This window comes from Cellulomonas sp. B6 (assembly GCF_001462455.1).
Classification (GTDB): Bacteria; Actinomycetota; Actinomycetes; order Actinomycetales; family Cellulomonadaceae; genus Cellulomonas.
The window spans coordinates 1-45,895 of record NZ_LNTD01000073.1 but is presented as its reverse complement, the minus strand read 5'-3'; the positions used below and the strand labels follow the sequence as shown (position 1 = coordinate 45,895).

Annotated in this window: 41 protein-coding genes, 3 tRNA genes and 1 pseudogene; 23 read left to right on the top strand and 22 right to left on the bottom strand. The window is 73.5% G+C overall.

Annotation, left to right across the window (positions count from 1 at the left end; translation table 11 throughout):
• Window positions 1-2,958: 2,958 nt before the first annotated feature.
• The 5 genes from ATM99_RS06745 to rpmH all read right to left on the bottom strand — a co-directional run bounded on the left by ATM99_RS06745 (window position 2,959) and on the right by rpmH (window position 5,492).
• A complete protein-coding gene (locus tag ATM99_RS06745) occupies window positions 2,959-3,474 on the bottom strand; it encodes a R3H domain-containing nucleic acid-binding protein (protein ID WP_062102149.1) in 516 nt (171 codons plus the stop codon).
• A 64-nt stretch (window positions 3,475-3,538) separates the two neighbouring features.
• Window positions 3,539-4,669, bottom strand: coding sequence for a membrane protein insertase YidC (gene yidC / locus ATM99_RS06740; protein ID WP_062102148.1), 1,131 nt, complete (start codon window positions 4,667-4,669; stop codon window positions 3,539-3,541).
• A gap of 18 nt (window positions 4,670-4,687) precedes the next feature.
• A complete protein-coding gene (yidD, locus tag ATM99_RS06735) occupies window positions 4,688-4,975 on the bottom strand; it encodes a membrane protein insertion efficiency factor YidD (protein WP_062102147.1) in 288 nt (95 codons plus the stop codon).
• On the bottom strand, window positions 4,972-5,343 hold the full coding sequence (rnpA, locus tag ATM99_RS06730) for a ribonuclease P protein component (RefSeq protein WP_062102146.1): 372 nt from the start codon (window positions 5,341-5,343) through the stop codon (window positions 4,972-4,974). Before rnpA ends, yidD begins: the two co-directional genes overlap by 4 nt.
• 11 nt (window positions 5,344-5,354) lie before the next feature.
• On the bottom strand, window positions 5,355-5,492 hold the full coding sequence (gene rpmH / locus ATM99_RS06725) for a 50S ribosomal protein L34 (protein ID WP_043601468.1): 138 nt from the start codon (window positions 5,490-5,492) through the stop codon (window positions 5,355-5,357).
• 542 nt (window positions 5,493-6,034) lie between these two features.
• Here rpmH and dnaA point away from each other — a divergent pair.
• The 13 genes and pseudogenes from dnaA to ATM99_RS06665 all read left to right on the top strand — a co-directional run bounded on the left by dnaA (window position 6,035) and on the right by ATM99_RS06665 (window position 20,222).
• Complete coding sequence (gene dnaA, locus ATM99_RS06720; protein ID WP_062102145.1) at window positions 6,035-7,606, top strand: chromosomal replication initiator protein DnaA; 1,572 nt, start codon at window positions 6,035-6,037, stop codon at window positions 7,604-7,606.
• A gap of 803 nt (window positions 7,607-8,409) precedes the next feature.
• Window positions 8,410-9,540 carry a DNA polymerase III subunit beta gene (gene dnaN / locus ATM99_RS06715; protein WP_062102144.1) on the top strand — a complete coding sequence of 377 codons (1,131 nt, stop codon included), beginning with the start codon at window positions 8,410-8,412 and terminating at the stop codon, window positions 9,538-9,540.
• A 28-nt stretch (window positions 9,541-9,568) separates the two neighbouring features.
• Window positions 9,569-10,558: pseudogene (gene gnd / locus ATM99_RS06710) on the top strand (phosphogluconate dehydrogenase (NAD(+)-dependent, decarboxylating)); the annotation flags it as partial.
• Between the two features lie 5 nt (window positions 10,559-10,563).
• Window positions 10,564-11,760, top strand: coding sequence for a DNA replication/repair protein RecF (gene recF, locus ATM99_RS06705; protein WP_062102142.1), 1,197 nt, complete (start codon window positions 10,564-10,566; stop codon window positions 11,758-11,760).
• On the top strand, window positions 11,750-12,463 hold the full coding sequence (locus ATM99_RS06700) for a DUF721 domain-containing protein (protein ID WP_223304839.1): 714 nt from the start codon (window positions 11,750-11,752) through the stop codon (window positions 12,461-12,463). Before recF ends, ATM99_RS06700 begins: the two co-directional genes overlap by 11 nt.
• Before the next feature lie 207 nt (window positions 12,464-12,670).
• A complete protein-coding gene (gyrB, locus tag ATM99_RS06695) occupies window positions 12,671-14,746 on the top strand; it encodes a DNA topoisomerase (ATP-hydrolyzing) subunit B (RefSeq protein ID WP_062102141.1) in 2,076 nt (691 codons plus the stop codon).
• Between the two features lie 66 nt (window positions 14,747-14,812).
• Window positions 14,813-17,407 carry a DNA gyrase subunit A gene (gene gyrA / locus ATM99_RS06690; protein WP_062102140.1) on the top strand — a complete coding sequence of 865 codons (2,595 nt, stop codon included), beginning with the start codon at window positions 14,813-14,815 and terminating at the stop codon, window positions 17,405-17,407.
• The gene (locus ATM99_RS06685) at window positions 17,404-18,261 is read left to right on the top strand and encodes a DUF3566 domain-containing protein (RefSeq protein WP_062102139.1); all 858 of its coding nucleotides are present in this window, start codon (window positions 17,404-17,406) and stop codon (window positions 18,259-18,261) included. The genes gyrA and ATM99_RS06685 overlap by 4 nt, the downstream gene beginning before the upstream one ends.
• A 133-nt stretch (window positions 18,262-18,394) precedes the next feature.
• A tRNA-Ile gene (locus ATM99_RS06680) sits at window positions 18,395-18,468 on the top strand.
• A 63-nt stretch (window positions 18,469-18,531) separates the two neighbouring features.
• Window positions 18,532-18,651, top strand: a complete 120-nt coding sequence (locus tag ATM99_RS19665; protein WP_223304838.1) for a DLW-39 family protein — start codon at window positions 18,532-18,534, stop codon at window positions 18,649-18,651.
• Between the two features lie 16 nt (window positions 18,652-18,667).
• Window positions 18,668-18,740 (top strand) — tRNA-Ala (locus ATM99_RS06675).
• A gap of 127 nt (window positions 18,741-18,867) precedes the next feature.
• A complete protein-coding gene (locus ATM99_RS06670; protein ID WP_062102138.1) occupies window positions 18,868-19,833 on the top strand; it encodes an aldo/keto reductase in 966 nt (321 codons plus the stop codon).
• Entirely contained in the window at window positions 19,830-20,222 is a 393-nt protein-coding gene (locus ATM99_RS06665) for a MerR family transcriptional regulator (RefSeq protein ID WP_062102137.1), read from the top strand. The genes ATM99_RS06670 and ATM99_RS06665 overlap by 4 nt, the downstream gene beginning before the upstream one ends.
• Here the strand turns inward: ATM99_RS06665 and ATM99_RS19660 are convergent.
• Window positions 20,188-20,655: a hypothetical protein gene (locus ATM99_RS19660; RefSeq protein ID WP_223304843.1), complete on the bottom strand. Its 468-nt coding sequence runs from the start codon at window positions 20,653-20,655 to the stop codon at window positions 20,188-20,190. The two genes, ATM99_RS06665 and ATM99_RS19660, sit on opposite strands and share 35 nt — an antisense overlap.
• Between ATM99_RS19660 and ATM99_RS19655 the strand changes: the two genes are divergently transcribed.
• Complete coding sequence (locus ATM99_RS19655; protein ID WP_223304841.1) at window positions 20,545-20,988, top strand: GNAT family N-acetyltransferase; 444 nt, start codon at window positions 20,545-20,547, stop codon at window positions 20,986-20,988. The genes ATM99_RS19660 and ATM99_RS19655 overlap by 111 nt on opposite strands.
• Window positions 20,989-21,006: 18 nt before the next feature.
• Here ATM99_RS19655 and ATM99_RS06655 read toward each other — a convergent pair whose 3' ends face one another.
• The 6 genes from ATM99_RS06655 to ATM99_RS06630 form a co-directional block, all read right to left on the bottom strand.
• Window positions 21,007-21,474: an ATP-binding protein gene (locus tag ATM99_RS06655; RefSeq protein ID WP_223304837.1), complete on the bottom strand. Its 468-nt coding sequence runs from the start codon at window positions 21,472-21,474 to the stop codon at window positions 21,007-21,009.
• 124 nt (window positions 21,475-21,598) lie between these two features.
• Window positions 21,599-22,621 (bottom strand): hypothetical protein, encoded by a 1,023-nt coding sequence (locus ATM99_RS06650; RefSeq protein WP_062102136.1) that lies wholly within the window; start codon window positions 22,619-22,621, stop codon window positions 21,599-21,601.
• Window positions 22,608-23,174, bottom strand: a complete 567-nt coding sequence (locus tag ATM99_RS06645) for a hypothetical protein (RefSeq protein ID WP_062102135.1) — start codon at window positions 23,172-23,174, stop codon at window positions 22,608-22,610. Before ATM99_RS06645 ends, ATM99_RS06650 begins: the two co-directional genes overlap by 14 nt.
• Window positions 23,175-23,307: 133 nt before the next feature.
• Window positions 23,308-23,997 carry a GNAT family N-acetyltransferase gene (locus tag ATM99_RS06640; RefSeq protein ID WP_062102134.1) on the bottom strand — a complete coding sequence of 230 codons (690 nt, stop codon included), beginning with the start codon at window positions 23,995-23,997 and terminating at the stop codon, window positions 23,308-23,310.
• A 269-nt stretch (window positions 23,998-24,266) separates the two neighbouring features.
• A complete protein-coding gene (locus ATM99_RS06635) occupies window positions 24,267-26,687 on the bottom strand; it encodes a glycoside hydrolase family 9 protein (RefSeq protein ID WP_062102133.1) in 2,421 nt (806 codons plus the stop codon).
• A 258-nt stretch (window positions 26,688-26,945) separates the two neighbouring features.
• Window positions 26,946-27,809: a hypothetical protein gene (locus ATM99_RS06630; RefSeq protein WP_062102132.1), complete on the bottom strand. Its 864-nt coding sequence runs from the start codon at window positions 27,807-27,809 to the stop codon at window positions 26,946-26,948.
• A gap of 158 nt (window positions 27,810-27,967) precedes the next feature.
• Here ATM99_RS06630 and ATM99_RS06625 point away from each other — a divergent pair, with 158 nt between their 5' ends.
• Both ATM99_RS06625 and ATM99_RS06620 read left to right on the top strand, forming a co-directional pair.
• Complete coding sequence (locus tag ATM99_RS06625) at window positions 27,968-28,507, top strand: peptidylprolyl isomerase (RefSeq protein ID WP_062102131.1); 540 nt, start codon at window positions 27,968-27,970, stop codon at window positions 28,505-28,507.
• A gap of 184 nt (window positions 28,508-28,691) precedes the next feature.
• A complete protein-coding gene (locus ATM99_RS06620) occupies window positions 28,692-29,402 on the top strand; it encodes a rhomboid family intramembrane serine protease (RefSeq protein ID WP_369798011.1) in 711 nt (236 codons plus the stop codon).
• A 166-nt stretch (window positions 29,403-29,568) separates the two neighbouring features.
• Here the strand turns inward: ATM99_RS06620 and ATM99_RS06615 are convergent, their stop codons facing one another.
• Window positions 29,569-29,820, bottom strand: coding sequence for a cell division protein CrgA (locus ATM99_RS06615; protein WP_062102129.1), 252 nt, complete (start codon window positions 29,818-29,820; stop codon window positions 29,569-29,571).
• Window positions 29,821-30,012: 192 nt separating this feature from the next.
• Between ATM99_RS06615 and ATM99_RS06610 the strand changes: the two genes are divergently transcribed.
• From ATM99_RS06610 to ATM99_RS06600, 4 genes are read left to right on the top strand one after another with little or no spacing between them, the layout of a single operon-like run.
• Window positions 30,013-30,879 carry a DUF881 domain-containing protein gene (locus ATM99_RS06610; RefSeq protein ID WP_223304836.1) on the top strand — a complete coding sequence of 289 codons (867 nt, stop codon included), beginning with the start codon at window positions 30,013-30,015 and terminating at the stop codon, window positions 30,877-30,879.
• Window positions 30,876-31,652 carry a class E sortase gene (locus ATM99_RS06605; RefSeq protein WP_062102128.1) on the top strand — a complete coding sequence of 259 codons (777 nt, stop codon included), beginning with the start codon at window positions 30,876-30,878 and terminating at the stop codon, window positions 31,650-31,652. The genes ATM99_RS06610 and ATM99_RS06605 overlap by 4 nt, the downstream gene beginning before the upstream one ends.
• A gap of 43 nt (window positions 31,653-31,695) precedes the next feature.
• The gene (locus tag ATM99_RS19265; protein WP_190278790.1) at window positions 31,696-31,860 is read left to right on the top strand and encodes a hypothetical protein; all 165 of its coding nucleotides are present in this window, start codon (window positions 31,696-31,698) and stop codon (window positions 31,858-31,860) included.
• Window positions 31,857-32,480 carry an aminodeoxychorismate/anthranilate synthase component II gene (locus ATM99_RS06600; RefSeq protein ID WP_062102127.1) on the top strand — a complete coding sequence of 208 codons (624 nt, stop codon included), beginning with the start codon at window positions 31,857-31,859 and terminating at the stop codon, window positions 32,478-32,480. The genes ATM99_RS19265 and ATM99_RS06600 overlap by 4 nt, the downstream gene beginning before the upstream one ends.
• Window positions 32,481-32,537: 57 nt before the next feature.
• Here ATM99_RS06600 and pknB read toward each other — a convergent pair whose 3' ends face one another.
• From pknB to ATM99_RS06565, 7 genes are read right to left on the bottom strand one after another with little or no spacing between them, the layout of a single operon-like run.
• Entirely contained in the window at window positions 32,538-34,613 is a 2,076-nt protein-coding gene (gene pknB / locus ATM99_RS06595) for a Stk1 family PASTA domain-containing Ser/Thr kinase (protein ID WP_062102126.1), read from the bottom strand.
• Window positions 34,613-35,953, bottom strand: coding sequence for a serine/threonine-protein kinase (locus ATM99_RS06590; RefSeq protein WP_062102125.1), 1,341 nt, complete (start codon window positions 35,951-35,953; stop codon window positions 34,613-34,615). The genes pknB and ATM99_RS06590 overlap by 1 nt, the downstream gene beginning before the upstream one ends.
• On the bottom strand, window positions 35,950-37,401 hold the full coding sequence (locus tag ATM99_RS06585; RefSeq protein ID WP_062102124.1) for a penicillin-binding protein 2: 1,452 nt from the start codon (window positions 37,399-37,401) through the stop codon (window positions 35,950-35,952). Before ATM99_RS06585 ends, ATM99_RS06590 begins: the two co-directional genes overlap by 4 nt.
• The gene (locus tag ATM99_RS06580) at window positions 37,398-38,984 is read right to left on the bottom strand and encodes an FtsW/RodA/SpoVE family cell cycle protein (RefSeq protein ID WP_062102123.1); all 1,587 of its coding nucleotides are present in this window, start codon (window positions 38,982-38,984) and stop codon (window positions 37,398-37,400) included. The genes ATM99_RS06585 and ATM99_RS06580 overlap by 4 nt, the downstream gene beginning before the upstream one ends.
• The gene (locus ATM99_RS06575) at window positions 38,984-40,441 is read right to left on the bottom strand and encodes a Stp1/IreP family PP2C-type Ser/Thr phosphatase (RefSeq protein ID WP_062102122.1); all 1,458 of its coding nucleotides are present in this window, start codon (window positions 40,439-40,441) and stop codon (window positions 38,984-38,986) included. Before ATM99_RS06575 ends, ATM99_RS06580 begins: the two co-directional genes overlap by 1 nt.
• Before the next feature lie 3 nt (window positions 40,442-40,444).
• Window positions 40,445-40,948 carry an FHA domain-containing protein gene (locus tag ATM99_RS06570; protein ID WP_062102121.1) on the bottom strand — a complete coding sequence of 168 codons (504 nt, stop codon included), beginning with the start codon at window positions 40,946-40,948 and terminating at the stop codon, window positions 40,445-40,447.
• A 9-nt stretch (window positions 40,949-40,957) separates the two neighbouring features.
• Window positions 40,958-41,665, bottom strand: coding sequence for a DUF3662 and FHA domain-containing protein (locus ATM99_RS06565; RefSeq protein ID WP_062102120.1), 708 nt, complete (start codon window positions 41,663-41,665; stop codon window positions 40,958-40,960).
• A gap of 339 nt (window positions 41,666-42,004) precedes the next feature.
• Here ATM99_RS06565 and ATM99_RS06560 point away from each other — a divergent pair.
• Window positions 42,005-42,087: transfer RNA gene (locus ATM99_RS06560), tRNA-Leu, on the top strand.
• 132 nt (window positions 42,088-42,219) lie between these two features.
• Here the strand turns inward: ATM99_RS06560 and ATM99_RS06555 are convergent.
• Window positions 42,220-42,852: an SMI1/KNR4 family protein gene (locus tag ATM99_RS06555; RefSeq protein ID WP_150118177.1), complete on the bottom strand. Its 633-nt coding sequence runs from the start codon at window positions 42,850-42,852 to the stop codon at window positions 42,220-42,222.
• 127 nt (window positions 42,853-42,979) lie between these two features.
• Between ATM99_RS06555 and ATM99_RS06550 the strand changes: the two genes are divergently transcribed.
• Window positions 42,980-44,221, top strand: coding sequence for an MFS transporter (locus ATM99_RS06550; RefSeq protein ID WP_150118176.1), 1,242 nt, complete (start codon window positions 42,980-42,982; stop codon window positions 44,219-44,221).
• A 104-nt stretch (window positions 44,222-44,325) separates the two neighbouring features.
• A complete protein-coding gene (locus tag ATM99_RS06545; RefSeq protein ID WP_062102118.1) occupies window positions 44,326-45,444 on the top strand; it encodes a DNA glycosylase AlkZ-like family protein in 1,119 nt (372 codons plus the stop codon).
• 97 nt (window positions 45,445-45,541) lie between these two features.
• Here the strand turns inward: ATM99_RS06545 and ATM99_RS06540 are convergent.
• Window positions 45,542-45,895, bottom strand: a 354-nt coding sequence (locus ATM99_RS06540) for a cellulose binding domain-containing protein (RefSeq protein WP_190278788.1), incomplete at its 5' end; no start/stop codon positions are given.

The following is a 45,895-nucleotide window of genomic DNA, read 5'->3' as shown; positions in this document are numbered from 1 at the left end:
CTCCCCGCCTCCCCGACCACACGCACCGCACCCGGCGCCGCATCGCACGGCGCGGGTGACTCCGGCCGGACGCTTGCACGCAAGAGAACGGCCCCGGGGAGGACATGGGCGGGCACTCCGGACCGGCCATCGTCGTCACCCCCGCGCCACCACCCGCCCGACCGGTCGGTCCCCCGTGGAACAACGCAGATGACCACCGCCGCGGTTACGCCCGCGCGCGATGTCGGCCCGCTGACCCGCACACCCCTGGCACGGACCGCCACCTGAGCGACACACCGGATGCGTCCGCGCGCGACGGAGCACGGCGACCAGCCGTGTCGACCCGCGCACCCCGCCGGGTCCGTGTCTGCGGCGACGAGGCCCTCACCGATCCGCCATCAGCGTCGGCGGAGGGCAACGCCGTCGCCCGTCCGTCCGTCCCGCCAGGAGGGGGCGTGCGCTCAGGGGCGCACGTACACCCTGCGACGGCCGCGACGCTGTTCGTGCCATGGCCTCCCTGCGTACGGCCCACAGGTCGCGACTCCGCCGCGGACCACACGGCGCGGGGCGCTCGGCGCACGATGGGCGCCGCACGCTGCGTTGCGTCCGTCGACGGGACCTCGCAGCCGCACCTCCATCCACCGTCGATGCGCGTCCACGAGCCGACGTCGCCTGAGCGGCACTCGGCGCGCGGCCGCGGTCTCGACCACGCCGTGCGCTCGGCGCAGCGCACGGCGTGTCGGAAGCCGCGTCTCACGCCGGCGCCACGCCCCGCACGCGACGGACCGCCCACCTGCTGCGCGACGCTCGCTCGGGGACTTGTTGGCGACCGAGCCATGCAGGCCTCCCTGGCGGGCGGGCTGAGCGGCTGCCACCACACCGGCGACACCGACCGGCCCTCTGGCGGCCGGAGCGTGAGGCGTACGGAGTCGCACCGTCCCTGGCACCGCACTCATGACGAGGCTCTCCCGGTGACGCGTCGCTCCCCGACTGCCACGGCCCTCTCGTAGGGCGCAGGAGCACCGGCCTACCCCGGGACCGATGAGACGGGCGCCCGACGCGTCGCCACGGCGCTCACGAGCTCGAGACGGCGCGACGCCCGACGGCCGTCGCATACCGACGGAAGGAGGCGCGGCACCGGGCGGATCGTCGTCCGCTGCTCGCTCCCGCGCGGTCACCGGCACTGCTCGACCGCGCGCCCCGGCCCGAACGCGGCACCCGTTGCGACAGGCCCGAATGGCGCTCGGATCGCCCCGACGGTCGAGCGAGACGGCGGCGACGGCGCTGGCTGTCCGCACGCTGGCGAGACCGACCACCCTCTGCTCTGCGCTCAGCGCGACGGAGAGTTGAGCCCACCCAGCACGCGGCGCCGTTCGCGCCCACGAGAGCGGACCCCGCTCCCCGCCTCACGTCGAGCACGGTGCGCGGACGGTCCTGGAGGCCCAGTTCTCGTCGATCATCGTCCGCGAACGAGATGAACGGCGCTCCGCGCATGGTCCCGCACGGGCACCAGCCGTCCGCGCACTGGTGTGTTCCACGTGAAACGTGGCGTGCATCCGCACGACCGCGCAGCGAGCGCAGCGGAGTCTGAGCGTCCGGCCGATCGGACACCCAGATAGGGAAGCGCGGAAGCACCAAGGGCAGGTCGGTGTGTGGCGTTCGTTCCACGTGGAACCCACACATGTGGGTCACGAACGTAGTGCTGCACCGCCTGGGCCTCAGCTGTCCCGCGATCCGCCGACCGCTCGGCGGGACGTGGTCGCATCATGGCGGCGCGCCGCCGAACTCCGTCCTAGGTCATCCAGAGCACCCCCGGCGGACACACCACCGACAGACGGAGCGCGCGTGCGCGCACGTACCATCGCTCGCCCAAGTTGACGACGGAGAACAGTGGATACGACGCGTCCCGTGGCGACTCTCCCGCTCGCGCCCGCCGTGTTTCACGTGGAACACGGCGGCAACAGGCCGGGGAACACGAGGGCAGCTCGCGCGCGAACGAGTCGGGCAAGGGCCCCTCCCCTCAGTCGCCGCGTTCCACGTGAAACAGCGCCACGAGCGCGGCGCGGCGTCGGGGCTGCCGGCCTGACCCTGCGTCGGACGTCGACACTCCTCCACGTCCGGCGCCCTCGCACCAACAGAGACATCGAGCGACCCACGCACCTCCGCGGTGACGAGAGCGGCAGTCGCCGTGATCCCACAGAGCACCGCCGGCCGAGCGGCACTCGCCGATGGGCAAGCGATGCATCCGTTCGGCGAGCCGCTGATCCTCACTGCCTACGCCCGCCGCGTGAGGCGACGCCGATCACGCGTCCCGGGGTGGCGCATCCCTCCCCCGCGGACATACGACGGCAGTAGGTCCGCCGGCCGCCCTCACCGATCCGCGGCGGTGTGCCGCGTCGATCGCGGCCGCGTCAGGAGGCGGCACACCTGTGCGCGCGCCCCACCTCGCGGGCACCGATCCCACGCGCCCATGGTGAACGATCGCAGAGCCCCGCCTGTACGAGGAGTGCGACGCGCCCACCGTGATCACCGGCACGTGCGACGAACCGGCGTGCGACGCGCATCATGCCGCCGGCCACCGACGGACCGGAGGGCGTCGAGCCCGGTGCGAGGGCCAGGCGCACGCGTCCGAGAATCGGGCATAAGCCGTTCGTGGAGCGCCATCCTGCGCGCGACAGGGACCGAAAACACGGCCCGTCGGAGCACGAAACGCCAGGAGGATCGTTCCTGGAGAACTCCAGACCCCTGTTCCGACTCTCTCGGCGGGCCAGTTTCGCCCTGCGCGGTTCTCCTGAGACCCATCGGGCGACCGCACATCACCCTGCGGACCGGCCACCCCGCGTGCTCGGAGCCGGCGGCGAACCCGAACGCACCCGCCACGGTCTGTGATCTCCCGTCAGAGACGACGCAGGGCGGACGACCGAGGTCGTCCGCCCTGCGTCCCTGCGCGAGCGCCCGGGCTCCGCCGGGCCGATGCTGCTACGCGGGCTTGACCACCACGCGCCGGTCGGGCTCGACACCGACCGAGTCGCTCACGAGGCCGGCCTCGGCGACGGCGTCGTGCACGACCTTGCGCTCGAACGGGTTCATCGCCGCGAGCGTCACTGCCGCACCGCTGCTCTTCACCTCGTCGATGGCCGTGCGGGCGACGGCGACCAGCTCGGTCCGTCGCTGGGCCCGGTAACCAGCGATGTCCAGCATGAGGCGGCTGCGCTCACCGGTCTTGGTCTGGACCGCGAGGCGCGTGAGTTCCTGCAGCGCGTCGAGGACCTGCCCGTCGGCTCCGACCAGACGACGCAGCGCGGCGGCGTCGCCCCCGTCCTCCCCCACGATCTCGACGGCGGCGCGGCCGTGGTCGACGTCGATGTCGATGTCGCCGTCGAGGTCGGCGATGTCGAGGAACTCCTCGAGGTAGTCGGCCGCGATCTCGCCCTCCTCCTCCAGGCGCGTCACGACGTCGGCGTCGGTGCCGGTGGCCGGCTCGGTCGTACCCATGTCTTCTCCGTTCAGCGATGTCGCACGGTCGTCAGCCCGAGCACGGACCTCCGACGGGTGGTGGTCAGGACCGGCTGGTGCCGCCCGGCGCGGAGCCGCCGCCCGACGGACCCTTGCGCTTCTTGCGCGGCGCCGGCGGGGGCGCGTCAGCGGCGTCCTCCGGGACGTCCTCGGTCGGATCGACGACGGCATCCGACACGGACGCGGCGGTCGCGTCGCCGGGCTGCGCGGGACGCGCCTTCGCGCGGTCCTTGCGCTTGGGCTGCTGCCGCTGCCCCCGCGGCTTCTCGTCGATGAGCGCCGTCGCGGTCGAGGCCTCCTCGATGGTCTCGCCGCGCGCCGCAGCCTTGCGGGCCTGGCGCTCCTTGAGCGCCTTCTCCGCCTGCGACCCGGGCGCCGGCATCCGGCGGATCGTGTAGAACTGCTGCCCCATCGACCACAGGTTGGTCGTGGTCCAGTAGATGAGGACACCGATCGGGAAGTTCACGCCCGAGACCGCGAAGATGAACGGCAGGACGTACAGCAGGATCTTCTGCTGCTGGGCCATCGGCCCTGTGAGGGCGGCCGGCGGCATGTTCTTCATGGTCAGCTGACGCTGCGTGGTGAAGGTGGTGACCGACATCGCGACGATCAGCACGATCGTCACGACGCGGATGTGCCAGTTCCCGTCCCACTGCATGAAGGTGCCCGACAGCGGGGCGCCCCAGATCGTCGCCTGCTCGGCCTGGGCGGCGAGCTCCCGCGTGAGCGGGCCGATCGACTCGGCACGCGTGTAGGTGCCGGCGGCGAGGCTGGGCAGCTCGTAGAGCACCCGGAACAGGGCGAAGAAGATGGGCGACTGCAGCAGGATCGGCAGGCAGGAGGCGAACGGGTTGGTCCCGTGCTTCCGGTAGAGCTCCATCATCTCGCGGCTCATCGCCTCGCGGGACGCGGGGTCCGTCTTGCCCTTGTACTTCTTCTGCAGCGCCTGCATCTCGGGCTGCACGAGCTGCATGCCGCGCGACGCCTTGATCTGCTTGAAGAAGAGCGGGATCAGCAGGATCCGCATGACGATCACGAGACCGACGATCGACAGCGCCCAGGCGGCGCCGCTGGCGGGGTCGAGGCCGACCCACGTCAGCAGGTCGTGGAAGCGCACCATGATCCACGCGACCGCGACCATGAGCGGGAAGAGCAGGCCGTCCATCCAGGGCATGAGGCGTCCTCGAGAGCGTCAGTGAGCGGCGGGGGCCGCGTCGAAGGCGTGGTGGTGCCGCGACGGTGGAACGTCGTCGACCCCACCGGGGTTCCAGGGGTGGCACCGCAGCAGGCGTCGGGCTGCGAGCGCGGTGCCGCGCACGGCTCCGTGTCGCTGCACCGCGATCACCGCGTACTGCGAGCAGGAGGGGTAGAACCTGCAGGTCGGAGGCGTGATCGGCGAGACGACGTGCTGGTACACCCACAGCAGGCCGAGAAGTACACGGGCAGGGGTCCGACGGACCACGGCCCACGCGCGCCTCACGCCGACACCGGGCTCTCGGGACGTCGTGCCGCTCGCCGCTCGGCCGCCGCGATACCGCCGTCGAGATCGCGGGCGAGCTGGGCGGACGTCGCCGACGCGGCGTCCGGCTGCGCGCGGACCACGACCAGCGTGCCCGGCGCCCAGCGGTGGACGCGCGCCGCGAGCAGCGCACGGAGCCGACGCCGGACACGGTTGCGCGTCACGGCGTTGCCCACGGCCTTGGAGACGACGAGACCGACCGCCGGCGGGCCGGGGTCGGTCGTCGTCGTCAGGTGCACGACGAGGGTGTCGCGTCCCCCGCGCGCGCCCCGACGCACCGTCTGCTGGAAGTCGGCAGAGCGGCGCATCCGGTGCGCTGCGGGGAGCACCGGGGCTGGCGTCAGGCCGAGAGCTCGGCGCGCCCCTTGCGGCGACGCGCCGCGAGGATGGCGCGGCCGGCGCGCGTGCGCATCCGCAGGCGGAAGCCGTGGGTCTTGGCCCGGCGCCGGTTGTTCGGCTGGAAGGTGCGCTTGGTCACGACGTTCTCCACACGTTCTCGTCACGATCGTGCGGAGCCGCACGACCAGGTACAGGTGCCGTCGTCCACCGCTCCAGGGATCGCACGCAAGGACACGTGCGAAGGCGTCAGGGCGCGCCGGACGGAGCCGTCGGAAGGCTGGGCCACGCTACGCCGCGGTGAGCAGCGGGGTCAAATGCAGCAGGGTACGACGGACGTCGTCGTCGGTCGGACGACCGGACCACGGCTCGTCCCCACTGCGATACCGCAGGTCGGACGCCTAGGACGGGAGGTGGTCCGGCGTGTCGTCGGTCTCACCCCCTCGCGCGCTTCTTCGCCTCGGCGCTCGCCACTAGAGTCGGTGGTCGTCGTGCCGCGCGGCTGCACGCCCCGGTCTGCGGACGACGGCCCGGCGGACCCTGTGGACGACGGGACGACGCGGTCCCCGCAACCGCGGCACGACCCGGCACGGCTGGCACTCACAGGTGTGGACAACTATGTGGACGACGCCTGGCCGTGCCAGACTCGCCCGGCCCCGCAGGACCGATCACTGAGGTAGGACGTTGTCACAGGACGAAGAACCGGCCCGGGTGTGGGGACACGTCGTCGCGAGCCTCGAGGCGAGCCCCGACATCACCCCGCGGCAGCTGGCCTTCGTCCGACTCGCCCACCCGCTGGGCGTCCTGGACGGCACGATGCTCCTCGCCGTCGGCAACGACCTGACCAAGGAGTACCTCGAGACCCGCGTCCGCGCCGAGGTCACGCAGGCGCTCGGCGAGGCGCTCGGCCGGGAGGCGCGGTTCGCGATCACCGTCGACCCCGAGGTCGCGGGCGACGTTCCCCCCGCGCTGCGGGTGGTCCCCCCGGCCCCGGCCGGCCCGTCCGCCCCGAGCGCGACCGCGTACGAGGCCGACGACGACGGGCGCCCGGACCTGGCCCTCGTGACCTCGCACCCCGGCTTCTCGCCGCGTGACGACGCCGGTGACGACGCCAACGAGCCACGCGCCGTCGCCGTGCCCCGGGAGGAGACGCCCGACGTCCGCCCGGCGCTGCGAGCCATCGACGGCTCCGGTCCCGCACCGCGCCGCGCGATGTCCGAGCCCGCTCGTCTCAACCCCAAGTACCTGTTCGAGACGTTCGTCATCGGGTCGTCCAACCGGTTCGCGCACGCCGCGGCCGTGGCGGTCGCCGAGGCGCCGGCCAAGGCCTACAACCCGCTGTTCATCTACGGCGACTCGGGCCTGGGCAAGACGCACCTGCTGCACGCGATCGGTCACTACGCGCAGAACCTGTACCCGACGGTCCGCGTGCGGTACGTGAACTCGGAGGAGTTCACCAACGACTTCATCAACTCCATCAGCGAGGGCAAGGCGGGCGCGTTCCAGCGCCGCTACCGCGAGGTCGACGTCCTGCTCATCGACGACATCCAGTTCCTGCAGGGCAAGGAACAGACGATGGAGGAGTTCTTCCACACGTTCAACACGCTCCACAACGCGAGCAAGCAGGTCGTGATCACGTCCGACCTGCCGCCCAAGCAGCTCAACGGCTTCGAGGACCGCATGCGGTCGCGGTTCGAGTGGGGCCTCATCACGGACGTGCAGCCGCCGGACCTCGAGACGCGGATCGCGATCCTGCGCAAGAAGGCCGCGAGCGAACGGCTGCAGGCCCCGGACGACGTGCTCGAGTACATCGCGTCGCGCATCTCCACGAACATCCGCGAGCTCGAGGGCGCGCTGATCCGCGTCACGGCGTTCGCGAACCTCAACCGGCAGCTCGTCGACGTGTCGCTGGCCGAGATCGTCCTCAAGGACCTGATCACGGACGACCAGACGCAGGAGATCACGGCGACCACCGTCATCGGGCAGACCGCCGCCTACTTCGGCCTGAGCATCGAGGACCTGTGCGGCTCGAGCCGCTCGCGGGTGCTGGTGACGGCCCGCCAGATCGCGATGTACCTGTGCCGCGAGCTGACGGACCTGTCGCTGCCGAAGATCGGTCAGGCGTTCGGCGGGCGTGACCACACGACGGTGATGCACGCGAACCGCAAGATCCGCGAGCTCATGGCGGAGCGTCGGTCGATCTACAACCAGGTGACCGAGCTGACCAACCGCATCAAGCAGCAGCACCGCGGCTGACCGGACCGCCGCGGTGGGGTCCGCGGTGCCGTGCACGCGCCGCGGATGTCCGCTTTGATGCCATCTCCTCCACCGCGCCACGCGCGTTGTCCACAGGTTTGCCCACCGCCTGGGGACACATGTGAAACCGATCACCTGAACGGGCGTGTCGGGCGTGGCGCCGCTCCGGCCTCCGCGACGTGCGGCCCTGACCTGCGTCGTCGCCCGCACGGGGCGACGACGAGGCCGTCGCGTCGTCGATCGTGGGCGGCGTCGCGCCGACGCGGGCGTGAGAGGACTCTCACGTCAAACCGGGACGAACTGCTTGACGTCGTCCCCAGGCTGCGGGTGAAACACGCATGGGACGAATGTTCACACCTGTGCACAGACCTGTGGACGACGGTGGACGACACGCGACACGGATGTGGACGGCAGCGGGCGCGTCGGTGGACGCCGGTGGACGCCGTCGCGGACGTCCACCGGCGTCCACGGACGTCGACCCGCTCGACCACACCCCGCCACACACCCGGAAGTGGCCGCTGACCTGCACACCGAGCCGTTGTCCACACCACCCACAGCCCCGACGACGATGACGACCCATCTCCCAGGAAGAGATCCACACACCGACGCTGGGCTGCGCTGGTGCGACGGCGCACCGCAGGTCGGACAGTGGGTCCGGGGCGAGGCACCGAGACGAGGCCCCGACCGTGTACCGGGCGTCGGACCTGTCGCGTAGTCTTCGGCTCAGCCCCGCCAACGCCCGGCGCACGCACGTCCACGACGACGTGCGTGCCGACCCGGGCAGGACGACGAGAAGGTGATGCATGAGGTTCCGCGTCGATCGTGACGTGCTCGCCGACGCCGTCACGTGGACCGCACGCAGCCTGCCCACCCGGCCGCCCGTGCCCGTCCTCGCGGGCGTGCGCATCGAGGCCGACTCGTCGGGTGCGATCCAGCTGTCGAGCTTCGACTACGAGGTCTCGGCACGTGCCCAGCTCCCCGCCGACGTCAGCGAGCCGGGGACGGTGCTCGTCTCGGGCCGTCTGCTCGCCGAGATCTCTCGTGCCCTGCCCGCCAAGCCCGTGGACGTCGTCCTGGACGGCACCAAGGTGCAGGTCACGTGCGGTGCCAGCCGCTTCACGCTGCTGACGATGCCGGTAGAGGACTACCCGAACCTGCCGGCGATGCCGCCCGTCACGGGCACGGTCGACGGCGACGAGCTGACCCATGCGGTCGCGCAGGTCTCCGTCGCGGCCAGCCGCGACGACACGCTCCCGCTCCTCACGGGCGTCCGGGTCGAGATCGTCGGCGAGAAGGTCACGCTGCTGGCGACGGACCGGTACCGCCTGGCGCTGCGCGAGATGACGTGGAAGCCCGCGAGCCCCGACGTCGAGGCCGTCGCGCTCGTGCGCGCCCGCACCCTGTCCGACGCCGCGAAGTCGCTCGGCGGGTCCGGCTCGGTGCAGGTCTCGCTGTCCACCGGCGGCGGCGTCGACCTCATCGGCTTCGAGGCCGGCGGTCGCCAGACCACGAGCCTGCTCGTCGACGGCGACTACCCGCCCGTGCGCCGCCTCTTCCCCGACGAGACGCCGATCCACGCGATCGTCAACCGTCAGCAGCTGGCCGAGGCCGCCAAGCGCGTCGCGCTCGTCGCGGAGCGCAACACCCCGATCCGGCTGACGTTCAGCGACGGCCAGGTCGTCCTCGACGCCGGCCAGGGCGACGACGCCCAGGCGTCCGAGGCGCTGGAGGCCGTGCTCGTCGGCGACGACATCTCGGTGGCCTTCAACCCGCACTTCCTGGCCGACGGTCTGGGCGCCCTCGACACCACCTTCGTGCGGATGTCGTTCACGCACCCGAACAAGCCCGTGGAGTTCACGGGCCAGGAGTCGCTCGAGAGCGACGACCGCAAGGACTACCGCTACCTGCTGGTGCCGATCCGCTTCGCGAGCTGATCACCGCTCGCGCGGGCGGGCCGCACGTGCGGCACAGTGGCGGGGGCGCCACGTCGAGCGACGTGGCCCGCGTCGAGAGGGGCGAGGCATGCACATCGGTCTGGTCGGGCTGGGCAAGATGGGCGCGAACATGCGCGCACGCATCCGTGAGGCCGGCATCGAGGTCACGGGGTTCGACCGCAACCCCGACGTGACGGACGTCCCGACGCTCGAGGCGCTGGCGGAGGCGCTGCCCGCGGGCGAGCGCGTCGTGTGGGTGATGGTGCCGTCGGGCCCGGTCACCGACGCCGTGATCCAGGACCTCGCGGGGCTGCTGACGGCCGGCGACCTGGTGATCGACGGCGGCAACTCGTACTACCAGGACGACGCGGCGCACGCCGCGACGCTCGCCGAGCACGGCATCGGCTTCATCGACGCCGGTGTCTCCGGCGGCATCTGGGGCCTGGAGAACGGCTACGGCCTCATGGTCGGCGGCGACGCGGCCGACGTCGAACGGGCGATGCCCGTGTTCGACGCGCTGCGACCGGAGGGCGAGCGCGGCGACGGTTTCGTGCACGCGGGGCCGGTCGGCGCCGGCCACTACGCGAAGATGGTCCACAACGGCATCGAGTACGGCCTCATGCAGGCGTACGCCGAGGGCTACGAGCTGCTCGCGGCGAAGGACCTCATCACCGACGTCCCGGCGACCATGCGCGCGTGGACCAAGGGCACCGTCGTGCGCTCGTGGCTGCTCGACCTCCTGGTGCAGGCGCTGCACGAGGACCCGCGGTTCGCGGCGATCGACGACTGGGTCGAGGACTCGGGCGAGGGCCGCTGGACCGTCGACGAGGCCATCGACCTGGCCGTGCCGGCCCCGGTCATCGCGGCCTCGCTGTTCGCCCGGTTCTCCTCGCGGCAGGGCGAGTCGCCGGCCATGAAGGCCGTCGCGGCGCTGCGCCAGCAGTTCGGCGGCCACGCGGTGCGCGCGGCCGGCGGCGACACCGTGACGCCGACGGCTCCACCCACGTCGGAGGCCTGACCCGCGTGTACGTCGCGCACCTGTCCCTCACCGACTTCCGGTCGTACCCGCAGGTCGAGCTGCCCCTCGACCCGGGCATCACCGCGCTCGTCGGGCCCAACGGGCAGGGCAAGACGAACCTCGTCGAGGCGGTCGGGTACGTCGCGACGTTGGGGAGCCACCGGGTCCCGTCGGACGCCGCGCTCGTGCGTGCCGGGACGTCGCGGGCGGTCGTGCGCGCCAAGGTGGTCCGCGAGGAGCGCGCGACGCTCGTCGAGGTCGAGGTCACGCCGGGCAAGGCCAACCGCTCGCGCATCAACGGCGGGTCGCCGGGGCGGGCGCGCGACGTGCTGGGCATCCTGCGCACGGTGCTCTTCGCGCCCGAGGACCTCGCGCTCGTCAAGGGCGACCCCGACGGCCGCCGGCGGTTCCTCGACGACCTGCTCGTGCAGCTCACGCCGCGCATCGCGGGTGTCCTGGGCGACTACGACCGCGTGCTCAGGCAGCGGTCGGCGCTGCTGAAGTCCGCGGCGGCCGCGTCGCGTGCGCGCACGGGCGCCGACCTGCGCACGCTCGACGTGTGGGACGCGAAGCTCGCGGCCACGGGCGCGCAGGTCGTCGTGGCGCGGCAGGCGCTGGTCGCGGCCCTGCGCCCGCGCGCGGCGGACGCCTACCGGCAGGTCAGCGCGGGGCAGGGTGAGCTGGGGCTCGTGTACCGCGCGTCGCTCGACGCGGCACTGGGCCGCACCGAGGACGACCCGGCGCTGCCGCCCGCGGCGGACGCCGCGACGGTCGAGGGTCTGCTCCTCGAGGCGATGGGACGGCTGCGCTCCAAGGAGATCGAGCGGGGCGTGTGCCTGGTCGGTCCGCACCGGGACGACCTCGCGCTGACCCTGGGCGACCTCCCCGCGAAGGGGTACGCGAGCCACGGGGAGTCGTGGTCGGTCGCGCTCGCGCTGCGTCTCGCGTCGTACGAGCTGCTCACCCACGGCGTCGACGACCACGGCGCCTGGGCGGCCGACTGGGGCCCGGACGGCGAGCCGGTGCTGATCCTCGACGACGTGTTCGCCGAGCTGGACACGCGCCGCCGCGAGCGGCTGGCCGAGCTGGTGGCCGGTGCGCGGCAGGTCCTGGTGACGGCGGCCGTGCCGCAGGACGTCCCGGAGCCGCTGGCCGGTGCGCGGGTCGACGTGCTCGGCGGCGAGGTCGCGCGTGTCCGCTGAGCGCGGGGCCGCGCGGCCCCGCCGCACGTCCGCCGCCGCGGGCCCGACGGGCCGCGCACGTCCCGGCACGGACGGTGCGGCCCGGCCCGCGGCCGGCACGTCCTCGCCCGCCGTGTCCTCCCCCGTGTCCTCCCCCGCGGCGTCGTCCGCGGGTGACGACGACGCGCTGCTGCCCGCCCCGACGGTCGTGCCCGACGGCGTGCCGGTCGCCGAGCTCGTCGACCTCACGCCGCCCGAGCAGGTGGCCCGCGCCGCGCTCGCGCGGGCCAAGGCGGCGGCCCGGGCCCGTGGCCTGCGTCCCGGCGTGACGCCGGCGCGCCCGGTGAGCAGCGGGTCGGCTCCGGGTCCGCGCGACCCGCAGCCGCTCGCGATCTCGGCGGGGCTGCTGGCGCGGGACCTCGGCTGGGAGCCGGGCCTCGTGGTGGGCGACCTGGTGCACCGGTGGGCGCAGATCGTCGGTCCGCAGGTCGCGGACCACTGCGAGTTCGTCTCGTTCACCGCCGGCCTGCTGACGGTGCGGGCGTCGTCGACGGCCTGGGCGGCGAACCTGCGCCTGCTGGCTCCGGCGATGCTGGCGCGGTTCGACGAGGCCCTCGGGTCGGGCGTCGTGGTGCAGGTGGACGTGCTGGGACCGGTGGGTCACGGCTTCGGTCGTGGCGCGCGGCGGGTCGCGGGTCGCGGCCCGCGTGACACCTACGGCTGACCGCGCGGGGCGGAGGCCGTGACACCCTGTGCGCGACCTGCCCGGGAACGGGCGCCCGGGAGGTAGACTGGACAGGTCAACAGAGCCGCCTGCCTGCCCTCGTGAGACGAGAACTCCGCCGCCGTGGGGTGATCCGGACTCCCGACGGCCGCCAGCCGCTCACGACGCGCCTGGCGCGTACCGAGCTCTCGAGGAGAACCGCTGCCCGTGGCCGACCAGAGCACCCCTCTCGACCCGCAGGACCCGACCGACGAGGGGCAGGGCGGCGCACCCGCGCCCGCCCGTCCGAGCGGGGGCGACTACGACGCGAGCGCCATCACGGTCCTCGAGGGTCTCGAGGCGGTCCGCAAGCGCCCGGGCATGTACATCGGCTCGACCGGTGCGCGGGGTCTGCACCACCTGGTGTACGAGGTGGTCGACAACTCCGTCGACGAGGCGCTGGCCGGGTACTGCGACACGATCGAGGTGACGCTGCTCGCCGACGGCGGCGTGCGCGTCACGGACAACGGTCGCGGCATCCCCGTCGCGATCCACCCCACCGAGGGCCGGCCCACGGTCGAGGTCGTCATGACGATCCTGCACGCGGGCGGCAAGTTCGGCGGCAGCGGGTACGCCGTCTCGGGCGGTCTGCACGGCGTCGGCATCTCGGTGGTCAACGCGCTGTCGACGCGCGTGCACACCGTGGTCAAGCGCGACGGCTCGACGTGGATCATGGACTTCGCCGACGGCGGCAAGCCGGTCGGCGAGCTGCAGCAGGGTGAGGCGACGGACGAGACCGGCACGTCGCAGACGTTCTGGGCGGACCCGTCGATCTTCGAGACCGTCGACTACGACTTCGAGACGCTGCGCGCGCGCTTCCAGCAGATGGCGTTCCTCAACAAGGGTCTGCGCATCACGCTGGTCGACGAGCGCCCGCAGCACACCGACACCGACGACGAGATCGCGGGCGAGAGCGCGACGGCCGGCGAGGGCGCCGCCCCGCGCACGGTGTCGTACCGCTACGACGGCGGCCTGGTCGACTACGTCAAGCACCTCAACTCGACCAAGAAGGTCGAGGTCGTCCACCCCGACGTCATCGACTTCGAGGCCGAGGACACGGTCCGCAAGATCTCGGTGGAGATCGCGCTGCAGTGGACCACCGCGTACTCGGAGTCGGTGCACACGTACGCCAACACGATCTCGACGACCGAGGGCGGCACGCACGAGGAGGGCTTCCGTGCGGCGATGACCTCGCTCATCAACCGCTACGCGCGCGAGAAGAACATCCTCAAGGAGAAGGAGGAGAACCTCACGGGCGACGACATCCGCGAGGGGCTCACCGCCGTCATCTCCGTCAAGCTCGGCGAGCCGCAGTTCGAGGGCCAGACCAAGACCAAGCTCGGCAACACCGACGCCAAGCGGTTCGTGCAGTCGGTCGTCAACGACCAGCTCGGCGCGTGGCTCGACGCGCACCCGAACGAGGCGAAGGACGTCATCCGCAAGTCGATCCAGGCCGCGGCCGCGCGGCTCGCGGCCCGCAAGGCCCGCGAGGCGACCCGGCGCAAGGGTCTGCTCGACTCGCACTCGATGCCCGGCAAGCTCAAGGACTGCCAGTCCAACCGGCCGGAGGAGTGCGAGGTCTTCATCGTCGAGGGCGACTCGGCCGGCGGCTCGGCCGTGCGGGGCCGCAACCCGCGGACGCAGGCGATCATGCCGATCCGCGGCAAGATCCTCAACGTCGAGCGTGCGCGCCTCGACAAGGCGCTGAGCAACCAGGAGGTGCAGGCGCTCATCACGGCGTTCGGCACCGGCATCGGCGAGGACTTCGACGTCTCGAAGCTGCGGTACCACAAGATCGTGCTCATGGCCGACGCCGACGTCGACGGCCAGCACATCCGCACGCTGCTGCTCACGCTGCTGTTCCGGTACATGCCCGAGCTCATCACGGCCGGGCACGTGTACATGGCGCAGCCGCCGCTGTACCGCATCAAGTGGACCAACGCGGACCACGACTACGTCTACTCGGACCGCGAGCGGGACGCGTTCGTCACCGAGGGTCGCGCCAACGGCAAGCGGCTGCCCAAGGAGAACGCGATCCAGCGCTACAAGGGTCTGGGCGAGATGGACTACTCGGAGCTCTGGGAGACGACCATGTCGCCCGAGCACCGCACGCTGCTGCAGGTGACGCTCGACGAGGCCGCGGCCGCGGACGAGATCTTCTCGGTGCTGATGGGCGAGGACGTCGAGGCGCGGCGCTCGTTCATCCAGCGCAACGCCAAGGACGTCCGCTTCCTCGACATCTGACGCGGGCGCCGGTGCCCCCGGCCCGCCCGCACCTGACCTCGCGCCGACGACTGGAGTGACCCGCACGTGACCGAGACCCCCGGCGACATCGAGCACGGCCGCATCGAGCAGGTCGACCTGCAGCTCGAGATGCAGCGCTCGTACCTGGACTACGCGATGGCCGTCATCGTCGGCCGCGCGCTGCCGGACGTGCGTGACGGGCTCAAGCCCGTGCACCGCCGCGTGCTCTACGCGATGTACGACGGCGGCTACCGGCCCGACCGGCAGTTCTCCAAGTGCAGCCGCGTCGTCGGCGACGTCATGGGCAAGTACCACCCGCACGGCGACACGGCGATCTACGACGCCCTCGTCCGCCTCGTGCAGGACTGGTCGATGCGGTACCCGCTGGTCGCGGGGCAGGGCAACTTCGGCTCCCCCGGCGACGACCCGGCCGCTGCGCCGCGGTACACCGAGTGCAAGATGGCGCCGCTGGCCATGGAGATGGTCCGCGACATCGACGAGGACGCGGTCGACTTCCAGGACAACTACGACGGCCACACGCAGGAGCCCACGGTCCTGCCGTCGCGGTTCCCGAACCTGCTGGTCAACGGCTCGGCCGGCATCGCCGTGGGCATGGCGACGAACATCCCGCCGCACAACCTGCGCGAGGTCGCGGCGGGCGTGCAGTGGCACCTGGAGAACCCGGAGGCCACCAAGGAGGAGCTGCTCGAGGCGCTCATGCAGCGCATCAAGGGCCCCGACTTCCCGACGGCGGCCACGATCCTGGGGCTGCGCGGCATCGACGACGCCTACCGCACGGGCCGCGGCTCGATCACGATGCGTGCCGTCGTGGAGGTCGAGGAGATCCAGGGCCGGCAGTGCCTCGTGGTCACCGAGCTGCCGTACCAGGTGAACCCCGACACGCTCGCGAAGAAGATCGCCGACCTGGTCCGCGAGGGCCGCGTGCAGGGCATCGCCGACATCCGCGACGAGACGTCGGGCCGCACCGGCCAGCGTCTGGTGATCGTGCTCAAGCGCGACGCGGTCGCGAAGGTCGTGCTCAACAACCTGTACAAGCACACCCAGCTGCAGGACACGTTCGGCGCGAACATGCTCGCGCTGGTCGACGGCGTGCCGCGCACGCTGAGCCTCGACGCGTTCGTGCGGCACTGGACGTCGCACCAGATCGACGTCATCCAGCGCCGCACGCGGTACCGCCTGGCGCAGGCCGAGGCCCGCATCCACATCTACCGCGGGTACCTCAAGGCGCTGGACGCGCTCGACGAGGTCATCGCGCTGATCCGGCGCTCCCCCGACGCCGAGGTCGCGCGCACGGGCCTCATGGAGCTCCTCGGCATCGACGAGGAGCAGGCGCAGGCCATCCTCAACCTGCAGCTGCGCCGCCTGGCGGCGCTGCAGCGCCAGGAGATCCTCGAGGAGCACGCCAAGCTGCAGGCGATCATCACCGAGCTCAACGAGATCCTCGGCTCGCCCGAGCGGCAGCGCACGATCGTGTCGGAGGAGCTCGCGACGATCGTCGACAAGTACGGCGACGAGCGGCGCACGCACATCCTGCCGTTCGACGGCGAGGTCTCGATCGAGGACCTCATCGCCGAGGAGGACGTGGTCGTCACGATCACGCGCGGCGGCTACGCCAAGCGCACGCGCGTCGACGCGTACCGCGCGCAGCGTCGCGGCGGCAAGGGCGTGCGCGGCGCGCAGCTGCGCGAGGACGACATCGTCGACCACTTCTTCGTCACGACGACGCACCACTGGCTGCTGTTCTTCACGAACCTGGGCCGCGTGTACCGCGCGAAGGCGTACGAGCTGCCCGAGGGCGGCCGGGACGCCAAGGGTCAGCACGTCGCGAACCTGCTGGCCTTCCAGCCGGGCGAGAAGATCGCGCAGGTCCTGGACCTGCGCGACTACGAGCAGGCCGAGCACCTGGTGCTCGCGACGCGCCGCGGCCTGGTGAAGAAGACGCGCCTGACGGAGTACGACTCGAACCGCACGGGCGGCGTCATCGCGATCAACCTGCGCGAGGACGACGAGGGCCGGGCCGACGAGCTGGTCTCGGCGCGCCTGGTCGACTCCGACCAGGACGTCATCCTGGTGTCCCGGCTCGGCCAGTCGGTGCGCTTCACGGCGTCCGACGAGGCGCTGCGGCCCATGGGTCGTGCGACGAGCGGCGTCACCGGCATGAAGTTCCGGGGCGACGACGACCTGCTCGCGATGGACGTCGTGCGCGAGGACGCGTTCCTGTTCACCGTGACCGAGGGCGGGATCGCCAAGCGCACGGCGCTGACGGTCGAGAACTACCGTCAGCAGGGCCGCGGCGGGCTCGGCATCAAGGTCGCGAACCTGCCCGAGGCGAACGGCGAGCTCGTGGGCGCCCTCGTGACGGACACCGACGACGAGGTGCTCGTCATCATGGAGCGCGGCAAGATCGTGCGGTCCTCGACGTCCGAGGTCAACGCCACGGGACGCAACACCCAGGGCGTGATCTTCGCCAAGCCGGACGCCGGCGACCGCATCATCGCGGTGGCCCGCAACAGCGAACGACACCTCACGGACGATGGCGGTACCGTGGACGGGAACGTCAGCAATCCCGACGCAACCGACGTACCGGACCCGGAGAGGGCGGTGCCTGACAGCGGCGACCGGCCCTCGGAGGACGCATGAGCGAGACGCCCCCCTCGATCCCGCCGCGCAAGCGGCCCACGACGCCCGTGACGGCCGGTGGCGCACGCCCCGCGGCCTCGGGCGGGGCCGGTCCGGCACGGCAGGACAGGGGCGGGGGCGCCTCGGCGGCCCCGGCCGGCGGGAAGACCGCCGAGGCGTCGCCGCTGACGGCCACCCCGGCGTCGCAGGAGGTGCCCGCTCCGCGCCCCGACGGCGAGGTGGGCCGCGGGTCCGAGCAGCCCTCTCCCCTGGTGACGGCGGTCGACGCGACCACCGTGTGGTTCAAGAAGGCCGCCGGAGCCACGGGTTCCGGCCTCTCCAGGGCGTACGCTCAGCTGACCCGACCCCGCACCGAGGATGCCGACATGACCACGACACCGTCGAAGGCGGGTTCGTCGACCGCTGAGCGCCCCGCGCCGCGGTCCACGCCGCCCGTGACCGGGGCGACCGCCCGTCCGGCGACCGGCCGCGTCCCCTCGGTGGGCGGTGGTGGCCCGCGCCGCGTCCGGCTCGCCGTCTCGCGCGTCGACCCGTGGTCGGTCATGAAGCTCGCGTTCCTGCTGTCGGTCGCGGTCGGCATCATGATCGTCGTCGCGGCGGTCGTCGTGTGGTTCACGCTCGACGGCCTGCACGTGTTCTCGACGATCGACAGCCTGGTCAAGCAGGTCGTGGGCGCCAGCACGCCGCTCACGATCATGGACTACGTCTCCTTCGAGAAGACCGTGTCCGCGGCCACGCTCGTCGCGGTCATCGACGTGTTCCTGCTGACGGCCCTCGCGACGATCGGCGCGTTCCTCTACAACATCGTGGCGGCGCTCGTCGGCGGCGTGCACGTGACCATGACGGACGAGTGATCCGTCGACTCCCCGGGTGGGCCGCAGGGCCCCTGTCCGCCGGTTTGGGCGCGACGGCTCGCCTGGGGTAGTCTCGACCGTCGCCCCCACCGGTGCGGTTCCTCGCGGGACCGGCGTCGTCGGGTGGCGTGACGGGCCTATAGCTCAGACGGTTAGAGCGCTTCCCTGATAAGGAAGAGGTCACAGGTTCAAGTCCTGTTAGGCCCACCCTGCACGGCGTGCACCGCGCGCCCCGTGGATCGACCGGAAGCACCCGAGACGGGGGACCCGATGAAGAAGATCCTGCTCCTGGCCGCCGTCGCGGCCGTCGGCTACGTCGCCTGGCAGAAGTACGCGCAGGACCGCGACGAGCGCGACCTGTGGGCCGAGGTCACCGACACCTTCGAGTGACCGGTCGGCTCGACCGGGGGCCATGGCGCAATTGGTAGCGCACCTGCTTTGCAAGCAGGGGGTTAGGGGTTCGAGTCCCCTTGGCTCCACAGGATCCTGACGCGAGGCGTCCCACCGGCGGTGGGGCGCCTCGCGTCGTCCGGGCCGGGCAAGGACGGCGCCCGGCGCGGGACAGCGCTTGACCTGGAGAGCGCTCCAGGTGCCAGGGTGCGGGGCATGGAGACGACGACGCTCGGCACGCACGGTCCCTCGGTCCCCCCGCTCGCCGTGGGTGCGATGTACTTCGGCACGCTGGTCGACGAGCGCACCGCGCACGCGGTGCTCGACGCCGCGCTCGACACGGGGGCGACGTTCGTCGACACGGCAAACAACTACGCGTTCTGGGTCGACGGCGGCACGGGTGACGAGTCGGAGCGGACGCTGCGCGCGTGGTTCGCCGCACGCCCGGGGGCCCGGGACCGCGTGACGCTCGCGACGAAGGTCGGCGCGCGTCCTCGTCCGGGCGGCACGTCGGTCGCGGACGGGCTGGGTCTGGGCGCGCAGGCCGTGCGGACGCAGCTCGACGACAGCCTCCGTCGGTTGGGCACCGACCACGTCGACCTGCTCTACGCGCACGTCGACGACACGAGCGTCCCGCTCGCGGAGACCGTCGGTGCCCTGCAGGACGAGGTGCGCCGCGGTCGGGCGCGCGCCATCGGGTGCTCGAACATCACCGCGCCGCGGTTCGCGGAGGCGCTGCGGGCCGCCGGCCCGGGCCCGGCGTACGCCGTCGTGCAGCAGCGCTTCAGCTACCTGACGCCCGTGCCCGGCACGGACCTGTACCCGCACGTGCTGCTCGACGACGACCTCGCCGAGGTCGCGGACGCGGCCGGGGCGACGCTCACGGGGTACTCGTCGCTGCTCTCGGGCGCCTACACCCGGTCCGACCGTGCGCTGCCGGACGGCTACCGGCACCGCGGCACGGCGACGCAGCTCGCGGCCCTCGCGGAGGCGTCCCGGGTCACGGGCCTGGACGCGGGGCAGGTGGTGCTCGCCTGGATGACGTCGCGCACCCGTCCCGTCCTGCCCGTCGTGGGCGTGTCGAGCCCGGACCAGCTCGCGTCGGCGGTCCGTGCCGTCGGCACGCGCCTGCCGGCGGACGTCGTGACGGCGCTGGACGCCGCCCGTACGGTGGGCCCGTGAGCGACGGCTACCCGATCGGCGACGTCGCGCGGCGGCTGGGGCTGAGCGTCGACGCGCTGCGCTACTACGAGCGTGCGGGTGTGCTGCCCCCGGCGGACCGGGACGCCGGGGGGCGGCGTCGGTACGCCGAGCACGACGTGCACCTGCTCGAGGTGCTGCTCCACCTGCGGGACACGGGAATGCCGCTCGCGGAGATCGCGACGTTCACCGGCCTGGTCCGTCAGGATCCCGCGGGCGTCCCGGAGCGGCTCGCGCTGCTCCGGGCGCACCGGGAGGTCCTGACGGCCCGCATCGCGGCGCTCACGCGCTCCCTGGGCGTGATCGACGGCAAGATCGCGGACTACGACGCGCGCCTCACGGCCGCAGCCGGCGCGCCAGGAGCACGCTGAGCCCCGCGAGGACGCCGGTCGCCACGAACACGGCGACGAGGGCGGTCCGCAGGGCGGGGACCGAGGTGCCGGCGTGCGCGAGCGCGGCGCCACCGACGCCGGCGACGAGTGCCGTGGCCAGGGTCTGCGCGAGCTGCAGCGAGCTGCTGACGAGCCCCTGCTGGGACGCCGGGGCCTGCCCGAGGGTCTCGGTGGTCGAGGCGTTGAAGGCCACGCCCATCCCGAGACCGGCGACGGCCCACCCGAGAACGGCGCACCACGCGGGCACGACGTCCGTGAGGATCGTCAGCGCGTCTACGGCCGCCCCGACGTCGCGTGGTACCTGCTCGACGACCCCTGGACCAGGCAGGACGCGGAGCGCCACGTCGCCACGCGCGTCGCCCGCACCGACCTCGACGGCGAGGACGGCGCGCTGGCGGTGGTGGTCGAGCACGACGGCACGCCCGTGGGCGACGTGACGCTCTGGTTCACCGACCGCGACCGCCGCGTCGCGGAGATCGGGTGGGTCCTGGACCCCGAGCACGGCGGCTGCGGGCTGGCCTCGGAGGCCGTCGCCGCCGTCCTTCACGTCGCGTTCGCGCGCTACGGCCTGCACCGGGTCACCGCGCAGACGGACGCACGCAACACGGCGTCCGCGGCACTGGCGGCGCGCGTCGGGGTGCACCGCGAGGCCCACTTCCGGCAGGACTGGTGGAGCAAGGGCAGGTGGACCGACACGCTCGTGTTCGCGGTCCTCGCGACCGACCCGCTGCCCGGGCGAGGCTGACCGCGTCCGGTCCGGCCGTCAGCGGACGGGGAACGTCGCCCAGATGTTCTTGGTCGAGTCCGTGGTGTACCAGCCGACCTCGAGCGACAGCTGCCGGGCGAGGTGCAGGCCGAGCCCACCCGCCCCGGTGATCCGCAGGCCCGCGTAGACCGGGACCGACTCCGGGTCGTGGTCGGCCACGTCGAGCAGCCAGCTGTCGTCGCGGCGCGAGAGCTGCACGATCGTGGGCGGCAGCCCGTGCGTGAGCGCGTTCGCGGCGAGCTCGGTCGCGATGAGCACCACCTTCTTGGGCGTGCCGGCCAGGTCCTGCAGGCCGACGGCCTCGCCCTCGGCGATCGTGCTCGCGAGCTCGTGCCGCAGCGCACGCAGCTGCGCGGTCGTCTCCAGCGACCACCGCCGCACCGGCTCGAACCCCTCGGGCGGGCGGCTCAGGGGCAGCCCCGCATCCGCATCCGGCACCTCGAACACCGCTCCGCCGTCCGACACACGCCCCTCCTCGACATGGTGAGAGGACGAGCCTCACAGGGTGCGGTCGATCCCGCACCCGGAAGCGCGTCCGGTGCCCGTCGAGGCCGTCCCGACGGGTGCGGTCCGGGGCCGGGTCGGCGCGTCAGCGCGCGCCGGCGCGCCGCCAGCGGGTGTCGTCGCGGTGCCACCGCTCCCCCGGCGTACAGATCGCGATGTCGTCGGTGTACCAGTAGGTCGAGTCCGGGTCCCAGCCGGCCAGCACGGTCGCAGTTCCCTCCCCCACGGGCAGCGCCCGCCCGGCCGCGGCGGCCCACCCGAGCACCGTCAGGTGCACGCCGTCGTAGACGTCGGCGACCGCGCGGTGGTCGGGCATCAGCCACCGGCCCGACCGGCCCGTCGTCTCGCACCAGTCTCGCTGCCGGGAGGCCGTCACCTCGAGCGGGAACGCCTCGACCAGCGCGACGACGTCCTCGGGGCGGGTGAGCTCGAGGACCCGTGCGCCGGCCGGGACGTCGACGTCGTACGCGGTCACCGCGTCCCAGCCGAACCCGTCCTCGACGAGATCGAAGCCCGGCGCCGTGCCGTCGGGCAGGCGCCGGGTCGTCCGGGCAAGGCCCGCGAAGGCCGGGGTGCTCCACCACGGCCCGCCGACGGGTCGGCGGCGCCCGCCGGCCCGCCGCTCCTCCTCGGTGCACGTGGCCCGCCACGCGTCGAGCGCGGCGAGCGCGCGCTCGGGACGGGTGGGTGCCGCGTCGTCGTACGACGTGAGGACCTGCGACGCCGTCGCGCAGGGCTGCGACCACCACGCCGCCGCCGGTGCCGCGAGCACGGCGCGGGCGACGGGCTCGAGCGCCGCGACGACGCGCGGGTCGGCCAGGACGGCGTCCCCCGCGTCCGGCGGCTGCCAGTACATGGCGTCGTCGACCGCGGCGGCGAGCGCGCGCGACAGCCGCGCGTGCGTCGCGTCCACGGCGCCGACGCGCCGCAGGGCGTCGACGACGTCACCGGTCCGGGCGGGATCGGTCGTCGCGGTGTGGAGGGCCACCGAGGCCTCGGGCACGGCGTCGACGACGACCGCCCAGCACAGCGACCGCCCCCGTGGGCCGGCGAGCAGCCTGGACGCGTCCACGGCGTCGGGGGTCGTCACGGCGTCAGGCGCGGGCACCGGCCCGTGCTCGCGACAGGACGTCCGCCAGCACGTCGTCCGTGTAGACGGGCTGCGGCTGGTCGGTCACGCGGCCCTCGTCGAGCGTCGACCAGTGCCAGTGCGGGTGCACCGCGGCGGTCGCGGCGTCGTCGGTGAGCCGCAGGTCCAGCACGACCGCGTAGCGGTAGCCGAAGCGGCGCTGGATCGCCTGCGCGACCCCGAGGTCGGCCGACCCCGGCTCGGACGTCGCGGCGTCCGACGTCAGCTCGACGAGCAGCAGGTTGTGCTCGGGGCCGAGGCGCCCGCGGTGGTGGACGATCAGGTGCGGCGCGCGATGGGACGGGCCGTCGAGACGCACCGACTCCTCGAGCACCATGCCCGAGCGGTCGTAGTCCGCGTCGACGTCCCAGGTCTTCTCGATCGTGCCCCGCAGGTTCCAGCCGAGGTGGAACGAGACGGTGCGCTCGGTCGGTCGGCTCGTGCCGGCGGACGGGGCGAACATCGTCCAGTCGTCCACGAGGGTCGCGGTGAGGGCGATCCGGACCCGGGCCTGGAGATCGGCGAGCTGCATGCGGGGACGGTACCCCTCCGCGTCGACGCTGCCCAGGGACCTCGGTCGCGGGATCGTCAGGCCAAGGGTGGGAAAGCGCCACGAGCACGTCGAGCGCAGGCAAAGAGCACCGGCCCGACGGCGCGACGTCCTGTCAGGAGTCCAGCCCGAGCTGCTCGCGGACCGGCCCCAGACCCTCGATCCGCACGTCGAGCCGCAGCTCGTCCGGGCGGGCGTCCCAGCCCGCGCGGTCCAGCAGGTACAGCTGGCTCTCGACCGGCGCGCCCTCACGCACCTGGAGGACGCTCCCGTTGTGCCGGTACCCGACCTTGCGGCTGACGCCCGACGACCCCGGGTTGTCGACGAACGCCGAGCTCGTCGCACGCTCGGCGCCCAGACCCTCGAAGAGCAGGTGCAGGATCATCAGGCGCATGCGCGTGCCGACGCCGCCGTGCTGGTGCCGCAGCCCCAGCCACGAGCCCGTCTCCGCCGTGCGCGTGATCCGGAAGTCCTTGGCGTACATGCCCTGCAGGCCCAGGGGCTCGCCGTCACGCACCACGGCGAGCTCGATCGCCCAGTCCGTCGGCGTCGTCCGCTGCCGCAGGCCCCACTGGTACGTCATCACCCCGCGCGCGACCTGCGTGGGCGTGCCGCGGGTCCACGGCACGACGAACGGCATGTAGTCCTCACGGTGCACGCCCTGCGCGGCGAGCCGCGCGAGGTCCAGCAGCATGCGGTCGTCCGGTGCGCGCAGCTCGAGGTCGCCCGCCACGACGCGCAGCCCCGTGAGCGGCCAGATCTCGACGTCGGTCAGGGGGGCGAGGGCGGGCGGCGCGTCGGTCATGCCCGCAGGGTCCTCGCGTCGGGGGTGGCCGGTCAACCGGGAGACCGCCACGACGGCGCGTGCGCGGCGCCCGGGCGCACGGGGCGCGCAGGGGAGCAGTCCGCGCAGCCCACGAGGGCGCCGCCCGTGCCGGGCGGCGCCCTCGTCCGGCGTCCCCTCACCCCCGTGGAGGACGCCGCGTCCGGGGCCGTGGGCGTGGCCGCAGACCCCGGGGGTGGAACGGTCCCGGTCCGGCGACCGCGAGGTCGAGCCGGACCGGGACCCGATCGTCAGCCCGTCACGCAGGCCGTCCCGTTGACGGCGAACGCTGTCGGGGTCGGGTTCTGGCCGGTGTGCGAGCCGTTGAAGCCCAGGTCCACCGACGCCCCCGGCGCGAGCGTGGCGTTCCACGCGGCACCCGTCGCGGTGACCCTCGCGCCGGTCTGCGACCACGTCGCGCTCCAGCCCTGCGTCACCTGCTGCCCCGACGCCAGGTCGAACGTCAACGACCAGGTCAGTGGCGTCGCCGAGGTGTTCTTCAGGCGCACCGACGCCGTGAAGCCCGTGCTCCAGCTGCTCGCGGTGTACGTCACCGCGCAGGTGGCCGGGCCCGAGGTCGGCGTGGGCGTCGGTGTGGGCGTGACGGAGGGTGTGGGCGTCGGGGTGACGGTCGGGGTCGGGCTGACCGTCGGCGTCGGGGTCGGCGTGGGGGTCGGCGTCGGCGTGGCGGTGACCGTCGGCGTCGGGGTCGGCGTCGGCCCGCCCGGCTCCGTGCCCCAGACCAGCACGCCCTTGTCGTACAGGGTGATCGCCCGCGTCTTGACCGGGTCGCCCGTCGCCGGCAGGCCCGCGAACGACGGGTCGTTCAGCGCGTTCCACTGCAACGTGCCCTGCACGCGGAACTGGATCTCGCGCCGGTGCTGCGACTGTCCCCCCGGGTGGATGTCCTGCCCCGCGCAGGCGATCTCGGCGTAGTACAGCGAGCCCGATGCCTGGTGTACCGAGGCAGGCTGGGCCCCGCACTCGCTGTAGTTGGTCGACACCGACAGGCTGGAGGCGGGCACGCCCTCGTCGAGCGTGAACCAGTAGCGGATCGACGCGTCCTTCAGCGACCGCGCGGGGAACGCCGACCGGTTGCGGATGATGGCCTTGACCTCGGTGAACGCCCCGGACTGCGGCTGGTTGAGCTTGGCCTCGACGAACAGCTCGTCCTGGTCGGGCGTCTCCGCCACGGGGAACCCTGCGAGCGGGGTGCCGCCGTACCGTCCCGCGAGGTAGGCCAGCGCGCTGGTGAAGCCGGCGTTGTAGTCGGTCGCGACCTCGTTGGCCACGTAGTCGTCGCGGCTGTCGGTGTACGCGTCGTTCGCGGACCCCGGGCCGCCGACCAGGGCGCCGTAGAGCACGTGCCGCGTCTCGACCGGCACCTTGCTGGAGTCCTGCCACGAGCCGTGCGCCGTGCGGTGGTGCGGGTTCTGCGGGGGGTTGGCGCCGAACCCGACGACGTACGACGACTTCCGCGGGTTGTCGCCCAGCGCGTAGTCGATCTGCCGCACGCCGAAGGCCTGGTACCGCGCCTTGCGGGTGGGGTCGGTGAGCCAGTCGCTGTACACGAGCGCGACGAACGACGTGTTCGCGGCGTACCGCAGCGCGCCCCACGAGTCGAGCACGGCCATGCCGCCGGGGGAGTAGGTGATCCGCTCGCCGTTGTAGCCCGACGTCCAGTAGTCCAGCCAGCGGTTCGCGTCGTCGACGTACCTCTGCTTGCCCGTCTCCATCGCGAGCAGCGCGTACATCGCGTAGGACTTGTCGTCCCACGCGACCGTCCACTTGTACGACTTGAGGTTCGTCTGGTTCTGGTTGCTCAGCTTGTCGTACTCGGTCTCCGCCTTCGCGAGGTACGTCGCGTCACCCGTCGCCTTGTACAACCAGTACGCGCCCCACACGAGCTCGTCCTGGTAGCCCGACCACGACTTGTAGAACGACTGGGCGTCCGTGACGCAGTCGGAGTAGCTGCCGCGGTACGTGTCGGCGAACGAGTACAGCTGCGTCGCGTGGGTCAGCAGGGTCGCGGCGTAGGCGGGGTCGGTGGTCCGGAAGACGATCGAGGAGGACGCCAGCGCGGCCGCCGTCTCACCGGCGGCGTCGGACCCGGGGCAGGTCGCGCTGATCTTGTACGCGGGACGGGCCATCGTCATGACCTCGGCGGGGCCCCACCACTTGTGGTCGTCGTCGCCCTTCCCCACCTGGACGTAGAGCTCGTTCGGCGCGGTGTGGGCCTTGACGAAGTAGTCGTTCACCCAGCGCAGGTTGTCGCGCAGCTCGTCGAGCTGGCCCGCCTGGGCGTAGCCCTCGGGGCTCTCGATCGCGCCCCACGCGAGCATCGTGGTGGTGAAGGCCATCGGCAGGCCGAACTTCACGTGGTCGCCCGCGTCGTACCAGCCGCCCGTGAGGTCCTTGCCGACGTCCTTGCCGTCGTCGAGCCCGGAGTCGCCGCGCCACGACACGGGGAAGTCGTCGGGCAGGTCGCCCGAGCGCTGCGCCTGGTAGAAGAACATCGACTTCTGCAGCGCCTCGGCGTAGTTGTACGCCGGTGCGGCCTGGGCCGCCTGGACGGGCACGAGCGCACCGAGGGCGACGGCGGCGGCAGCGGCGCCGGCCCAGAGGGCACGACGCCGGCCGGGGCGTGGGCCGGGGGAGGAGAGGCGAGACATCGGCGTCCCTTCACGACGAGGGGGAGGAGCGCCGGTGGAGCGCTCCCACGTCCCGCCGCCGGGGCGCGACGACGTCGTCGCGCCGAGGGAGGGGGCGTACGGCGATCGTCCTGACGGGCCACGAGGACGGTCAACGGCCGAACCGTTTAGGCCGCGCGCCGCCGGGGCGGGGACTGACCCGGCGCGGACGCACCCGCCCGGACGCGCCGCGACCCCGGACAGTCAGACGGTTCCGGGGTCGCGGCGCGTGCGAGCTGCTCAGGCGGTCGGGGCGTCGCCCTCGTCGGGCGTCTTGGGCGCCGAGCGGCGGGTGGCCTTGCGGGCCGTCTCCTGTGCGGCGTCCTTCGCCTCCTTGGCCTTCTCGCCGACCTCCTCGGCCGCGTGGGACACGGCGTCGGCGGCCTTGCGGCTCGCCTCGCGGCCCTTCGCGACGGCCGAGCCCGCGGCCTCGCCGACCGCGTCCGCCGCGTCGCCGACCGCGTCCTGCAGGTCGCCGGCGGCCGCGTTGGCGCGCGCCTTGAGGGACTCGCCGCCCAGCGAGTCCGCGGGCTCCCACGGCTCGGCCCACGGGTCCGTCGTCGAGCGTGACCGCAGCCACGCGAACGCGGCCGCGCCGGCCCCGGCGACGACCGCCACCGTCCAGAACACCTTGGCGCCCGTGCGGCTCTTCTCCGCCTTCGCGGCCTCCTTGGCCGCCTTCTTCGCGGCCTTGGCGACCTTCTTCGAGTGCTTGCCCGCCTGCGTCGCGGCGACGTCCGCCGCGTGCTCGACCTGCGCACCCGCGCGCACCGCTGCCGCGTTCACCGTGGCGACGAGCTGGGGGATCAGCTCCTCGACGAGCTTGTCGTGCGCCGTGTCGATGGCCGGCGTCGCCTTCTTGGCGGCCTTCTCGACCTGGGGTGCCGCGGTCTTCACACTCTCCTTGTACAGGTGCTCGACCCGCGGCAGGAGCCAGTCGACGAACGCCTCGATGCGCGGGGTCGTCCACTCCTTGGCCTGACCGGCCGCGTCGGACGCCTTGTGGGCCGCGTCCTTGGCGCCGTCGGCGAGCGTCGCGCCGAGGTCGGCCGCGTGCCCCTTGAGTCGTTCGGTGTCGACGTCGATCTTCGGACGATGGGTCATCTGCCACTCCCGGACTGGTCTCGGCTGGTCCCGACGCTGTGACCTCCCACTCTGCCACCGTCCGCGCGCGTGCGCCCGGTGCAGCGGGGTGGTTCGCCGGGGGCGAAGTGCGGGGCACGCCCGGGCGCGGCGTCGGCGGCGGGTGCCAGACTGGCCCCATGTTCGCGACCATCCACACGTCCGCCGGTGACATCCGGGTCGAGCTGTACGAGAACCACGCGCCGCGCACCGTCGAGAACTTCGTCGGTCTGGCGAAGGGCACGATCGAGTGGACGGACCCGTCCACCGGCAAGCCCCGTACCGACGCGCTCTACGACGGCGTCGTCTTCCACCGCGTCATCCCCGACTTCATGATCCAGGGCGGCGACCCGATGGGGAACGGCCGCGGCGGGCCCGGCTACCAGTTCGACGACGAGATCCACCCCGAGCTGACGTTCTCGGAGCCCTACCTGCTCGCGATGGCCAACGCCGGCAAGCGCCTCGACCCCGTGACCGGCAAGGTCGGCGGCACCAACGGCTCGCAGTTCTTCATCTCGGTGGCCGCGACCCCGTGGCTCAACGGCAAGCACACGATCTTCGGCAAGGTCGCCGACGACGCGAGCCGTCAGGTCGTCGACGCGATCGCGACGACCCCCACGCGCCCCGGCGACCGCCCGGTGCAGGACGTGACCATCACGTCGATCGCCGTGGAGGACTGAGATCAGCGGACCCCACGTGCCGGGCGGCCCCGTCGCGGGGCCGCCCGCCGTCCCCGGTGGCGGTCCCACCGGCGCCCCGGTGTGCCCGCGCCACCCCGACCGGGTGTCGTACGTGTCGTGCCAGCGCTGCGGCCGCCCGGCCTGCCCCGGGTGCCAGCGGCCCGCCGCCGTCGGGGTGCACTGCGTGGACTGCGTGGCCGAGGCCGCGCGGACGTCCGCCCAGGGGCGCACCGTCTTCGGCGGTCGTGTGCGCGGCGGGCGTCCGGTCGTCACGCTGACGTTCATCGGCCTGTGCGTCGCGTCGTACGTGCTGCAGCTGGCGGTGCCCGGCTGGACGTCGCGCTGGGCGTTCAGCCCCCTCGCCGGGTCGGTCGAGCCGTGGCGCTTCCTCACCGCGGCCTTCCTGCACTCGCAGGGGCAGGTCTTCCACATCCTGTTCAACATGATCGCGCTGTGGATGGTCGGGCCGTACCTCGAGCAGGCCCTCGGGCGCGCACGGTTCGCGACCCTCTACCTGCTGAGCGCCATCGGCGGCTCCGTCGGGGCGGTCGTGCTCGCCCCCGTCGTCGGTGGCTGGACGACCGGCCTCGTGGGCGCGTCCGGTGCGGTCTTCGGGCTGTTCGGCGCCGTGCTGGTCGTCATGCGACGGCTGGGTCGGGACGCCGGCCCGATCCTGGGGATCCTCGTCCTCAACGGCGTCCTGGGCTTCGTGCTGCCCGGCATCGCGTGGCAGGCGCACCTCGGCGGCCTCGTCGTCGGCGCGGCGCTGGGCGCCGCGTTCGCCTACGTGCCGCGGGAGCGGCGTGCGCTGGTCGGGTGGGCGGCACCCGTGGCGGTGGCCGTCGTCCTGGCCGTCGCGACGGGATCGGTGTACGCGTCGTACGGCCTGCTGTGACCGCCCCCAGGGTTGCTCACAGCTGTGGAATTACACGCCTGTAGTTATCCACAGCTCTGTGCACCGCCTGGGGACGACGAACGGCGGGGGATGTGGACGAGGCTGTGCGCACCGGGGTGCGCACAGCCTCGTCACGTGCGGGGACGCCCTGCGGACGTCGGGGCGGTCAGCGCCAGCGGGAGAACATCCCGAAGCCGACGATGATGATCGCGAAGCCGACCCCCAGGTTCCACTGGCCGATGCCGGGGATCGGGTACGCGGCGCCGGGGGACAGGTACGTCACGACGAGCCACAGCAGCCCGAAGATCATCAGGCCGAGCGCGACCGGCAGGAACCAGCGGGGCAGCGGCTTCGGCGCCGACGCCTTCGCGGGAGGCGGGGTGTAGGTCGCCTTCTTGCGCGACTTCGACTCGGGCACGGGGTGGCTCCTGTCTGCGACGGTGCGGTGAGCAGGCGGCGCGTCGACGCCACGGGCACGGCCGGCACCGTCCGACGTCCGGGTGCCGCGACGTCGTCGAACCTGCGGACCGGTGTCGGCATGGCGCCGAACGTGACCTAGCGTAGTGCCGTCGCCCCGCCGCCCGTGCGCGGTGCGACGGAGGGAGCCGGCGTGACGCACGACGCGCACACCGACGCGCGCACCGACGTGCGTGAGCCCGCGCGTGCGGGCGAGGCTCCCGCACGTCGCCGGCAGCCCGGTCTGCGCCGCGGGGCGGTGGCCGTGGGTCTCGTGCTGGGGCTGTCCGGCCTGCTCTTCACGGTCAACGCCCGTGCCGCGGGCGCCGACGAGGGGCGCCACCCGCAGAACCTCGCCGAGCTCACCCAGCAGCAGGCCGCGAACGTCGAACGGCTGTCGGGCGAGGTCGACACGCTGCGCGCCCAGGTGGAGGGGCTGACGGCCGAGCAGGACGCGCTCGCCGGGCGCCCCGGCGTGCACCCGAGCCCGGGCGACCTCGTGGAGGGCGGCTCGGTGCCGGTCTCCGGCAGAGCGCTGGTCGTCCAGATGGACGACGCCCCGACCGACGTCCGGCGCGACGACGTCAACGCCGACATGCTCGTCGTGCACCAGCAGGACATCCAGTCCGTCATGAACGCGCTGTGGGCCGGCGGCGCCGAGGCGATGGGTCTCATGGACCAGCGCGTCGTGTCGACGACGGCCGTGCAGTGCCAGGGCAACGTCCTGCGGCTGCACGGGCGCATGTACTCGCCGCCGTTCGTCATCACCGCCGTGGGCGACCCCGACGAGCTGCGCGCCGCCCTCGAGTCCGACCCGACCGTACGGAACTACGTGCGCGACGCCGACGACCTCGGCCTCGGCTGGCACGTCGAGTCCAAGGACCAGGTGGAGCTTCCCGCGTACTCCGGGGCGACGGAGCTCACCTGGGCGCACGTGCCCGACGACGTCGAGGTGCTCCCCGGCACGCCGGCCGCGGACGGTGCCGCGTCCGCCGGTCCCGGCGAGGACGGTGCCCGATGAGCACGCAGCCCACGTCGACGCGTCCGCCCGCCCACGTCCGCTCGGCCCGGCCGCGTCGCGGCGCCGGCCTCGTGTACGGCGTGATCGGCGTCCTGGGGGAGCTGCTCATCACGCTCGGGGTCCTGCTGCTCGGTTTCCTCGTCTGGCAGCTGTGGTGGACCGACGTCGAGGGTGACGCCGCGCAGGCCGAGATCGTCCGCGACCTGGGCTACGTCGCGCCGACGCCGAGCGCGAGCACCGCCACCGACGACGGCGTCGCCGACCCGAGCCCCGACGAGCCGCCCGTCCTGGCCGAGCCGGACCACGCGGTGTCGTTCGCGACGCTGACGGTGCCACGCTGGCAGGGCGAGCCCGCCCGGCCCATCAGCCAGGGCACCGACCGACCCACCGTGCTCGACGTGCTGGGGATCGGCCACTACGAGGGCACCGCGATGCCCGGCGGAGTCGGCAACTTCGCGCTCGCCGGCCACCGCGTGACGTTCGGCAAGCCCTTCAACCGCATCGAGGAGCTCCAGGTCGACGACCCGCTCGTCGTGTGGACCCCCGACGCCTGGTACGTCTACCGCGTCACGAGCACCGAGGTCGTCACGCCTGCCGACGTGCGCGTGATCGAGCCCGTGCCCAACCAGCCGGGCGTCGAGCCCACCGAGCGGTACATCACGCTGACGACGTGCCACCCGATGTTCTCCGCGCGCGAGCGGTACATCGTGCACGGCGTGCTGGACTACTGGGCGCCGACGTCCAGCGGCACGCCCGCGGAGCTGCTCGGATGACACCGACGGCGGACGTGCGGACGCGCACCACCACGGGAGGCTCATGATGTACGGATGGCTCTGGCGGCACCTGCCGGGCCCGACGGTCGTGCGGCTCCTGCTGGCCGTCCTGCTCGCGGCGGCGGTGCTGGCCGCGTGCTTCCTGTGGGTGTACCCGGCGGTCGCCCCCTTCATGCCCTTCAACGAGACCACGGTGGGTGAGGGATGACGCGGATCCTCGTCGTCGACAACTACGACTCGTTCGTCTACACGATCGTCGGGTACCTCGACCAGCTCGGGGCCACGACCGAGGTCGTGCGCAACGACGCCGTGCCGTCCGCGGCCGAGCGCGCCGGCTACGACGGCGTGCTGGTGTCGCCCGGGCCGGGCGCGCCCTCGGACGCGGGGCAGAGCCTGCAGGTCATCCGTGACTGCGCGACGTCGGGCACGCCGATGCTCGGCGTCTGCCTGGGGCACCAGGCGCTCGGCGAGGTGTTCGGCGGGACCGTCACGCACGCGCCCGAGCTGATGCACGGCAAGACCAGCCCCGTGGAGCACGACGGACAGGGTGTGCTGGCGGGCCTGCCGTCACCGTTCACGGCCACCCGGTACCACTCGCTCGCCGTCGTGGACGGCACGTTCTCCGACGAGCTCGAGGTCACGGCCCGCACCAACGGCATCGTCATGGGCCTGCAGCACCGCGAGCTGCCGCTGCACGGCGTGCAGTTCCACCCCGAGTCGGTGCTGACCGAGGGCGGTCACCGCCTGTTCGCCAACTGGCTGCGGGTGTGCGGGGCGCAGGACGCCGTCGAGCGGTCCGCGGGGCTGCACCCGTTGGTGCGCCTGTAGGTGCCACGACGCGCGAAAGCCCCGGCTCTCCCGAGCCGGGGCTTTCGTCGTGCTGGGTCAGCCGCCGTTCTGGTTGCCGCCGCCGCCACCGCCGGCGTTGCCGCCGCCGCCACCGTTGCCGCCGCCGGTGCCACCACCGGGGTTGGGCGGCGCCGTCGTCGCGCTCGGGCGCGGGCCCGACGAGACGCGGAGCGTCACCTTCTGCTCCTTGGCGACCTGCGTGCCGCCGCTCGGGTCGGACGACACGACGGTGCCGACGGGCTCGTCGGACTCCCCCTGCGGGAGGTCCTGCCGGGCCACGTTCGTCAGACCCGCGGCGGCCAGCGCCTGCACGGCCTGGTCGTACGACATGCCCCGCAGCGTGGTCGGTACCGTCGCCGTGGACGGCGGGACGGCGATCCCGAGGTTCACCACGGTGCCCTGCGGGATGATGTCGCCCTCGGCACGCGACTGCGACACGACCGTGCCCTCGGCCTGGTCGGACTCGACCTCGCTCGTGTTGACGCGCAGACCCAGGTCACCCAGTGCCTGGGTCGCGAGCTCCTGGTTCTGCCCCGTGACGTTGGGGACCACCACGTTGCCGGACGCCAGGTACAGCACGACCTTCGACCCCGCCGAGACCGGGGTGGCGGCCGCGGGGTCGGTCTTGGTGACGCGGTCCTTGGGCTGCGTCGGGACGTCCTCGCGCTGCCGCGTGGGGTCGACCACGAGGCCGGCCTTCTCCATCTCCGCGACGGCCTGGGCCTCGGTCATGCCGGCGACGTCGGGGACGGTGACCTCGGCCGGGCCGGTGGAGATGTACACCGTGACGGTGGACTCCTTGTCGACGTCCTGACCCTCCGCCGGGTCGGTCCGCGTCGCCTGCCCGGCGGGGTACTGGTCGCTGGCCTCCTGCGCCGGCTGCGGGTTGAGGTCCGCGTCGCGCACCGCCTGCAGCGCCTGCTCCTGCGTCATGCCCGCGACGGCCGGCACCTTCACGGTCGTCTCGGGCGGCGGCTTGGCGCCCTGCATGACGGCGAACACGATCCCGCCCACCGCGAGGAGCGCCACGAGGGCCAGCACCCAGATGAGCCAGGGACGCTTCTTCTCCTCGTCCTCCTGCTCGGCCTGCTCCTGGGCCGTCGCCGCCAGGCCGGTCGGACCCCAGGGGGCGCCACCGGCCGTGGCCGGCGGCATGGCCTGCGTGGTCGCGACGGGCGCGGCCATGACCTGCGTCGCGTCGGCGGTCGGCACGGCGGCCATCGCGGCCCCCACGGCCGGCGCGCCCACGTGCCCGCCGCGCAGCGCCGCGTCGAGGTCGGCGCGGAACTCGGCCGCCGACGAGTACCGGGCGTCGCGCTCCTTGGCCAGCGCCTTGAGCGTCACGCGGTCCAGCGACTCGGGGACGTCGTTCGCGATCGTGCTGGGGACGGGCGGGTTCTCCCGCACGTGCTGGTAGGCGACGGCGACGGGGGAGTCGCCGACGAACGGCGGGCGCCCGGTCAGCAGCTCGAACAGCAGGCAGCCCGTCGAGTAGAGGTCGGAGCGGGTGTCGACCTGCTCGCCGCGCGCCTGCTCCGGGGACAGGTACTGCGCGGTGCCGATCACGGCCTGCGTCTGCGTCATCGTGGCGGCGGAGTCGGCGACCGCGCGCGCGATGCCGAAGTCCATGACCTTGACCGCGCCCGTCGGGGTGATCATCACGTTGGCCGGCTTGATGTCGCGGTGCACGATGCCCGCGTGGTGCGAGTACTCGAGCGCCGACAGCACGCCCGCGGTGATCTCGACCGCCTCGTCGATCGGCACGGCGTGGCCGTCGCGCAGGATGTCCCGCACGGTGTGGCCCTCGACGTACTCCATGACGATGAACGGCACGTGCGCGACGGTGCCGGTGGGCTCGGTGAAGACGTCCTCGCCGGTGTCGTACACCGCGACGATCGCCGGGTGGTTCAGCGCGGCCGCGGACTGCGCCTCGCGGCGGAAGCGGTTCTGGAACGAGGGGTCGCGCGCCAGGTCGGACCGCAGGATCTTGATGGCGACCGTGCGTCCCAGGCGGTTGTCGTGCCCGATGTGCACCTCGGCCATGCCGCCGCGCCCGATGAGCTCGCCGACCTCGTACCGGCCGGCAAGGATGCGGGATCCGTCGTCCACCACTAGGCGTCCTTCACTTCCGTCGATCGCGGGTCGTGGGCCGCTGCCCGGGTCCCGTCCGCCGGGGCGGCCGCGCCGTCCCGGTGCTGCACTGCGGCGATCATCCCATCAGGCGCACCGCCACGAGGGTACTGGTCGGTCACGATCTGACCCGTGCCGTGGGCCGCCTCGGCCCCCAGCAGGCGGTCCGCCAGCGCGGCGCCGAGCATCGCGACCAGCACGAGCACGAGGACGACGAGCGGCAGCCGCAGGCGACGCGCCCACGCGAGGGCGCGTGCCGCGACGCCGTCGGCCGGGCGGGTCGACGGGGCCTCGTGGCGGCTGCGCCGCCGACGGTCGTCGGGCGCGGTGCTGCGCCCCCCGCGGTCGCGACGGACCGGTGCGTAGGAGGGCGGTGCGGACGACGTGCCGCCGGCGGTGGCCCCGCCGGGGCCCGCGGGAGCGGTCCGCGGACGTGCCGGGGCCCGGTCCTCGCGCGCGCGCGTCGGCTTGCTGACCAGCACCGCGACACCCGAGGGCGGGGTCCGGGGCACGAGCTGGTCGAGCAGCGCCGCGAGCTCCTCGCCCGAGGCGGGCCGCTCGGCGGGCTCCTTGGACAGCAGCCGCAGCACCAGGGCGGCGAGCTTGCGGTCGACGGCGGCGGGCAGCGGCGGCACGGGGTCGTTGACGTGCGCGACGGCGATGTCGACGGCCGTCGGCCCGGTGAAGGGGCGCTTGCCGGCGAGGGCCTCGTACGCGACGACGCCGAGCGAGTACAGGTCGGACAGGGGCGTCGCGGGGCGGCCCACGGCCTGCTCGGGCGAGAGGTACTGCGCCGTGCCCATGACCATGCCCGTGGCCGTCATCGTCTTCTGGTTGGACGCCAGCGAGACGCCGAAGTCCGTGATCTTCACCTTGCCCGAGCGGGCGAGCAGGATGTTCCCGGGCTTGACGTCGCGGTGCACGACGCCGGCGAGGTGCGCGGCGTGCAACCCGCGGGCGGTCTGCGCGAGCACCGGGAGCAGGCGCTGCGGGGACAGCACGGGCTCGCGCTCGAGCAGGTCGGACAACGGCTCGCCGACGACGAGCTCCATCACGAGGTACGCCGAGCCGTCCTGCTCGCCGTAGTCGAACAGCGCGGCGATGTGCGGGTGGTGCAGCGACGCGGAGTTGCGCGCCTCGGTGCGGAAGCGCTCGAGGAACCCGGCGTCGCCGGCGAACTCGGCGCGCAGCACCTTGACGGCGACCGCGCGGGCCAGCGCGTCGTCGTTGGCCTCCCACACCTCGCCCATGCCGCCGACGGCGATGCGGCGCAGCAGCCGGTAGCGGCCACCGCCGAGCGCGACACCCGGTGCGGTCCTCACGAGGCCAGCACCGCCTCGATGACGGCCTTGGCGATGGGCGCGGCGACGCCGCCGCCGGTCGCCTCGTTGCCCAGCGACCCGCCGTTCTCGACGATCACGGCGACCGCGACGCGGGGTGCGTCGGCGGGCGCGAAGGCCGTGAACCACGCGTGCGGGGGCTGGCCCTCGAGGGTCTGCGCGGTGCCGGTCTTGCCCGCGACCTGCACGCCGTCGATGCGCGCGGACCGCCCGGTGCCGGAGTCGACGACCCCGATCATCATCTGCGTGAGCTGGTCGGCCGTGGCGGCCGAGACGGCCCGCGAGTACTCCTGCGGCTCGGTCTGCGACACGACCGTGAGGTCGGGCGCCCGGACGGTGTCGACGAGGTACGGCGTCATGAGGCGTCCGTCGTTCGCGATCGCGGAGGCCACCATCGCCATCTGCAGCGGCGAGGCCTGCACGTCCCGCTGGCCGATCGCGGTCTGCGCGAGCGCGGGCGGGTCGAGGTCCGTGGGGAACACCGAGCGCGTGACGGGCAGCGGGACCGTGAGGTCGGGGTCGTCGAAGCCGAAGCGGGCGGACTGCTCGCGCAGCGTGTCCTCGCCGAGCGTCACGCCGAGCTCGGCGAAGGCCGTGTTGCAGGAGATCCGCAGCGCCTCGGCGAGCGACACCTGGTCGCCGCCGCAGCTGCTGCCGCCGAAGTTGGTGATGGGACGCGACGTCTGCGGCGGCGTGTACTCCACCGGCGACGGCACGGGCGTGTCGGCCGTGTACGAGCCCGACTCGAGCGCGGCCGCGGCCGTGACCAGCTTGAACGTCGAGCCCGGCGCGTACCGCTCCTGCGTCGCGTTGGACCGCAGCGGGTTGCCCGGTGCCGCCTCGAGGGCCCGGTACTGCGTGCCGGCCTCGCTCGTGGAGTGCCCGGCGAGCGAGTTTGGGTCGAACCCGGGCGTCGACACGAGCGCGAGGATCCGGCCGGTGGTCGGCTCGATCGCGACGACCGCGCCGGACTGGTCGCCCAGCGCGCTGCGGGCCGCCTGCTGCGCCGCGGGCAGGATCGTCGTCTCCACCGCGGCGCCCTCGGGGCGGCGGCCCGTGAGCAGGTCGCGGATGCGGCTGAAGAAGAGCTGGTCGGAGCGGCCCGTGAGCTGGTCGTTCTCGTACTTCTCGAGCTGGGTGCGTCCGTTGGAGATCGAGTAGAACCCCGTGACGGCCGAGTAGAGGTCGCCGTCGGCGTAGGTGCGCTGGTAGCCGAACGGGTCGTCGACGGGCACGGACGACGCGATCGCGACGCCGCCGGCCACGATGGGACCGCGCGCGTTGCCGTGCTCGCGGTACAGCGTGCGCACGTTGCGGCTGTCGGTGTTGAGCGACTCGGCCTGGAAGAACTGCACCCAGGTCGCGGCACCCATCAGGGCGACGAACATGACGAGCGTGAGGGTCGCGAGGCGACGCAGCGGGGTGTTCACCTGCGGTCACCTCCCAGTCGCTCGGTGGGGTTGTCGTCGGGCTCGGGTCCGTCCGGTGCTCCGGGTGCGTCGGCGGCGCGCGAGGCCGTCGACGTCCGCACGGGTGCCGTGGTGGACGCGGCGGGGGTCCCGGCCGCGGGCGTCCCGGTGCGGCCGGTGCTGCGCCCGCCGCCGACGGGCCGCGGCTCGTCGACCGGCGGCAGCGGGACGCCGACGTCGGGCGTCGCGATCGCGCGCACCGCCGGCACGGGGCGGCGCGCCTCGTCGGAGATGCGCAGCAGCAGGGCCGCGATCATCCAGTTGGCGACCAGGGACGACCCGCCGTACGCGAGGAACGGCGTGGTCAGGCCGGTGAGCGGGATGAGGCGCGTGACGCCGCCGACGACGACGAACAGCTGCACGGCGACGACGAACGACAGACCGCCCGCGAGCAGCTTGCCGAAGCCGTCGCGGACGCCGATCGCGATGCGGATGCCACGCTCGACGAGCACGGTGTAGAGCAGCAGGATCGCGACCAGGCCCGTGAGCCCGAGCTCCTCGCCGAGCGCCGCGACGATGAAGTCGGAGTACGCGAACGGCACGAGGTCGGGGCGGCCCTGGCCGAGCCCGGTGCCGAACAGGCCGCCGTTGGCCATGCCGAACAGGCCGTAGACGAGCTGCCCGGAGCCGCCGTACGTGCGGCTGAACACGTCGTTGTCGAGCGCGTGCAGCCAGACGTCGAACCGCGCGGCGACGTGGCTGAACGTCGCGGCGGCGAGCGCCGCGCCGCCCGCGAACAGCGTCAGGCCGATGACGATCCACGACGTCCGCTCCGTCGCGAGGTACAGCACCGCGACGAACAGCCCGAAGAACATGAGCGAGGTGCCGAGGTCGCGCTGCAGCACCAGGACGGCCAGCGACGCGGCCCACACCACGAGGATCGGACCGAGGTCGCGCGCGCGCGGCAGCTGCAGCCCGAGCAGGCGCTTGCCTGCCAGCGCGAGCGTGTCGCGGTGCGTCACGAGGTAGCCGGCGAAGAACACGGCGAGCGCGATCTTCGCGAACTCGGCGGGCTGCATGCCGACCGGCCCGACCCGCACCCAGATGCGGGCGCCGTTGACGGTACGGCCGATCCCGGGCAGCAGCGGCAGCAGGATCAGCACGAGACCGACGACCATCGCGGTGTACGTGTAGCGCCGCAGCGTGCGGTGGTCGCGCAGCACGAGCAGCACCACGATCGCGAGGACCACCGAGATCGCGGTCCACACCAGCTGCCGGTCGGCGATGTCGGCGTCGTCGCGCCCGCGCGCCGCGTAGGCGATGGAGATGCGGTAGATCATCGCCAGGCCGATGCCGTTGAGCGCGACCACCACGGGCAGGATCACGGGGTCGGCGTAGGGCGCGCGCAGCCGCAGCACCACGTGCACCGCGAACGCGAGCACCGTCGTGCCGATCGCGTACGTCATGGCGTGCGGCGGGACGGCACCGGTGGCGCCGAGACCGGCGAGCAGGTACCCGGCGATGCCGATGGCGAGGGCGGGCACGAGCAGCAGCAGCTCGGTCCCGCGCCCGGGACGGACCCGGTGGGGCTGGACGCTGGCCATCACAGCGCCGCTGCGGCCGGTCCGTGGCCGGTCGTGGCGGCGGCGGTCGTGTCGCCGGCCGCCTGGTCGGCGCCTGCCGGCTCGGGGTCCGCGGGCGGTGGGATCACCGGCTCGGTGGGTGCCGGGTCGAGCGTCGCGGCGGGCGTCGGCAGCGTGGGGGTCGGCACCGGGGTCGGGGTCGGCTCGGGTGCGGCGTCGTCGGCGAGCATGACGACCAGGCGCCGCGCCTCGTCGAGCGAGCTCGCGGAGATGGTCTGCTCGACGCGCTCGCGCAGGTAGGCGGGCAGGTCGTCGACCTCGACGTCGGAGGCCTCGACGAGCTCGGCGAGGTCGACCGGGCCGATGCTCTGGGGGATGCCCCGGTACACCGCGACGGTGCCGCCGGACGCGGCGACGAAGTACTGGGTCTGCGTCCACGCGTAGCCGCCGGCCAGGGCCGCGAGCAGCGCGACGCCGGCGACGACCCACGCGACCACGAGACCGCGGCGGCGCGGCGGTGGGGCGAGCGGTTCGTCGTCGTCCTCGGGCGCGGCCTCGACGGTGGCGGGCAGCGCGGGGCCGTCGTCGTCGGCGTCGTCCTCACCGGAGGGTGCGGAGCGGGCGGAGCGCGACAGCCGGGCCGCGCGGGCCGCGGGGCCGTCGGCGGCCGCCGACGGACGGTTGCGGGTGACGGCCGCGGCACCGACCACCGAGCCGGTGGTCGACGGCATCGCACCGTCGGGGAGGTCGTCGAGCTCGACGACGTCCGCGAGCACGACCGTCACGTTGTCGGGCCCGCCGGCGCGCAGCGCGAGCTGCACGAGACGGTCGGCGCACGCGTCGAGGTCGGGGATGTCCGCGAGCGTCTCGGCGATGGTCTCGGCCGAGACGTAGCCGGACAGGCCGTCGGAGCACAGCAGCCACCGGTCGCCCGGCCGGGCCTCGCGGACCGACAGGTCGGCGGTGACGTCGGCGTCGAAGTCGCCCAGCACGCGCATGACAACCGAGCGCTGCGGGTGGTGCTCGGCCTCCTCGGGCGTGATGCGGCCGGTGTCGACGAGGTGCTGCACGAACGTGTGGTCGGTGGTGACCTGCGTGAGCGTGCCGTCGCGGAACAGGTACCCCCGCGAGTCGCCCAGGTGCACCATCGCGAGCTTGTTGCCCGCACGCAGGATCGCGGTGACGGTCGTGCCCATGCCCGCGAGGTCGGGTTCGGCGTCGCTGCGCGCGATGATCTCCGACCGGGCGTCGTCGAGGGCGGTCTCGAGCTGGTCGAGCGCGTCGTCGGGGCCGTGCGACTCGCCGTCGAGCGGTGCGAGCGCGGCGACCGCGACCGACGAGGCCACGTCGCCCCCCGCGTGCCCGCCCATGCCGTCGGCCACGACGAGCAGGTGGGGTCCGGCGTACGCCGAGTCCTGGTTGTCGGACCGGACGAGGCCGACGTCGGAGCGTGCGGCGTAGCGGAGGGCGACCGTCACGCGTTACCTCTGCAGCTCGATGAGGCTCTGGCCGATCCGCACCGCTGTTCCGGTGGGGACGGGCGTGGGCTGCTCGACCTTCTGCTCGCCGACGAACGTGCCGTTCGTGGAGCCCAGGTCCTCGACGAACCACTGCTCGCCCTGGGGGAAGATCCGCGCGTGCCGTGAGGACGAGTAGTCGTCGTCGAGCACGAGCGTGCAGCTGGGGGCGCGGCCGATCACGACGGCCGACGAGCCGAGGGGGAGCGTCGTGCCGCGCAGCGGGCCCTCGGTGACGACGAGCCGCGTGGGGCCGCCGCCGCTGCGGGAGCGGCGTGGCGTCCGGGGTGGCTCGCCGGCCGGGACCGGGGCCTCGGCGGCGGGGGCCGGCTTGGCGGTCGGGCGGCGCCGGTCGATGATCCGCGTGCCGTACAGGTCGCGGCGCAGCACGGTGATCGCGGACAGCACGAGCAGCCAGATCAGCGCGAGGTACCCCAGCCGCAGCAGGGTGACGGTCAGCTCACTCATGCGGCGGCATCACTCGTCCCCGTCGACGTCGCCGCCGGTCCAGAACAGGATCCGGGTGCGACCGATGGTCAGGGTGTTGCCGTCGAGCAGCGTGGCCGCGGGCACCTGGTGCCCCTCGACGAACACGCCGTTGGTCGAGCCGAGGTCGCTCGCGACCACGCCGTCCGGCGTCACCCGGATCTCCAGGTGGCGGCGCGAGACGCCGGGGTCGTCGACGATGATGTCGGCCTCCGAGCCGCGGCCGATGACCGTGACGGGGCCCGTGAGGATGTACCGCTGGCCGTCGATGTCGATGAGCGGGTGCCGCGGGCTGGGGGCCGCTGACGTCGCGGGGGCCACGGCGCCGCGCACGGTCGCGCTGTGGACGGCGAACCGGCCGGCGTCCTGCTCGGTGTCCTCGCTGAACGAGACGGTCACGGGGCCGACGAACGCGTAGTGCTGGCTCGCCGCGTGGTCGGTGACGTTGGCGGCGAGCTCCTCGGCCAGCGCCTCGGCACCCCACGCCTCGACCTGGTCGTAGTCGGCGGTGGACAGCTCGATCGTGAACTCGTTCGGCACCACGGTGCGGTCGCGTCCCACGACGGCGGCGCGGTCGTCGAGCTCGCGGCGCAGGGCGTCGGCCAGCTCGATGGGCTTGACCTCGCTGCGGAAGGCGCGCGCGAACGCGTTGTTGACGACGCGCTCGACGCCGTTCTCGAACTTGTCGAGGAACCCCACGTCCACCTCCCTCCCCGCCGTGCGCGGACCGGGCGGTCCGTGCAGCGTGCTCCGTGGCCCGGCGGGCACGAAGCCACGACGGTCCGCGTCGATGGTATCCGTGCAGGGCGCTGGACGGGTGCCCGGGACCTCGACGGGGCCGTGTCCGCCCCGCGTGTCCCGGCGACGCACCGGTCGACTGGTCGCATATGTGCCCACTTGCGGGCCCGAAGGGTCCCCGAGTGACCAGTTCTCTCGCGTGCGCGCGCGAGAGAACTGGGGTGCGTGGGCGGCGGCGTGCTGGGGGGAGCCGGGCCGGTTCGTCGGCGGGGGCTGCTGCGTGCTAGCGTTCTCCAGCGCGCGCGAGTGGCGGAACGGCAGACGCGCTGGCTTCAGGTGCCAGTGTCCGAAAGGGCGTGCGGGTTCAAATCCCGCCTCGCGCACAGAGACAGGACCCCCGGTCGGAGCACATCCGGCCGGGGGTCCTGCATCTCCCGGCACTCTGCCTTGATGAGCGCGGTCGTCGCCGAGGCGGACGCCGTCCGTGGCGCCCGCGTCCGGTCGGAAGACGCGGCTCAGCTCAGGACGTCCCTGACGCTGAGGTCACCCTTCGCCCCCGGGTACCGGGAGAAGTCGACGGCCCACGTCCCGTCGGCGGTGATCGACCATGCGCCGTGGTCCAGCGCCCAGTGCCACCAGCGGACCCGCTCGACCGTCGTCATGGAGATCGTCTCCTCCAGGCCGCCGTCCGGGGTCCACATCGTCGTGGTGGGTGCTGGAGTGCGGCAGTCGAACACCAGCGGGTGCTGGTAGCCGAGGAACGGCACGAACTCTCGGCGGTAGATGATGGCGGCGAGTTCCTCGTCGTCAGCCGCGCCCCAGTCGATGGCGTTCTGCGCGCAGGTGCGGGCGTACTCGAGGGCGTCTCGCAGCGGTGGGAACTCCCGGTACGGGGCCAGCGACTGCGCGCCGGTGTCCTCGCCGTCGTGCCAGGCCCAGATCGCGCGCGCGTCCTCAGGGAGGGTCAGGTCGTACTGGGCGCTCAGGGCGTCGATCTGGTCCGAAGACAGCCCGGCGCGTAGCTGGCCGACTCCTCGCGCACCGAGGTCACGCAGGCGCTGCGCCCACTGCTCCAGCACGTGCGTGACTTCGGTGGCCGACATGGTCATCTCCTTGAGGGTTGCAGCTCTGCCCGGCTCGTCGGTCACGACTCCTGCCCGGCGTGCGACCGTCGAGGTGATCATCACCCGCTCGTCGTATCCTGGAGGCTGATCAGGGGCAGTTCTCCGTGTGTGGGGTGGGGCGCACGGGTTCCCGACGTCCCCGGAGACTGCCTTGCCGTCCCAGATCGTCGCGCTCTCGGGCGCGCCCACTTCCACGCCTGGCCCCGCGCCGCAGCCCTCGCTGATCGCCGTCGGCGGGCTGCCGTTCCTCGTCACCGCGCTGCTCGGCCGCCTGCCGGCCTCGATGATCCAGCTCGGCCTGCTGATGATCGTCGCGTCGTCCGGCCTCGGTGTCGGCCTCGGTGGTGTCACCGTCGCGGTCGTCGGCGTCGGCACGGCGATCGGGGCGCCGGTCGTCGGACGGGGCGTCGACCGCTGGGGGCCGCTGCCCGTGGTCGTCGTCGCCACGCTCGTGCAGGTCGGTGCGCTCCTCGGGGTGCTCGCCGCGACCACCGGGTCGACGTGGACGCTGCTGGCGTGCGCGGGAGTCGTCGGTGCGGCGAACCCGCAGGTCGGGTCCGTCGCCCGCTCGCGGTGGTCGCTCGTGGCGCGCCGCAGCGGGCAGGAGCGGGTGCTGGGCCGCGCGATGGGCTACGAGGTCGCGGCCGACGAGATCGGGTTCGTCGTCGGACCCGTCGTCGCGGGGCTGCTCGTCGCGCTGCTCGGGCCCGTGACCGCGCTGTGGGTCCTCGTCGCGGCGGCCGTCGTCGGGCAGGGCGCCTTCGCGGCGTTCCTGCGCACCGAGCGGCACGCCTGGCCGCGGCACGCCACCCGAGTCGTGACCGACCGGCCCGCGCGCCTGCCCCTGGGTGCGCTCGTGCTGCCGATGCTCGTCGCCGGCAGCGTCGGCATCGCGTTCGGCTCGACGCAGACCGGCCTCACCGCCGTCAACGCCGCCCGCGGCACCGAGGAGCTCACCGGCCTGATCTACGCGTGCTCCGGCGTCGGCAGCGCGATCGCGAGCGTCGTGGTGTCCCGGCTCCGGGGGGCGAGCGTCGCCGCGCGCGTCGTCGCCGGCGGTGGCGCGCTGCTCACCGGCGCGCTCGGCCTCACGACCGTCCCCGGCCCGTGGGCCGCCGCGGCCTGCGCGGTCGTGCTCGGCGTCGGCGCGGGCACGCTCCTGGTCAGCGGGTACGCGCGCGCCGAGCAGGTCGCACCCGCCGGGCGCGTCGCGTCGACCATGGCGCTGCTGGCGACGTCGCTCGTGCTCGGGGTGTCGGCCGGTGCGGCCGCCGCCGGGGCGCTCGCGGGCACGCCGGCGCACGCGTTCTGGCCGACGGTCGCGGCCGGCGTGCTGGGGATCGGCGCGGGTGTCGGCCTGCGTGCACGGCCGCCGGCTGCGCTCGGCGCCTGACGAGTCGCAGCACCGGGCCTGCTCGCCCGGCGTCGACGGGACGCGTCGACGCCGGGACGACAGGAGCCGGTGACGCGGGCGCCCCACCGGCCTAGCGTGGCCGCATGACGCGTGCGCACCGCCTCACGCCCGCCGACGCCCGCCGCGTCGCGGTCCGCGCGCAGCTGCTCACCGCGCCACGGCCCACCGACGTGCTCGACGTCGTGCGGCACCTCGCGGTGCTCCAGCCGGACCCGACCAGCGCGGTCGCGCCGAGCGCCGACGTCGTGCTGTGGAGCCGCATCGGCAGCGGCTACGACCCGCGCGAGCTGCAGGACCTCGTCGACGGGCAGCGCCTCGTGCACCTGCACGGGTTCCTGCGAACCGCCGAGGACGTCGCGCTGTTCCGTGCCGAGATGGCGGCCTGGGACGTCGCCGCGCGGCCCGGCGTCCGCGAGTGGCTCGCCGCCAACTCCGCCGCCCGCGACGACGTCCTGGGGCTGCTGCGCGCCGACGGGCCGCTGCCCGCGGCCGCGATCCCCGACACGTGCGCGCGCCCGTGGCGGTCCAGCGGGTGGAACGACGGCCGCAACGTCCGCATGCTGCTCGACGTCCTCGTCGCGCGCGGGGACGTGGCCGTGGCCGGCACCGAGGGCCGCGAGAAGCTCTGGGACCTCGCCGAGCGCGTCTACCCGCCCGCACCCGCTGTCCCGCTCGACGAGGCGCGCCGCGAGCGGAACGTCCGCCGGCTGCGCGCGCTGGGCGTCGCGCGCCCGCGCGCGCCCGAGCGGCCCGGCGAGCCCGACGACGTCGGCGACGCCGGTGAGCCCGCCGTCGTGGACGGGGTGCGCGGCGAGTGGCGCGTCGACCCCGCGCTGCTCGCCGGCTCCGCGCTCGACGGTTCCGCGCCGGTCGGCGACGCCCACCGGACCGCGCTGCTGTCGCCGCTCGACCGGCTCGTCATGGACCGTCGCCGACTCACCGAGCTGTTCGCGTTCGACTACCAGCTCGAGATGTACAAGCCCGCCACGCGCCGCCGGTGGGGGTACTGGGCGATGCCCGTGCTCGTCGGCGACCGGCTCGTCGGCAAGCTCGACGCGACCGCCGACGTGCGCGCCGGCGTGCTGCGCGTCGCCGCGCTCCACCTCGACGTCGACCTCACGGCCGCCGAGCGCGCCGACGTCGAGCAGGAGGTCGCCGACCTCGCGACGTGGCTCGAGCTGGACCTCGTCGACCAGCGCTGACGGCCCGGACGGTCGCACGCCGCACGGAGCACGGCGACGGCCGCCGGTCCGGCAGGACCGACGGCCGTCGTCACCGGGGAGCGCCCCGGGTCGTCCCTCAGGAGCAGGCCGCCCCGTTGACGGTGAAGCCCGTCGGTGCGGCGTTGGTGCCGCTGTACGAGCCGTTGAAGCCCAGGCTCGTCGACCCGCCCGGTGCGAGCGCGCCGTTCCAGGCCGCGTTGGTCGCGGTGACCGTGGCGCCCGTCTGGCTCCAGGTCGCGCTCCAGCCCTGCGTGACCTGCTGGTTGCCGGGGAACGTGAACCCGAGCCGCCACGACGTCCACGGGGTCGAGCCCGTGTTGGTCACGGTCACGGCCGCGGCGCCCGTCTGGCTCCAGGTCGCGCTCCAGCCCTGCGTGACCTGCTGGTTGCCGGGGAACGTGACCCCGAGCCGCCACGACGTCCACGGGGT

Coding starts and splice junctions, on each gene's coding strand:
- ATM99_RS06745 (WP_062102149.1), bottom strand. CDS start 3,474: ATGGGTACGACCGAGCCGGCCACCGGCACCGACGCCGACGTCGTGACG.
- yidC (WP_062102148.1), bottom strand. CDS start 4,669: ATGCCCTGGATGGACGGCCTGCTCTTCCCGCTCATGGTCGCGGTCGCG.
- dnaN (WP_062102144.1), top strand. CDS start 8,410: ATGAGGTTCCGCGTCGATCGTGACGTGCTCGCCGACGCCGTCACGTGG.
- ATM99_RS06685 (WP_062102139.1), top strand. CDS start 17,404: ATGAGCGAGACGCCCCCCTCGATCCCGCCGCGCAAGCGGCCCACGACG.
- ATM99_RS19665 (WP_223304838.1), top strand. CDS start 18,532: ATGAAGAAGATCCTGCTCCTGGCCGCCGTCGCGGCCGTCGGCTACGTC.
- ATM99_RS06670 (WP_062102138.1), top strand. CDS start 18,868: ATGGAGACGACGACGCTCGGCACGCACGGTCCCTCGGTCCCCCCGCTC.
- ATM99_RS06645 (WP_062102135.1), bottom strand. CDS start 23,174: ATGCAGCTCGCCGATCTCCAGGCCCGGGTCCGGATCGCCCTCACCGCG.
- ATM99_RS06640 (WP_062102134.1), bottom strand. CDS start 23,997: ATGACCGACGCGCCGCCCGCCCTCGCCCCCCTGACCGACGTCGAGATC.
- ATM99_RS06635 (WP_062102133.1), bottom strand. CDS start 26,687: ATGTCTCGCCTCTCCTCCCCCGGCCCACGCCCCGGCCGGCGTCGTGCC.
- ATM99_RS06630 (WP_062102132.1), bottom strand. CDS start 27,809: ATGACCCATCGTCCGAAGATCGACGTCGACACCGAACGACTCAAGGGG.
- ATM99_RS06625 (WP_062102131.1), top strand. CDS start 27,968: ATGTTCGCGACCATCCACACGTCCGCCGGTGACATCCGGGTCGAGCTG.
- ATM99_RS06605 (WP_062102128.1), top strand. CDS start 30,876: ATGAGCACGCAGCCCACGTCGACGCGTCCGCCCGCCCACGTCCGCTCG.
- ATM99_RS19265 (WP_190278790.1), top strand. CDS start 31,696: ATGATGTACGGATGGCTCTGGCGGCACCTGCCGGGCCCGACGGTCGTG.
- ATM99_RS06600 (WP_062102127.1), top strand. CDS start 31,857: ATGACGCGGATCCTCGTCGTCGACAACTACGACTCGTTCGTCTACACG.
- ATM99_RS06580 (WP_062102123.1), bottom strand. CDS start 38,984: ATGGCCAGCGTCCAGCCCCACCGGGTCCGTCCCGGGCGCGGGACCGAG.
- ATM99_RS06570 (WP_062102121.1), bottom strand. CDS start 40,948: ATGAGTGAGCTGACCGTCACCCTGCTGCGGCTGGGGTACCTCGCGCTG.
- ATM99_RS06545 (WP_062102118.1), top strand. CDS start 44,326: ATGACGCGTGCGCACCGCCTCACGCCCGCCGACGCCCGCCGCGTCGCG.